Source organism: Streptomyces sp. NPDC031474, assembly GCF_055581185.1.
This window is the reverse complement of the sequence record NZ_JBVIJX010000015.1, coordinates 222,975-278,885: the sequence shown is the minus strand read 5'-3', so window position 1 is coordinate 278,885 and position 55,911 is coordinate 222,975. Positions and strand designations below refer to the sequence as shown.

The window sequence follows — 55,911 nt, the reverse complement described above, 5'->3', positions numbered from 1 at the left end:
CCACAGCTCCGCCGTCACCTCACGCACCCACCCCCGCCGCTCCAGCTCCGCGCACAGCAGCTCCTGGGCGCCCTCGGCCCCCGTCGCCGTCTGCACATAGGCGGGCAGCCCGCGCTCGCCGTACCAGCGCCGTACGGTGTCCAGGGCCGCGTCGAGCGACACGCCCGGGTCGCCGAGCGGCAGCACCGAGTTGGCGCGCCGTGTGAACCCGGCGGCGGCCCGCAGCTCCCACTCACCGAGCCGCTCGCTCTCCACGGGACGCCACGCCCGCGCCGCGACCCGGGCGAGCTCCTCGTAGGAGGCGGCGGGCCCCCGGCGCCGGGCCGGTGCGGCCGGCACGACCTTCCCGGCGACCAGCGAGGACTCGTCAATCAGGGCGGTCTCCCCGCTCTTCCGTGTGATCGTGAGCACACCGGCGTCCCATGATGTGAGAACACCCACCGTGTCGGTGAATTTCCCCTCGGTTACCCCAGGGCTGGTCAGGCATCGAACGGAGACACGTTTTCCCACGTCAGCAGTGGTGATGCGGACCTCAAGGCGTCCGGCGGACGATATTCCCACTGGTCAGTTCACCCCTCCTGTTCGGATCATGGCCAAGAACGGAGATACTAGGGGCGGGCATCGACGACGCCGCGCTCCCGCGCGCCAGGCGGCGGAGCCTGAGGAGGCCCGCCAGCGCCCTATCGAGGAGGAACGACAGCGTGACCTACGTCATCGCGCAGCCTTGTGTCGACGTGAAGGACAAGGCGTGCATCGAAGAGTGCCCGGTCGACTGTATCTACGAGGGCCAGCGGTCCTTGTACATCCACCCGGACGAATGCGTCGACTGCGGCGCCTGTGAACCGGTCTGCCCGGTCGAGGCGATCTTCTACGAGGACGACACTCCGGAGGAGTGGAAGGACTACTACAAGGCGAACGTCGAGTTCTTCGACGACCTCGGCTCGCCCGGCGGCGCCAGCAAGCTGGGTCTGATCGAGCGCGACCACCCCTTCGTCGCCGCGCTGCCGCCGCAGGCCGAGTAATCCGCACCAGCGGCCCGCACAACGCGCCGCCTCGGTCCCGTACGGCCTGATCACGCCCGATCGCCGTACGGGACCGAGGCGTTTGCCGTACGTACGAAAGTGAGCCAGTAACCGTGTCCTCCGTAGTCTCCGACCGCCTGCCCACCTTCCCCTGGGACAAGCTGGAGCCGTACAAGAAGACGGCCGCAGCGCACCCGGACGGCATCGTCGACCTCTCCGTCGGCACCCCGGTCGACCCGGTGCCCGACCTGATCCAGAAGGCGCTGATCGACGCGGCGGACTCCCCGGGCTATCCCACGGTGTGGGGCACCCCGGCGCTGCGCGACGCGATCACCGGCTGGCTGGAGCGCCGGCTGGGCGCCCGCGAGGTCACCCACCGCCATGTCCTGCCGATCGTCGGCTCCAAGGAGCTCGTGGCCTGGCTGCCGACCCAGCTGGGTCTCGGCCCCGGCGACCGCGTGGCCCACCCGCGCCTGGCCTACCCGACGTACGAGGTCGGCGCCCGCCTGGCCCGCGCCGACCACGAGGTCTACGACGACCCGACGACCCTGGACCCCGACGGCCTGAAGCTGCTCTGGCTCAACTCGCCGTCGAACCCGACGGGCCGAGTGCTGGGCAAGGAGGAGCTGACGCGGATCGTCGCGTGGGCCCGCGAGCACGGCATCCTGCTCTTCTCCGACGAGTGCTACCTGGAGCTGGGCTGGGAGGCCGACCCGGTCTCGGTCCTCCACCCCGACGTCAACGGCGGCTCGTACGAGGGCATCGTCTCCGTGCACTCCCTCTCCAAGCGGTCCAACCTGGCCGGCTACCGGGCGGCCTTCCTGGCCGGCGACCCGGCCGTCCTCGGCCCGCTGCTGGAGATCCGCAAGCACGGCGGCATGATGACGCCGGCGCCCACCCAGGCGGCGGTCGTGGCGGCCCTCGGCGACGACGTCCACGTCCGTGAACAGCGCGAGCGCTACGCGGCCCGTCGCGAGTCCCTGCGGGCGGCGCTGATCGGGCACGGCTTCCGCATCGAACACAGCGAGGCCAGCCTCTACCTCTGGGCCACCAAGGACGAGTCCTGCTGGACCACGGTCGCCCACCTGGCGGACCGAGGCATCCTGGTCGCCCCCGGCGACTTCTACGGCACGGCGGGCGAGCAGTTCGTCCGTGTGGCGTTGACGGCGACGGACGAGCGCGTTCGAGCAGCGGTGGAACGACTGGCCTGAGGGGCGCGGGGCTGTATCGATGTGCGGCTCCGCCGCGTGGGCGCGAACAGCCCCCACCGGCCCGCGGCCGACGGGCAACGAGAAGGGACCCGGGGCAGCCCCGGGTCCCTTCTCGCTGTTGTGCGGGCGACTTAACCCAGCGGCAGGCTCTTCACCGGCAGGGTCTCGGCACCCGGCAGCCCACCCTTGGTGAGCGAGTCCGTCGGCAGCCCGCCCTTCGTGGCGGTCGAGGCGGTGTCCCCGAGGAGGCCCTCGGCGGAGCCCGCCGCCTCGCCTGCCGTCTTCTGCGCCACCGGCGCCGCCTTCTTCACGGCCTTGCCGCCGGTCTTGGCCGCGGCCGGCACCGCCTGCTTGACGGCCTTGCCGCCGGTCTCACCCGCGAGCCCGGTGACGTGCTGCGTCGCGCCGTCGACCGTGTTGCCGACGTTCGCCGTGTCCAGGGCGGTCAGTCCGCCGAGGTTCGGAGCGGCGGGAAGGCTGGGGGCCGCACTGGCGGAGCCGGCCGCACCGACCCCGGCGGCCGCTCCTGCAGCGACGAGCAGCGCGGCACGGGCGATCCGGCGGGTCAGGGGGAGGGACATGATGCTCCTTCGACGGGAGAGAACAAGAACTGTCTGTGACTGATGCACTGACTGGCTGTCTGTCTGTCCGGGCCCGGACGCAGTGACTACCGCTCGAAGCCCGCGAAGGTTGCGCACCGCCGACGTAAAGAGTTGGCAATGCGTCGCATTATCGGCTGCGGATAAAAACGGGCAAAAACCGCCCGATGTGAAAGTCCGCCAAACCCTTGAATCCCTTTGTCCTCAAGGGTTTCGCGCCACGCGGGGGTGACGGCGCGAAAACCTGAGCACCCGCCCGTCCGAACGGCCCGCACACGACCCGGACGGGTGAGGACCCGTACTACTGAGCGGTGAGGATCCGCACGCTGCCGGTGTCGCCGCCCGCCCCCGAGGCCCCGCCGGACGTCCCGGCGGCCTCCGCGCTGGTCGCACCGATCGCCCGCCACTTGCTGTCGGTGTTGCCGGAGACCCACTCCCGGCCCGCGTAGGAGACGCGCTCGATGCGCAGGGCCGAGGCGTTGGCCACCGCCCAGTGAGCCAGTTGCCATCCGCACTCGCCGGCACTGCGCCCACCGCCGGTGGTGTCCTCGGACACGGGCAGCGTCACGGTCCGCCCGCTGGTCTCCATGACCGGGGTCTTGGCACCGGCCGTCGAGGCGCCCCCGGCGGCGGAGTCGGATTTCGCCGCACTCGCCTCCTGGCGCGCGACCCGCCCGAAGTCCCGGGCCAGCGCCGCCCGCACCGCGGCCGGGCCCGTGGTGGTCGTGGCGCCCGCCCGGCCGTCGCAGGTCAGCGCAGCCGCCGACGTCCCGGTCAGCGCGGCGGCCAGCACCGTGGCGTCCGGCTCGTGCTTGGCGTACGCCTCCGGGTAGCCGCTGCGCTGCACGCGCTGCGCGGCCACGGTCAGCGGGAGGTCGGTGTAGCCGCGCACCTTGGCGAGGTGCTCGTAGAAGATGTTCGCCGCGTACGCCGGGTCCGTGACCTGCTGCTCGGTGCCCCAGCCCTGCGAGGGCCGCTGCTGGAACAGGCCGAGCGAATCACGGTCGCCGTGCGTGAGGTTGCGCAGCCCCGACTCCTGGATGGCGGTCGCGAGCGCGATCGCCACGGCCCGCTCGGGCATGGCCCGGTCGGTGCCGACGGCGGCGATCGTGGCCGCGTTCACCGCCTGCTCGGGCGTGAACTCGTAACTCGTCCCGTTCGCGTCGCCGGAAACGACTCTGCAGCCCGGATCGCCGGTGCCGCCGGTGACGTACTGCACCACGACGTAACCCGCGACGGCGGACAGGACCGCGCAGGCCGCCCCGAAACGGAGGAGGCGGCCGCGGCGCTTGGGGGAGGGGGGACGGCTCTGGCACGCGTACAAGGTACTGGAGAGTACTGAGGAGTAGGAGGCAGGTGCGCACAGCGGGCAACAGCGGGCGACAGCGGAACGGCCGACTGGCGCGTTAGGGTCGACGGCATGGCCGACACCCCGCTTGACCTCACGCTGGACGCCGCGCTCCTCACCGCACAGCTCGTGGACTTCCCCTCCGAGAGCGGCACCGAGAAGCCCCTCGCGGACGCCGTCGAGACCGCCCTGCGCGCGCTGCCCCACCTGACGGTGGACCGCTACGGCAACAACGTGGTCGCCCGCACCAACCTGGGCCGCGCCGAGCGCGTGGTCCTCGCCGGGCACATCGACACCGTCCCGATCGCCGACAACGTCCCCTCGCGCCTGGACGAGGACGGGGTCCTGTGGGGCTGCGGCACCTGCGACATGAAGGCGGGCGTCGCGGTCCAGCTGCGCATCGCGGCGACGGTACCGGCCCCCAACCGCGACCTGACCTTCGTCTTCTACGACAACGAAGAGGTCGCGGCCGACCTCAACGGCCTGGGGCACGTGGCCGAGCACCGCCCGGAGTGGCTGGCGGGCGACTTCGCGGTGCTGCTGGAGCCCTCCGACGGCCAGGTGGAGGGCGGCTGCCAGGGCACCCTGCGGGTCCTGCTGAAGACGAAGGGCGAGCGGTCCCACTCGGCGCGCTCCTGGATGGGCTCCAACGCCATCCACGCCGCGGCCCCGATCCTGGCCCGCCTGGCCTCGTACGAGCCGCGCTACCCGGTCATCGACGGTCTGGAGTACCGGGAGGGCCTCAACGCGGTCGGCATCACCGGCGGAGTGGCCGGCAACGTCATCCCCGACAGCTGCGTCGTCACCGTCAACTTCCGCTATGCGCCCGACCGCAGCGAGGCGGAGGCCGTAGCGCACGTCCGCGAGGTCTTCGCCGACTGCGGAGTGGAGGAGTTCGTGGTCGACGACCACAGCCCCGCCGCCCTGCCGGGCCTGTCCCACCCGGCCGCGGCGGCCTTCATCAAGGCGGTCGGCGGCACCCCGATGCCCAAGTACGGCTGGACGGACGTCAGCCGCTTCTCCGCCCTGGGCGTCCCCGCCGTCAACTACGGCCCCGGCAACCCGCACTTGGCGCACAAGCGGGACGAACGCGTGGAAACGGCGAAGATCCTGGCGGGCGAGGAACGCCTGCGGACCTGGCTGACGGCCTGATCCGCCGGACCAGCCCGCCCACACATCACGGCGGACACGCCGACGTCCCCCGCCCGTAACCCGCGTAGATCTACGCTGAGATGGAACAACCCGCAAGCGGAGGGAGCTCACATGGCTACAGGCAACCCCGAGGGCAAGAAGCAGCCGCCGGACGAGCAGCGCCTGGGACCGGTCCTCCGCAGGCGGGATCAGGTGCAGGCGAGCACCACGGACCAGCGGCTGCTGGACGAACGGGCTCCCTCGGACTGGGTTCACACCGACCCCTGGCGGGTCCTGCGCATCCAGTCGGAGTTCATCGAGGGCTTCGGCACACTCGCCGAACTCCCCCCGGCCATCAGCGTGTTCGGCTCCGCCCGCACCCCCGTGGACTCCGCGGAGTACGAGGCGGGCGTACGGCTGGGCGGCGCCCTCGTCGACGCCGGGTGGGCCGTGATCACGGGCGGCGGCCCCGGCGCGATGGAGGCGGCCAACAAGGGCGCGAGCCAGGCGGGCGGCGTCTCCGTCGGCCTCGGCATCGAGCTCCCCTTCGAGCAGGGCCTCAACCCGTACGTCGACATCGGCCTGAACTTCCGTTACTTCTTCGTGCGGAAGATGATGTTCGTGAAGTACGCGCAGGGCTTCGTGGTCCTGCCCGGCGGCCTCGGCACCCTCGACGAACTCTTCGAGGCCCTCACCCTCGTCCAGACCCAGAAGGTGACCCGCTTCCCGATCGTCCTCTTCGGCACCGAGTACTGGGGCGGCCTGATCGACTGGCTCCAGAACACCCTGGTCGCCCAGGGCAAGGCGGCGCACAAGGACCTCCTGCTCTTCCATGTCACGGACGACGTGGAGGAGGCGGTGGCCCTGGTGTCCAAGGAGGCGGGCCGCTGACGACGGTTCCCGGTGAGCGCTGCGGGGTCACGCCAGTCCCCGCCGCGCCACCGCCGGAGCCCGGTGGCCGGCGATCGACGCCACCATGTCCAGCACCTGCCGCGTCTCCGCCACCTCGTGCACCCGGTACACCTGCGCCCCCAGCCACGCCGACACGGCCGTGGTCGCCAGGGTCCCCACCACCCGCTCCTTCACCGGCCGGTCCAGGGTCTCCCCGACGAAGTCCTTGTTCGACAGGGACACCAGCACGGGCCACCCCGTCTCCACCATCTCCCCGAGCCGCCGGGTCGCCTCCAGGCTGTGCCGGGTGTTCTTCCCGAAGTCGTGCCCGGGATCGATCATGATCGACTCCCTCGGCACCCCCAGCCCCGCCGCCCGCTCCGCCAGCCCCACCGTCACCCGCAGAATGTCGGCCATGACGTCGTCGTACGTCACCCGGTGCGGACGCGTCCGCGGCTCGGCGCCCCCCGCGTGCGTGCACACCAGCCCGGCCCCGTACCGCGCCGCCACCTCCGCCAGCCGCGGATCCACGCCGCCCCACGCGTCGTTCAGGAGATCCGCGCCCGCCTCGCAGACCGCCTCCCCGACCTCGGCCCGCCAGGTGTCCACGCTGATGATCACGTCCGGGAAGCGCCGCCGCACCTCGGCCACGAAGCCGACCGTCCGCCTGGCCTCCTCCTGAGGCGTCACTTCGGCACCGGGCCCGGCCTTCACGCCGCCGACGTCGATGATGGCGGCGCCCTCCGACACCGCCTGCTCCACGCGCGCGAGGGCCGGCTCGTCACGGAAGGTCGCGCCCTGGTCGTAGAAGGAGTCCGGGGTGCGGTTCACGATCGCCATGATCACCAGCTCGTGCGCGCCGAATTCACGCCTGCCCAGCCTGAGCATCCCCTGTGACCTCTCCTAGTCCGGCCTGCACATCCACCGTCTGCGACCCTAGCTGTCGGACCCGCATGGCACGATCGGACCCACACACATCCACTCCGAGCACACCGAGTGTGGGGACCCACCGATGGTTATGTTCTTGTTCCTGGTCATCGCGCTCGCCGTCGTGGTCGCCGCGGTGACCCTCGCCGTGGTGGGCGGCGGCGAGGGCACCGGCCCGCTGCCGGAGGTCGCCCCCGAGCGGCTGCACGACCCGCTGCCCCCGGACCGCCCGGTCGACCGGTCCGACGTCGATCACCTTCGCTTCCCGCTGGCCGCCCGCGGCTACCGCATGGCCGACGTGGACGACGCCCTCAGCCGCCTCGCCGCCGAACTCGCCGAGCGCGACGCCCGCATCGCCGACCTGGAGTCCGCCCTGGCCGGCGCCCGGACCCCGGCCGGGCCGCCGCACGTCTCCATGGAGAAGCAGGCCCCGGAGGACCACCAGTGAGCGACGGCACGGCACTCGCGGGCGCGGACGGCGCGCTGCGCTGCCCCTGGGCCCTGTCCACACCGGACTACGTGACCTACCACGACGAGGAGTGGGGCCGCCCGGTCCACGGCGACGACGCGCTGTTCGAGCGCCTCAGCCTGGAGGCCTTCCAGTCCGGCCTGTCCTGGATCACGATCCTGCGCCGCCGCCCCGGCTTCCGCACCGCCTTCGCCGACTTCAAGATCGCCTCGGTCGCCGTCTTCACCGACGAGGACCGCGAGCGTCTGCTCGCCGACCCCGGCATCATCCGCAACCGCGCCAAGATCGACGCCACCCTCGCCAACGCCCGCGTCCTGGCCGAGTGGGCCTCCGGCGACCTGGACGACCTGATCTGGTCCCACGCCCCCGACGCCACCGCCCGCCCGGCCCCGAGAACCCTGGCGGACGTCCCGGCGGTGACGGACGAGTCGACGGCCCTGTCGAAGGCCCTGAAGAAACGGGGCCTGCGATTCGTGGGCCCGACGACGGCGTACGCACTGATGCAGGCGTGCGGGCTGGTCAACGACCACTTGGAGACGTGCGTGGCCCGCAGCGCCCCGTGAGTCAGCGACCCGAGTACTTCGGCTTCTCCTTGGCGACGAAGGCCCGCACGGCGCTCGCGTGATCCTCGGAGGCCCCCGCCCGGGTCTGCAGCTCGTCCTCCTTCTCCAACGTCTCGGAGAGCGAGTGCGAGAACCCGTACGCGACGGCCTCCTTGATCGCCGCGTAGGCGACCGTCGGCCCCTCGGCCAGTGCGCGCGCCACGTTCTCGGCCTCTTCGCGCAGCGCGTCCGCGGGGACGACCCGGTTGGCGATGCCCAGCTCGTACGCCTCCTGCGCCGTGATGCTGCGCGGGAAGAGCAGCAGATCGGCGGCCCGCCCCGGCCCGATCACCCGGGGCAGGGTCCACGAGACGCCCGAGTCGGCGGTGAGCGCCACCCCCGCGAACGACGTGTTGAAGGACGCCGTGTCGGCCACGACACGGAAGTCCGCGGCGAGCGCGAACCCGAAGCCCGCCCCCGCCGCCACCCCGTTCACCGCGGCGACCACCGGCTTCGGTGCCTCGGTCAGCGCCCGCACGATCGGGTTGTAGTGCTCCTTGACGGTGCTCATGACCTTCCCGGAGCCCTCGGCCAGCAGCCCGATGTGCTCCTTGAGGTCCTGCCCCACGCAGAACGCCCGCTCACCGGCCGCGGTCAGCAGCACGGCCCGTACGGCATCGTCGGTCACGGCGGACCGAACCGCCTCCCGGAGAGCGACCTTGGTGGCGATGTTCAGCGCGTTCATCGCCTCGGGGCGGTTCAGCGTGATCGTCGCGAGCCCGTCGCTCACCTCGTAGAGCACGGTGTCGGCCATGGCGTATCCCCTCCGTGTCGCGGCTCCGACGTACTACTGGTCAGTACGCCCGGTGTACGAGGACAGCATGGCGGAGATCATCGACCGGGGACCGGACCCCGCGTGTGACCTGCGTCAAAGAATTTGGGAGGGTTTCCGGTGCATGGAAGTCCGCGCGGGCGCGCAGTATCGCAGTCACATCGCCGAATTGAGTGGTTTTGCTCGCGCGCGTTGCCCAAGCGATGCCGACTGATGTTGGTCATCGGGTCCTGAGATGCGGGATAATGGCCTGGAAGCAATGTGTTCGATGCCGGTGTCGTGTGTCCCACGCTGGACCGCGGCTGCCCTCCACGGGCCGTCGGCTTTGGCGATGAGCTGGTTTCAGGAAGGGGAACGAGCATGGCGGCCATGAAGCCGCGAACGGGTGATGGCCCGCTCGAGGTGACCAAGGAGGGGCGGGGCATCGTCATGCGCGTTCCGCTCGAAGGCGGCGGTCGACTCGTCGTCGAGCTGACCCCTGACGAGGCCGACGCGCTCGGCGACGCCCTCAAGAAGGTCGTCGGCTGACGCGCAAGCGACCCTACTTCTTCAATCGCTCCGGCAGCCGTAAGGGTGCCGGAGCGATTGTTTTGTCAGGTTTTTCCGGGGTTTACCGGCGCCGCCCAGCCCGAAAGGCCCAAGGCCGCACTCAAAGCACGACCGCAGTCAGCGCTTGACCGCGCACAGCAGCCCGTCGCCCACCGGCAGCAGGGAGGGCACCAGTTCCTGGCTCTCCCGCACCGCCCGCAGCAGCTCCCGGATTCTTATGACCTCCGTCGGCTGCGGACCGGAGTCGACCGTGCGGCCGTTGGCGAAGACGCCCTCGAAGACGACGAGCCCGCCCGGGCGCAGCAGGCGCAACGATTCAGCGAGGTACTCCAGCAGCTCCAGCCGGTCACCGTCGCAGAAGACGAGGTCGTAGCCGGCGTCCGCCAGCCGGGGCAGGACGTCGAGCGCCCGGCCCGGGATGAACCGGGCCCGGTTGCTGGCGAAGCCACAGGCACGGAACGCCTGCCGGGCGAACTGCTGGTGTTCGGGCTCGGGGTCGACGGTCGTCAGGACGCCGTCCGGCCGCATCCCGTACAGCAGGTGGATCCCGGAGACGCCGGTCCCGGTACCGATCTCGGCGACCGCTTTCGCGTCCACGGTGGCGGCGAGCATCCGCAGCGCGGCGCCCGTGCTGGGCGACACCGAGCGCAGCCCTGCCTCACGGGCCCGGTCACGGGCCCAGAGCAGCGCTTCGTCCTCGGCGGCATAGGCGTCGGCGAACGCCCAGCTTGCCTGCCGGTTGCCGGTAATGACCCTCTCCTGTCCCCGTGGTTGCCTCGGCGTGACTGTATCCGTTGCCGCCGGGAACCCGCAGATGGGACCGGGCGTTTGAAGGGGTGGGAACGCTGACGGGGGGACACGGTTGGATCACGACGAGGGACCGGGCGTCGAGCAAGTGCTGACGCAGACGTATGAGCCGTCCCAGCACAGATCAATTTCTCGTAAAACCGCTTATCCGGAGCTAACGGGCGAGGTGGCTATGGTAGGGGCTCCACTGGACACCACCAGAGCCGACAGGGGAGGTGCGGCCGCGCCTGTGCATCAGAGAGGAGCGCTGCGGCGCCTTCTCAGGTCGGCGGGCAGGCCGAAATCCGTGAACGACACCGCTGCTGACTCCAGCCACGCCGCCGGCACCGCCGGCCGCGCCCAGACCGCGACCTTCTCCACCGACGCGGACGGGCAGGCGTGGACTCCGCCCACGTGGGAGGAGATCGTCAGCATGCACAGCGGCCGGGTCTACCGGCTCGCCTACCGTCTGACCGGCAACCAGCACGACGCCGAGGACCTCACCCAGGAGGTCTTCGTCCGCGTCTTCCGCTCCCTGTCGACCTACACGCCGGGCACCTTCGAGGGCTGGCTGCACCGCATCACCACCAACCTCTTCCTGGACATGGTCCGCCGCAAGCAGCGCATCCGCTTCGACGCGCTGGGCGACGACGCGGCCGAGCGGCTGCCCAGCAAGGAGCCCACCCCGCAGCAGGTCTTCAACGACGCCCACTTCGACGCGGACGTCCAGCAGGCCCTCGACACCCTCGCACCCGAGTTCCGCGCCGCGGTCGTCCTGTGCGACATCGAAGGCCTCTCCTACGAGGAGATCGCCGCGACCCTCGGCGTCAAGCTGGGCACGGTCCGCTCGCGCATCCACCGCGGCCGGTCGCAGCTGCGCAAGGCGCTCGCGCACCGCGCGCCCGACGCGCGCGCCGAGCGCCGCCCCTTCGCGGCCCGCGTTCCCGCTCTGGGAGGAGGGGGCGCGACCGCGTGAGTGAATCCCGGAACAACGCAGCCGAGAGGCTCCTCGCGGAGCAGCACCTCGGAGACCGGCTCTCGGCCCTGGTGGACGGCGAGCTCGGTCACGACACCCGCGAGCGGGTACTGGCGCACGTGGCGACCTGCCCGAAGTGCAAGTCGGAGGTCGACGCGCAGCGCCGGCTGAAGAACGTCTTCGCGGAAGTCGCCCCGCCCGCCCCCTCCGAGAGCTTCCTGGCCCGTCTCCAGGGGCTTCCCGGGGGAGGTGATCCGGACGGCGGCGGCTCGCCGCTCGGCGGGGGCGCGGGAGGCTTCGCCGACGGAGTCTTCGGCGTAAGAGGACCGAGACGGGACGAGCGGTTCGAGTTCGGCTATGCGCCGGCCCGCGACCACGGCTCCGTCCTGTCACCGTCTCCGGCCTCGGACCGGGGCTTCCGTATCCACCCGGTCGGTCGTGGCGGCGACCGCCACGACAGCGAGCGGTCGCGGAGCATGCGGTTCGCGTTCGTCGCCGCCGGCGCGGTGTCGCTGGCCGCGATCGCGCTGGGCGGCATGACCACCGTCGCCCCGGTCGACACGACCGCAGACGGCCGCGTCGGCTCGGGCAACGGGAGCAATGTGACACCGGCCCGGACCCCGGGCACGGGCTCCTCGGCGACACCGGACAGCCAGCGGCGCCGTGCCGTGGGCCCCCTGCTCTCCCAGGGCGGCCAGCTCGGCGACACCCCGATGGCGCCGACCGAGGTCTCCGCACCGCTGCTGCCGGGCGTGCCCACGCCGGGCGGCGACCGGGGCGAGCAGGCACTGCACCGGCTCACCAGCCCCATGGTGGCCGGCGCGGCGGCGACGTCCCCGCTGATACGTCCGCTCGGCACGATCCCGCCGGTGGCCCTGACCTCCTGGACCACCCCGCCCGAGATCACCGGACTCGGACTGCTCACCGCGCCCGTCCCCGAGACCACCTCCGCTCCGTCCCCTTCCCCCTCCCCCTACTCGCAGCGCACCCGCTGACCCGGGCCCCGCGCCGCTCCGCCGTGAACCTGGTTGAATCCGGGGTGGACCGCGCCCTGCCAGGCAGCCGGGCGCGGAGGCGGAGTTCGCCGGGCCGGGTGCCGTGGCGGGGGCGAGGGTGGGGAGAGCATGGACGAGGGGAAGCCCACGAGGGCGAAGTGGTGGAGCCGGCCTCGACCGCAGTCATCCCGGACACCCGAGGACGACTTCGAACTGGCCGAACCGGCGCCGAGCGGACAGAACAGCACGGCGGATCCTGCGGACATGGCAGACACGGCAGCGGGACCCGCCACCAGCGATGCCGACACCGACACCGACTCTGACCTGGCCTCTGGCCCCGCCGGCGCTACCCACGCCCCCAGCAACGACGGCGACTACGAACTGAGCCGCCCGACAAGCACGACAATCCCCCAAGCAGACCTGGGCGTCCCGGGGATCCCGGCGAACCTGCCCGGCTCCGAGGTCTCGGCGGACCGACATGTCCTGGCGGACCCGGCGGTCTCGGGGGACGGGGATGTCCTGGCGGACCCGGAGGTCCCGGCGGACCTGGCCGGCTCCGCGGTCTCGGCGGACCGGGATGTTCCGGCGGACCCAGCAGCCTTGGCCGTCCCGGGGATCCCGGCGGACCCCGCAGTGTCGGCGGACCTGGGCGTCCCAGGGGTCCCGGCGAACCTGGCTGGCTCCGCGGTCTCGGCGGACCTGGCGGTCTCGGGGGACCCGGCAGTCCTGGCGGACCCGGCAGTCTCGGCGGGCCTGGCCGTCTCTGAGTTCTCGGGGGACCCCGCGATCTCGGTGGATCCGCCGGTCTCGGCGGAATTGGGTGTCTCGGCGGTCTCGGGGGACTTGGGCGTCCCGGCGGACCCCGCAGTCCCCGCAGTCTCGGCGGGCCTGGCCGTCTCTGAGGTTCCGGCGGGCCCGGCCGTTCCGGCGGGCCCGGCCGTTCCGGCGGGCCCGGCCGTTCCGGACGTCGTGGCGGACGTCGTTGGCCTTGACGGGCCGGTGGTGGCCAGTTCGGGTGTTCATGCAGACGCGGGCTTCTCGGCCGACGTGGGTGCCGCTGCGCCGTCCTCGGCGCCGGTCGGGGAGGGGCGGCCCAAGCCGCTGCATGACCCCGACCCTTACAGCACCCCGCCGTACGGTGAGCCGGGCCCCTGGGCGCCCGCGCCGCCCGTCCAGCATCCGGTGGCGGCGACCGTACCGCCGGCGGGCCAGGGCGACGCCGCGCCTCCTCTCGGGCCGGTGGGCGAGCCTGGGCCCTGGGCGCCCGCGCCGCCCGTCCAGCATCCGGCGGCGGCGACCATACCGCCGGTCGGCCAGGGCGACGCCGTACCTCCCCTCGGGCCCGCAGCCGAAGCCGGTCCCGGCCTGGCTCCCCTCTCGGCCTCCCCGCCCTCGGCCGGTCCCACCCCCTGGGGCCGCTACGACCCCTGGTCGCCCACCCCCTTCGCCGGAGCACCGCTGCCCGGGGCCGACGCTGCCCAAGGGTCTCCGCCCGTTGGCGGGTCCCTTCAGCACGCCGGCGTGCATGTGCTCAGCGCGGCCGAGCGGCGTAGGCAGATGCGGTGGAGGCTGGTCGGGGGCGCGTTGGCCGTCGCGCTGGTGTCCGGGGGGCTCGGAGGAGCCGTAGGGGCGTATCTGGAGCGCAACGGCGGCCTCAACGGGGTCCAGCTGCCGCAGGCCTCCGCCGAGCCCACCGGGCGGGCCGCGGACAGCGTGGCCGGGATCGCCGCGCGGGCCCTGCCCGGCGTCGTCACGCTGCACGTCAGCGGCGGTGAGGAGTCCGGCACCGGGACCGGCTTCGTGCTCGACTCGCTCGGCTACATCCTCACCAACAACCACGTCGTCGAGCCCGCCGGAAGCAACGGCGAGATAACCGTCGTCTTCAACGGCGGCACGACCGCCAAGGCCGAGGTGGTCGGCCGGGACAGCGGCTACGACCTCGCCGTGGTGCGGGTGACCGGGGTGAAGGGGCTGAAGCCCCTCTACCTCGGCAACTCCGACAACGTCCAGGTCGGCGACCCGGTCGTCGCCATCGGCGCCCCCTTCGACCTCGAGGGCACCGTCACGTCGGGCATCATCAGCGCGAAGGAACGGCCCATCACCGCCGGCGACGGCAGCGCCGGCGACGACGGCAGCGACGTGTCGTACGTCGACGCCCTGCAGACCGACGCGCCGATCAACCCCGGCAACTCCGGCGGGCCCCTCCTCGACAGGCAGGGCCATGTCATCGGCATCAACTCCGCCATCCGCTCCGCCGCCGACGGCACCGACTCCGGCACCGCCCAGGCCGGTTCGATCGGCCTCGGCTTCGCCATCCCGATCAACCAGGGCAAACGCGTCGCCGAGGAGCTCATCAACACCGGCAAGGCGACCCACCCGGTCATCGGCATCACCCTCGACCTGGACTACGCGGGTGACGGCGCCCGGGTCGGCACGGCCGGTGTCGGCGGAGGGGCCCCGGTCACCGCGGGCGGCCCCGGCGACCGGGCCGGCATCCGCGCCGGGGACGTCATCACGGAGGTCGACGGCCAGCGCGTCCACTCCGGTGAGGAGCTGATCGTCAAGACCCGCGCCCACCGCCCGGGCGACCGGCTGGAACTGACCGTCGAGCGCGGCGGCGCGCAACACACCCTCACACTGGTCCTCGGTTCGTCCGGCTCCGGCTGAGCTCCGGCCGCCCTCGATTGACGCAAACGTCACAGGTCGGGCCCCGAAACCCGGCCCCACAAGGCAAACAACGCGGAAAACCGGTGGCATACACATACTCGGACGCCCCGGGACGGTACCGGTCGGACAGGTGTGACAGGTACCGTGGACCCGGCCCGGACCACGGAAGACCCGAACTTGACCACTGAGGGCCGAGGGCCGAGGACCGCGGACATCGCAAGGAGCTTCAGGTGTTCAATGACATAGGACCGCTCGAGCTGGTGACGATCGTCGTCCTGGCCGTGCTCGTCTTCGGTCCGGACAAGCTCCCGAAGGTCATCCAGGACGTGATGCGCACCGTCCGGAAGATCCGAGAGTTCTCGGAGAGCGCCAAGGCGGACATCCGCAGCGAACTCGGCCCGGAGTTCAAGGACTTCGAGTTCGAGGACCTCAACCCCAAGACCTTCATCCGCAAGCAGTTGGACAACGACGAGCTGGGGCTGAAGGAGATCCGCAACGGCTTCGACCTGAAGAAGGAGATGGCCGAGGTCACGGACGCGGTTCACAGCCGCGACACCGACACCTCCGCCTCTTCCTCCTCGGGCTCTTTGCCCTCGGGCTCTTCTTCCTCGTCCTCGGACGGCGGTCGCATCGACATGACCAAGAAGCCCGAGGAGCCGGGCAAGGACGACCGTCCGCCGTTCGACGCGGACGCCACCTGAGTCACCCGCGCTCCCCGATGTGAGGGGGCGCACGCTCCACGCGCCGGGAGGTTTCCCGGCAGCCCGGAGCGGGGTGGCTATGCTGCCTGGTTGTTGTGCGGAGCGGACGAGTACGCCCGAAGGGGGGCGGGCCGGTCGCTCCGTCGAGAACGAGGAGGCGTCCGGGCACATGGAGACGACGAGTCGGGCAGGCGCGCAGACGCCGGCCGCGGAGGGCGGACAGCAGGTCCCCTCCGCCCGGCGTACGGTCGACGGCTACCTGGAGGCACCCTTCCCCTGGTACGGCCTCGACGAGGCCTTCACGGGGCCGCGCTGGCTGATGCAGGTGGGTACGGCGGCCGACGGGGCCGTGGAGCACGGTTCCATCGGACACGGTGACGAACCCTCCGTACGGCACGAGACGGCCGGCGAGGACCGCGGGAAGTTCGCGGTCGTCGTGACCGTCGCCGCGAACCCCGTACGGCGCAGCGCGGACGGTACGGGCCTGCTGGAGGCCACCTCGGTGTCCTCGGCGGCGTGGCTCGCGGGCGTGGGCCTGCTGTCCTTCACCTGGCCGGGCCAGATGGACCACAGCCTGCGCGACGACTGGCTGGACCAGCAGACCGAGACGGCCTGGGTCCTCGCCGACGATCTCGCGGGCTCGGACTGGTCGACGCTGACCCTCCCGGTCGACGGCGTGCCGACGCCGTTCCACTACCGCGAGTCCGAGTTCGGCTGGGTGCTGGCCGGTTCGACGCCGGAAGGGGTGCACGTGGGGGCGTACGGGAGGGGTATGAGCGCGTACGGCCTCGGCTTCGCCATGATCAAGGACATCGAGGCGTACGCCTGATCAGGCACGCGACCCCGTACGACAGTGGGGGCGCCGTCCATGACGGACGGCGCCCCCACTGTCGTACGAAGGACGGGCCTGGAACCGGCCTGGGACCGGCCTAGAACTTGTTGCGCGGGGTGATCCCCAGCGACAGCCCTGAAAGGCCGCGCTGCCGTCCCCCCAGCTTGCCCGCGATCGCGCGCAGGGCGGAGCCCGCCGGGGAGTCGGGGTCGGTCAGGACGACCGGCTTGCCCTCGTCGCCGCCCTCGCGCAGGCGGACGTCGATCGGGATGGAGCCGAGCACCGGGACGTTCGCGCCGGTCGTGCGGGTCAGGCCGTCGGCCACGCTCTGGCCGCCGCCGGTGCCGAAGACGTCGACCATCTCGCCGCAGTGCGGGCAGGGCAGGCCGGACATGTTCTCGACCACGCCGACGATCTTCTGGTGGGTCTGCACGGCGATGGAGCCCGCCCGCTCGGCGACCTCGGCCGCCGCCTGCTGAGGCGTCGTCACGACCAGGATCTCCGCGTTCGGGACCAGCTGGGCCACCGAGATCGCGATGTCACCGGTGCCCGGCGGGAGGTCCAGCAGCAGCACGTCCAGGTCGCCCCAGTACACGTCCGCCAGGAACTGCTGCAGCGCCCGGTGCAGCATCGGGCCGCGCCACACCACCGGGGCGTTGCCCGGGGTGAACATGCCGATGGAGATGACCTTCACGCCGTTCGCCGACGGCGGCATGATCATGTTCTCGACCTGGGTCGGACGGCCGTCCGCGCCCAGCATGCGCGGCACGCTGTGGCCGTAGATGTCGGCGTCGACGACGCCCACCTTGAGTCCGTCGGCCGCCATCGCCGCCGCCAGGTTCACCGTCACCGACGACTTGCCGACGCCGCCCTTGCCGGACGCGACCGCGTAGACGCGGGTGAGGGAGCCGGGTTTGGCGAAGGGGACCTCGCGCTCGGTCTGGCCGCCGCGCAGGGCGCTCGCCAGCTCCTTGCGCTGCTCGTCGCTCATCACGTCGAGGGTGACGTCGACGCGGGTGACGCCCTCGACGGCCGAGACCGCGTCGGTCACGCGCTGCGTGATGGTCTCGCGCATCGGGCAGCCGGAGACCGTCAGGTACACGGTGACCGCGACCGCCCCGTCCGCGCCGATCTCCACCGACTTCACCATCCCGAGCTCGGTGATGGGCCGGTTGATCTCGGGGTCGTTCACCGTCGCCAGTGCCTCGCGCACCGCGTCTTCGCTAGCCATAGGGTCGATGGTACGGCCCGGTAGCCGGGCCCCGGAAAGCCCGTCACCGGTCGTCTACGTCACGTCCCCGCGACCGTTCTGCCGGGAATACGGCATGTTCACGGTGCCCGTCCCGCCGATCCTCCAGTTCCTTGACCATGTCCTGCAGCTCCGAGCGGATCCAGTCCCGGGTGGCGACCTCGCCCAGACCGATCCGCAGGGCGGCGATCTCCCTGGTCAGGTACTCGGTGTCGGCGATGGACCGCTCGTTCTGCTTGCGGTCCTGCTCCAGGTTGACCCGGTCGCGGTCGTCCTGCCGGTTCTGCGCGAGCAGGATCAGCGGGGCCGCGTAGGAGGCCTGGAGCGACAGCATCAGGGTCAGGAAGATGAACGGGTAGTTGTCGAAGCGCAGGTCGCGCGGGGCGAAGATGTTCCACAGCACCCAGACGATGATGACGATCGTCATCCAGACGATGAACCGCCCGGTGCCCAGGAACCGTGCGATGCGCTCCGACAGCCGTCCGAAGGCCTCCGGGTCCCACTCGGGCACCAGCCGGTGGCGCGGCGCCCGGGGCTGGTCGAGACGGGCCCGGGGACGGCTGGTCGCCGTCGCTCCGGCCGGGGCGCGGTTGTGGGGCGCGCCGGCCGCCGCGGTGCGCTCACCGCGCCCGCTCTCACGCTCGGGAGTCATGCGGCCCCGCCCCTTCGCCGTCCGTCCCGCCGTCGGCGCCGTCCTCGGCGAGGTGGAACTCCGTCTCCCGCCAGTCCTCCGGCAGCATGTGGTCCAGGACGTCGTCCACGGTCACCGCGCCGAGCAGCGACCCCGCCTCGTCCACGACGGGCGCCGCGACCATGTCGTACGTCGCGAAGAACCCGGCGACGACCGGCAGCGCCGCGTCCGGCGCGAGGATCTGCAGATCCTCGTCGAGGAGCGCGCTGACCAGCGTGTACGGCGGATCGCGCAGCAGGCGCTGGAAGTGGACCGTGCCGAGGTACTTGCCGGTCGGCGTCTCGTCGGGCGGGCGGCAGACATAGACCTGGGCGGCGAGGGCGGGGGAGAGGTCGGGGTTGCGCACCCGCGCGAGGGCGTCGGCGACGGTGGCGTCCGGGCGCAGGACGATCGGCTCGGTGGTCATCAGCCCGCCCGCGGTGTGCTCCTCGTACGCCATCAGGCGCCGCATGTCGGCGGCGTCGGCGGGTTCCATCAGGCTCAACAGCCGCTCCTGGTCCGCCGTCGGCAGCTCGGCGAGCAGGTCGGCCGCGTCGTCGGGGTCCATGGCCTCCAGAACGTCCGCGGCGCGCTCCTCCTTCAGCTTGCCGAGGATCTCGATCTGGTCGTCCTCCGGGAGCTCCTCCAGGACGTCGGCGAGGCGGTCGTCGTCGAGGGCGGCGGCGACCTCCGCGCGCCGCTTCGGCGACAGGTGGTGCAGCACGTTGGCGAGGTCGGCCGGGCGCAGCTGCTCGAAGGTGGCGAGGAGGCTCTCCGCGCCCTGCCCGTGCTCCTCCAGCGAGAACCCGGTGACCGCCGACCACTCCACCGTCAACGTCTCGCCCTTGGCCCGCCGGAAGGCGCTCGCCTTCCGGCCCTTGCGCACGAAGACGCGGTCGATCTCCCAGTCCCGGCGGGCCGGCAGCTGCCGCAGCGACACGTCGAGGACGGTGACTTCCTCTCCCGGCCCCCCGGCCTCGACGAGACTGACGCGCCGGTCCAGCAGCTCGCCGAAGACGAGCCGCTCGGTGGGCCGCTGCTCGAAGCGCCGGACGTTGACCACGCCGGTGGTGATGACCTGGCCGGACTCGATGCCGGTCACCCGGGTCATGGGCAGGAAGATCCGGCGCCGCGTGGACAGTTCGACGACCAGCCCGAGCACCCTCGGGGGCCGCCGCCCGACACGCAGCATGACGACCAGATCGCGTACGCGCCCCACCTGGTCGCCGTTCGGGTCGAAGACGGGGACGCCGGCGAGGTGCGACACGAAGATCCGCGGGGCGCCCGCTGCCATGACCACACCTCCGTCCTTTTCCCAATTGCCCGTCCGTGCGGGCTTCAGGCTAGCCCGTCCCGATCGGAGACGCCCTGGTGGGCGGTCCGGACGGACTGGCTCCGCCGGCGCCCCGCGACCCCGGTACGCTGCCGTACGCCGCTCAGCACACCCCCGCAGAAAGGCAGCCTTCTCTGTGACTGCGATTCCCCCGGGCCGTACTCGTCGGACCGCGCTGGTGAGCGTGGTGTGCGCACTGGTGGTGGGCCTGGGAGCGAGCGGGTGCAGCGAGGATCCGGACGCGGGCACGAACGGGGTGGGCAAGCTGTCCGCCAAGGAGATCCAGACGAAGGCGCGGACGGCCGCCGGTTCCGTGGACGCGGTGCGACTGTCGGGGAGCGTCGTCACCAGCGGGAAGACGTACAAGCTCGACATGAGCCTGAAGGCGGACGGCGGCAGCGGGTCGGTCACCGCGGAGGGGGCCACCTTCCAGCTGCTGCGGGTCGGCGAGCAGCTGTTCCTGAAGGCCGACGCGGAGTTCTGGAACCACGAGGACGGCACGTCCGACGACGGCGGTTCGGACGCGGCCGCGGGCGACAAGCTCGGGGGCAAGTACGTGAAGGTGCCGACGGGCGACCCCTCGTACAAGAAGTTCAGCGGCTTCACGGACAAGAACCTCCTCCTCGACGGTCTGCTGACGTTGCACGGCTCTCTGGGCACGGACGGCCACCACGAGCAGTCCGGCGTCCGCACGATCCGCATCGCCGGCGACGGCGGCTCCGGCGGCACGCTGGACGTGTCCCTGGAGGGCGAGCCGTACCCGCTGCGGCTGGTGCGGGCAGGCGGCGCGGGCACGTTGAGCTTCTCCGCCTGGGGCAAGGACTTCGCCCTGACGGCACCGGCGAAGGACGAGACGGTGGACTACGGCAAGCAGCTGCCGACGTCGTGACTACCGCTTGCGGCGTCTCCTGCCGAGGAGCAGCCTCGGCAGCCCCGCCGGGATCGGCTCACGGGTGGTGGCGGGCGACGGCACGGGCCGCGCCGCCAGATCCCCGTCGGGCAGGGGCAGCGTGGCCCCCGTCGGCTCCAGGCGCAGCACCCGGCACTCGCGTGCCCAGCGCTCGGTCATCGCCTCGCCGTCGGGCGCGTTCAGCCGTTTGCCCTTGAGGTCGGCGACGGCGGCCTCCCAGGCCTCACCGCCGGGCGCGAGTTGGACGACCGTCGCCGTCCAGGAGACCAGCCGGCCCCCCTTGTCCTTGCTGCGGACGGTGACCTCGGCCGAGCCGCCCTCGACGAGCCCCGGCAGCGGCTGCTCACCGGGCCCGTCGCCGACCAGAGTGGCCGCGCCCTCGTGCCACACGTGCCACAGTGCACGCGCGGCCGGTTCGCCGGCGCCCCGCACCCAGATGAGGCCGGACTTCTTGGTGGCCTCCTCGACGAGGGCCTGGTCGAGCAGCTCGCCTGTCATGACGCCAGCCTAAGGGCCCGCCCGGCGGCCCTCACAGCCAGCCGTTGCGCTTCAGCGTGCGGTGGATGCCGACGCACATGCCCACCATGACCGCCATGACGACCGGGTAGCCGAACTTCCAGTGGAGTTCGGGCATGTAGTCGAAGTTCATGCCGTACACCCCGCACACCATCGTCGGGACGGCGATGATGGCGGCCCAGGACGTGATCTTGCGCATGTCCTCGTTCTGCGCGACGGACGCCTGCGCGAGGTTGGCCTGGAGGATCGAGTTGAGCAGCTCGTCGAAGCCGATGACCTGCTCCTGGACCCGGGCGAGGTGGTCGGCGACGTCCCGGAAGTACTTCTGGATGTCGGGGTCGACCAGTCGCATCGGCCGCTCGCTCAGCAGCTGCATCGGCCGCAGCAGCGGCGACACCGCACGCTTGAACTCCAGGACCTCACGCTTGAGTTGGTAGATCCGGCCGGCGTCCGTGCCGCGCGGGGTGCCCTTGCGGCCCGGCGAGAACACCTCCGTCTCGACCTCGTCGATGTCGTCCTGCACGGCGTCGGCGACCGCGACATAGCCGTCGACGACGTGGTCGGCGATCGCGTGCAGCACGGCCGAGGGGCCCTTGGCGAGCAGCTCGGGGTCGTCCTGGAGCCGGTGGCGCAGCGCGCGCAGCGAGCCCTGGCCGCCGTGTCGGACGGTGATGAAGAAGTCCTTGCCGGTGAAGCACATGACCTCACCGGTCTCGACGACCTCGCTGTTGGCGGTGAGCCGGTCGTGCTCGATGTAGTGGATCGTCTTGAAGACGGTGAAGAGGGAGTCGTCGTAGCGCTCCAGCTTGGGCCGCTGGTGCGCCTGCACCGCGTCCTCCACGGCCAGCGGGTGCAGCCCGAACTCGGCTGCGATACCGGCGAATTCGGCCTCGGTCGGCTCGTGCAGGCCGATCCACACGAAGCCTCCGTCGCGCCGCACCTGACGCATGGCCTCCTGCGGGGTCGGCGGCTGCGGGAACGCGACGCGCGAGCCGTCGCGGTAGACGGCGCAGTCGACGACGGCCGACGGCGTCGCCGGGTCACGGGTGGTGTCGTAGGCGCCGCTGTCCATGCGCCCGCCCCCCTTGCGCAGGGAGGGGCGGGCGGGGCGGACGACGGCACGGAGGTCGCGGATCATCGACATGGCAGGCTCCTTCGCGACGAGCAAAGAAAGACCGCCACGACGGGTGGAACTGCCCGGAATGGGGACGTCCTGACTGGGTCTCCCCGGCCGGCAGGGCTGGGAAGGATGTTTGGCACGTCCACAAAGCGGGGAGCACCGCTCCGTCGCGGTGGCGAGCTTCGCTACTGATTCAGATCAGATTCAGATCAGACAGATCAGGCAAGAACGAAACGAAGTGCTCTTCGGCGTGAAGATGAGCGCGAGCGTTGGCGACCAGCCGGAGGCGAAGAGGCCAGAGCAGCTGCATCAGCGGCCGGAAGAGCGAGTGGTACTGCACGGGTGACTTCGATCCATGACAGCCCCACCTCCTCCAGCCGGTCCCTCGTAAGGGAGTCTCGTCTGCGTCGGGGCAAGATCGCGACGCTTCAGCGTGCTGCCCCGAACTACCGGCCCAGAGTACCAGCCGACCGAAGTGTCAAGGCGCTGCTTTGCCCTGCGCCGACCAGTTCTATGCTCGCCGCATGGCTGATGTTCTTCCTCTGGTCGAGGCTCGTTTGCGCACCGCGCTGGGCGAGCCGGACGCCCGCGCCGCGGTCACCTTCCTCGGTACGGACCGCGTCGAGGTGCTGCGCTTCCATGAGGGCGACGTCGTCCGGTACGCCACCCTCGGCATGTCCGCGCAGCCGATGAGCGACCCCACGGCGGTGTTCGCGGACCCGGCTCTGGGACCGCGCGCCGAGCTCGTCCTGTCGGTCCGCCCCGGCACCGCCGACACGGACAAGGTGCTCCGCCCGCTCGCCGTGCTCGCCGCGTCCCCGCAGGTCGAGGGTGTGGTCGTGGCCCCCGGCGCCTCCCTCGACGTCGGTGAACCCCTGTGGCCCGGCGCCCCGTTCACCTCGGTGCTGGTCGCCGAGCCGGGCGGCCTGGTCGAGGACCTCGACCTCGACGAGCCCCTCGACCCGGTCCGCTTCCTGCCCCTGCTCCCCATGACCCCGAACGAGGCCGCCTGGAAACGCGTGCACGGCGCCCAGGCCCTTCAGGAGCGCTGGCTGACGAGCGGGACGGACCTGCGGGATCCCTCCCGCAGGTCCGTCCCGCTCGACTGAGGCCCGGGTGACCGATGTCACCAACACGTGCCTGAAAACCTCTCGTTGGCTTCCGTCGGGCCGTCGGGCCGTCGGGCCGTCGGGCCGTCGGGCCGTCGGGCGTCCGGCTCAGTTCGCGAAGACGGCCACGCCGTCCTCGGCCGCGTGCCTCGGCGCCGGTTCCGCCGCCATGGGGGTCCCCCCGCTCGAGCGAAGCCGAGAGTGGGGGAGTGTGAGGGCCTTGCGCCGTACGACGACCACGACCGCGCCGAGGACCGCCGTCACGGCCGCGACGACGAACGGCATGCGGACCTCGGTCCACTCCTCGATCTTCGGTGCGAAGTAGGGCGCGGCCGCCGCCGCGAACCACCGCACGAAGTTGTAGCCGGCGCTCGCCACCGGACGCGGGGCGTCGGAGACGCCGAGGGCCAGCTCGGTGTAGACCGTGTTGTTCACGCCGATGAACGCGCCCGACAGGATCGTGCAGACGATCGCCGTGGTGTGGTCGCCGTAGCCGAGGGCGAGTACGTCGACGGCGAGCAGCACCAGCGAGCCGCCCAGCACCCGCAGCGAGCCGAACCGCTTCTGGAGCCGCGGCGCCACGATCACCGAGAAGACGGCGAGCAGCAGACCCCAGGCGAAGAACACCGCCCCCGACTTGTACGGGGTCATGTTCAGCACGAACGGGGTGAAGGCCAGCACGGTGAAGAACGTGTAGTTGTAGAAGAACGCCGACGCTGCGACGGAGGCGAGTCCGCCGTGGCCGAGCGCCTTGAGCGGGTCCAGGAGTGAGGTCCTGCGGGCCGGCTTCGGCTGCTCCTTCAGGAACACCGTGATGCACAGGAAGCCGATCGCCATCAGGAACGCGGTGCCGAAGAAGGGGTAGCGCCAACTGGCGTCGCCGAGCAGCGCGCCCAGCAGCGGTCCGCAGGCCATGCCGAGGCCGAGGGCGGACTCGTACAGGAGGATGGCGGCCGCGCTGCCGCCGGCCGCGGCGCCGACGATCACCGCCAGGGCGGTGGAGACGAAGAGCGCGTTGCCGAGCCCCCAGCCCGCCCGGAAGCCCACCAGTTCGGCGACCGAGCCCGAGGTGCCGGCCAGGCCCGCGAAGACGACCACGAGCGCGAGGCCGAGCAGCAGCGTGCGGCGGCCGCCGATGCGGCTGGAGACGAAGCCGGTGACCAGCATCGCGAAGGCGGTGATCAGGAAGTACGAGGTGAAGAGCAGGGAGACCTGGCCGGCCGTGGCGTCCAGGCCCTGGGCGATGGACGGCAGGATCGGGTCGACGAGGCCGATGCCCATGAAGGCGACGACGGATGCGCCGGCCGTCGCCCACACCGCCTTCGGTTGCCGCAGGATGCTCCCGGCTCCGGCGTCGAACGTGTCCATGGTTCCCCTCACCCTCTGAGATGGTTGGTATATGCACATAGTAAGTTAGCCCAGCTAATTAATGCAAGCTACACGTAAACGCTGCCGGTTCAACTGGTTCCGCCCGGACGGGTGATCGTCCTTGACGTGGGCGGGCTCGGGTAGGACCGTGGGGCCCTATGAGGGGCGAACCCAGTTGCCCGAAGTGTGGTGGCCGGGTCAGGGCTCCCGGACTCTTCTCCGACTCCTGGCAGTGCGATGTGCACGGGACGGTGCATCCGCTGCAGCCCGTGATCCCGCCCAGCGTCGAGGCCCTCAGTGTTGTCGTGCACCGCACGCAGGTCCCGGTGTGGATGCCGTGGCCGCTGCCGGTCGGCTGGCTCTTCACGGGCGTCACGTACGCGGGCGACGACCGCAGTGGCGGCCGCGCCACCGTCGTCGCCTGCTCCGGACCGGGCCCGCTCGGCGGCATGGGCGAGCTGATCCTGGTCGCCGAGGAGCTGGGCGTCGGCCTCGGCGCGCGCTACGCCGGTGTCGACGGACCGGACCCTGGTCCGTACATGAGCGTCGAGAAACCCCCGCAGGCGAAGGTCCTGGCCGCGGGCCGGCCGACCCCCCTGTGGCATGTCTCCGCCACCCCGGACGACCGCGCGGTCTTCGCGGGCGAGGCGCGGGGGCTGTGGCTGTGGGCGGTCGTGTGGCCCGAGCAGTCGGGGCTGCTGATGTACGACGAGCTGGTCCTGACCGACCTGCGGGACGCGGGGGCGGAGGTCGAGCTGGTGCCGTGCGGGGCGCTTTCGCCGCGCTTGCTCAAGCCGTGACGTTCCGCTGGGCCGGGCCGCGGGTGTAGGGGGTGCTCCGGGCCTTCGGGTGTGACAGGGGCGTTCGAATGGGCGCTATGCTGGAGCGTCCCCGTCCGTCCTGTCATCGCCTGGAGTCTGCGTCGTGCGTATTGATCTGCACTGTCACTCCACGGCCTCCGACGGTACGGACACCCCGGCCGAGCTGGTGCGCAACGCGGCCGCGGCCGGTCTGGACGTCGTCGCGCTGACCGATCACGACACCACCCGGGGATACGCCGAGGCCATCGCCGCGCTGCCGCAGGGGCTCACGCTCGTCACCGGCGCCGAGCTGTCCTGTCGTATCGACGGCATCAGCATGCACATGCTGGCCTACCTGTTCGACCCCGAGGAGCCCGCTCTGCTCGCCGAGCGTGAGCTGGTGCGCGACGACCGGGTGCCGCGGGCGCGCGCGATGGTCGCCAGGCTCAACGCGCTGGGCGTGCCCGTCACCTGGGAGCAGGTCGAGCGGATCGCCGGCGAGGGGTCCGTCGGGCGGCCGCATGTCGCCACCGCGCTGGTCGAGCTGGGCGTCGTACCGACCGTGAGCGACGCGTTCACCGAGGACTGGCTGTCCGACGGCGGCCGGGCCTACGTCGAGAAGCACGAGACCGACCCCTTCGAGGCGATCCGGCTGGTCAAGGGCGCGGGCGGGGTCACCGTCTTCGCGCACCCCGGCGCCGACAAGCGGGGGCGCACGGTGCCGGAGGCGGCGATCGCCGAGCTGGCCGCGGCCGGCCTCGACGGCATCGAGGTCGACCACATGGACCACGACGAGGACACCCGGGCGCGACTGCGCGGGCTGGCCGCCGATCTGGGGCTGTTGGTCACCGGCTCGTCGGACTACCACGGCAGCCGCAAGACGTGCGTGCTCGGTGAGTACACGACCGACCCCGAGGTCTACGCAGAGATCACCCGACGGGCCACCGGAGCGTTCCCGGTGCCGGGGACCGGCGGAGCCTGACGCTCACCCCCTCCGCACCTCCACTCACCCTCTTTCGCGCAAGGCCTCTGTACTGATGTTCGACGTCGCTGTCTTCGGCTCTCTCTTTCTCACCCTTTTTGTCATCATGGATCCCCCCGGGATCACCCCGATCTTCCTCGCCCTGACCGCCGGACGCCCCGGCAAGGTGCAGAAGCGGATGGCCTTCCAGGCGGTCTGTGTGGCGGGCGGTGTGATCACCGTCTTCGGGCTCCTGGGCCACCAGATCCTCGACTACCTGCATGTCTCCGTGCCCGCGCTGATGATCGCGGGCGGGCTGCTGCTTCTGCTGATCGCGCTCGACCTGCTCACCGGCAAGACCGACGAGCCGAAGCAGACCAAGGACGTCAATGTCGCGCTCGTCCCGCTGGGCATGCCGCTGCTGGCCGGCCCGGGTGCGATCGTGTCCGTCATCCTCGCCGTGCAGAAGGCCGACGGCGTGGCCTCGCAGGTGTCGGTCTGGACGGCGATCCTCGCCATCCATGCCGTGCTGTGGCTGGTGATGCGGTACTCGCTGCTGATCATCCGCGTCATCAAGGACGGCGGTGTGGTCCTCGTGACGCGGCTGGCGGGCATGATGCTCTCCGCGATCGCCGTGCAGCAGATCATCAACGGGGTCACCCAGGTGATCCGGGCGAGCTGAACGGTTGCCGGTACACGCAGAGCCCCCTACGGCCGCTTGAATCGAAGCCGGCTGTAGGGGGCTCTGAAACCTGTGTGAAGGACCCGTGTTACGAGGCCGAGGTGTCGGCCGGACGGATCCACAGCCGCTGCCCGATGGCGGCGGCTTGCTGAACGATCCGGTTGACGGAGGCGGCGTCCACGACGGTGCAGTCCACGGGCGTGCCGTCGACGTCGTCGAGTCGCATGATTTCGAAGCGCATTGCTTCTCCCTTCGTCTGGTCATCCCCGGTGGGGGATTGCTGCATACATGAGGAGTCAACGGGATGCGTGTTACAAACATTCCCTACGCTAAAGAAATTTTTCGAACAACTAACTACTAACGGGTACGGGGGTTTGCGGAGACTGAACGGGACCGGTTGTGTTCGCAGCGTGACCACCGGGACAATGGAGGCGATGAACGACGACCTCCCGGCCCTCGCCGCCCGCATCGACCGCACGAACGAGCTGCTGACGCGCATGCTCGCCGAGGTGGCCAAGACGCCCTCGACCCACGCGATCTTCGTCGACGCGGGGTACGTGTACGCGGCGGCGGGACGCCTGGTGGCCGGGACCGAGGACCGTCGCGCCTTCGACCTCGACGCCGAGGGCCTGCTCGAGGCGCTCATCGACCGAGCCCGCTCGATCTTCGCCGACAGCCGGCTGCTGCGCGTCTACTGGTACGACGGCGCCCGACGCCGCATCCACACCGCCGAGCAGCAGTCCATCGCCGAACTGCCGGACGTCAAGGTGCGGTTGGGCAACCTGAACGCCAACAACCAGCAGAAGGGCGTCGACTCGCTGATCCGGACGGACCTGGAGTCACTGGCCCGCCACCGCGCCATCAGCGACGCGGCCCTGCTGGGCGGCGACGAGGACCTGGTCTCGGCCGTGGAGGCCGCGCAGGGGTACGGCGCCCGCGTCCACCTCTGGGGCATCGAGGCGCCGGAAGGCCGCAACCAGGCCGAGCCGCTGCTCTGGGAGGTCGACAGTCAGCGCACCCTCGACCTCGACTTCTTCAAGCCGTACGTCGCACGGCGCACCGTCCCCGGCTACGAGGCGAACGGCGCGAGCCGGCCCACCCGCGAGGCCGTCCGCTTCGCCGGCGCGCAGATCGCGGCGAAGTGGCTCGCCGCGCGGGGCAGGGAGACCCTCGCGGAGCTGCTGCCGGGCCACCCCTACCTCCCCGGCTCCGTCGACCAGGATCTCCTCGTCGAGGCCGAGGGCATCCTGCAGTACTCCCTGCGCGGCCAGGCGGACCTGAGACGCGCCCTACGGGACGGCTTCTGGGAGCACGTGCAGGGGCAGTACTAACGGGTACTGGCGGTACTGGATCCGCCGCACTGCCGCATTACTGGTTCCGCCGCACTGCCGCATTACTGGTTCCGCCGCGGTGCCGCACTACTGGTTCCGCCGCGGTGCCGATCTGCCGCAGGGCTAGCCCTGAAGGGGGTGCTTGTCCCAGAAGTGGGCCAGGGCGCGGGCCGTAGGCAGGGGCTGATCCAGGTTCGGTGAGTGCTCGGCGCCCGGCACGACGGTCCGGTGCGCACGCAGCTCCAGGGCCATGCCGTCCAGGAGAGTGAGCGGCCAGGTGTCGTCCCGTGCGCCCGACAGGACGTGGAACGGCAGCGGGACGGCGGCGAGTTCGGCGACCCGGTTCGGTTCGACGCACAACCGGCGGCCGGTGACGAGGAGTTGGGCAGGCTTGTGGTTGAGCCAGCGCAGCCGCAACTGCTCCGGGTCGCCGAAGCCGCGGGCCGGCCCGCCGACCTCCTCCGGCGGCCCCATCGCCAGGATCGCCTCCCACACCTGAGGCATCGTCATCACCGCGAGCGCGTCGTGCAGCAGCTTCACGCGCTGCTTCTGCGACTCCGAGATCTCGGCCGGACCCGACGAGATCAACGTGAACGAGACGAAGGGGGAGTGGTCGAGGAGGACGGCGGCGCGGGCGATCTGACCGCCGAGGGAGAGCCCGACGAGGTGCAGGGGCGTGTCGAGGGCCGCCGCCTGCGCCAGGACGTCCCGGGCCAACTCCGCCTGGGCGTAGGGCGATTCGTCCTCGGCTGGTCCGTCGGACTCGTTCTGTCCACGCCCGTCCACGGAGATGCTCCGGTAGCCGCGGGCCGCGAGCGGCCCGTGCAGCTGGTGGAAGTCCTCCTTGCTCCCGGTGAAGCCGGGCAGCAGAAGCGCGACACCGCGCGGCTCGACACCGGCGGCCACGGGCGCGTCGACGACGGCGAACTCACCCCGCTCGGTCCGCAGGGAGTACGCACGCGCGCCCGGGGGCGGGGGAAAGGGGGTGCTGCTGCTCGGCGTGGTCACCTGCCGAGGCTACCGGGAGCGTGTGCCGCGCACGCCGACGGCCCGGCCCCTCACCGAGGAGGGGCCGGGCCGTCGGACTGTCGTGCCGTGCCGGTCGGTCAGCCGTCCGCGGGCTCCGCGGCGGCCGTCGCCTTGCGGGTGCGACGCACCCTCGGCTTCGCCTCGGCCTCGGCGGCGGGGGCCTCGGTCGGTGCGGTGGCTGCCGTCTTGCGGGTGCGGCGCGGCTTGGTGGCTGCGGCTTCCTGCGTGGCCTGGGCCGGGATGTCGGCCGTGGTGAGCGTCGTCTCGGGCTCGGTGGCCTTGCGGGTGGTGCGGCGGCGGGGCTTGGCCTCGGTCGCCTCGGCGGTGTCGACCGCGGCCACGGCCTCGGCCGGAGCCGTGGCGGCCGTCTTCCGGGTCCGACGCGGCTTGACCTCCACGGCCTCCGCGACCGGCTCCGCCTCCGTCACCTTGGCGGCCGAGGCTGCCGTCTTGCGCGTGCGGCGCGGCTTCGCCTCTGTGCCCTCGGCGGTGTCGACCGCGGCCACGGCCTCGGCCGGCGCCTTGGCAGCCGTCTTGCGCGTGCGGCGGGGCTTGGCCTCGGTGGCCTCGGCCGTGTCCACGGCGGCTTCGGCCGGAGCCGCCGCCTTGCGGGTGCGGCGGGGCTTGGCCTCGGTGCCCTCGGCGGTGTCGACCGCAACCGCGGCCTCGGTCGGTGCGGTGGCTGCCGTCTTGCGGGTGCGGCGCGGCTTGGTGGCTGCGGCTTCCTGCGTGGCCTGGGCCGGGATGTCGGCCGTGGTGACCGTCGTCTCGGGCTCGGTGGCCTTGCGGGTGGTGCGGCGGCGGGGCTTGGCCTCGGTCGCCTCGGCGGTGTCGACCGCGACCGCGGCCACGGCCTCGGCCGGAGCCGTGGCGGCCGTCTTCCGGGTCCGACGCGGCTTGACCTCGACCTCGGCCTCGGGTGCCGCCGCGGGCTCGACGGCCGCGGTGACCTCCGGGGCCTCGGCGGGAGCCGTCGCCTTCCGGGTGCGGCGGCGCGGCTTGGCCTCCGCCGCCTCGGCGGTCTCGGGCGCCTCCGTGGCCTCCACCGTGTCGACCACGGTCTCGGCAGCGGCGGCCGCCTTGCGGGTACGGCGACGGCGCGGCTGCGCCGGGATCTCCGGAGCGGACGCCGGGGTGTCGAGGGCCGGGCCCTCCACCGTCGTCACGGCCGCTTCCGCGGCCTCGGCGACGGCCTCGACGGCCGTAGCGGTGGCGGTGGCCGTCAAAGCGGCGGCCTCCTGCCCCGATCCACTGCGCGTACGGCGCCGACGACGCGGGGTGCGCGGACCGGCGGCCTCCTCCGTCACGGACGTCGGCTCGGCCAGGGGTGCCTGCTCCGGTGCCGTGGTCGCGGCGGGCGTCGGCGTCGCCTCGAGAGGCGCGCCGTTGCGCGTACGACGGCGGCGACGCGGTGTACGTGCGGCACGCTCGCGCTCATCGGTACCGGAGCGCTCGCCGGAGCCGGAACGTTCACCGGTACCGGAACGCTCGCGCGCACCGGAGCGGGAGTCGCCCCGGCCGCCTCGCTCGCCCCGGCCGCGGTCGCGGTCACCGCGACCGCGGCCGGCGCGTCCGCCCGGCTCGCCCAGGTCCTCCAGCACCTCCGCGTCGAGCCCGGCGCGGGTGCGCTCCGCGCGCGGCAGGACACCCTTGGTGCCCGCGGGGATGTTCATCTCCTCGAAGAAGTGCGGGGAGGTGGAGTACGTCTCCGGCGGGTCGCTGAACTCGAGCTCCAGCGCCTTGTTGATGAGCTGCCAGCGCGGGATGTCGTCCCAGTCGACGAGCGTGACGGCGATGCCCTTGGCGCCCGCGCGGCCGGTACGACCGATGCGGTGCAGGTACGTCTTCTCGTCCTCGGGGGACTGGTAGTTGATGACGTGCGTGACGCCCTCGACGTCGATGCCGCGGGCGGCGACGTCGGTGCAGACGAGAACGTCGACCTTGCCGTTGCGGAAGGCGCGCAGCGCCTGCTCGCGGGCGCCCTGGCCGAGGTCGCCGTGGACGGCGCCGGAGGCGAAACCGCGCTGCTGGAGTTGGTCGGCGAGGTCGGCCGCGGTGCGCTTGGTGCGGCAGAAGACCATGGCCAGTCCCCGGCCGTCGGCCTGCAGAATGCGCGCGACCATCTCGGGCTTGTCCATGTTGTGCGCGCGGTACACGTGCTGCTTGGTGTTCGCGACGGTCCTGCCCGCGTCGTCGGGCGACGTGGCGTTGATGTGCGTGGGCTGCGACATGTAGCGGCGGGCGAGACCGATGACCGCGCCCGGCATGGTCGCCGAGAACAGCATGGTCTGGCGCTTCGCCGGAAGCATGTTGATGATCTTCTCGACGTCGGGCAGGAAGCCCAGGTCGAGCATCTCGTCGGCCTCGTCGAGGACGAGCGACTTGATGTGCTTGAGGTCGAGCTTCTTCTGGCCCGCGAGGTCCAGCAGGCGGCCCGGGGTGCCGACGACGACGTCGACGCCCTTCTTGAGGGCCTCGACCTGGGGCTCGTACGCCCGGCCGCCGTAGATGGCGAGGACGCGCACGTTGCGCACCTTGCCCGCGGTCAGCAGGTCGTTGGTGACCTGCGTGCACAGCTCACGCGTGGGGACGACGATGAGCGCCTGCGGGGCGTCGGTGAGGGCCTCGGGCCGGGCGCGGCCGGCCTCGACGTCGGCGGGGACGGTCACGCGCTCGAGGAGCGGGAGGCCGAAGCCGAGCGTCTTGCCGGTGCCGGTCTTGGCCTGGCCGATGACGTCCGTGCCCGTGAGGGCCACGGGGAGCGTCATCTCCTGGATGGGGAAGGGGGTGGTGATGCCGACGGCCTCCAGGGCCTCGGCGGTCTCGGAAAGGATTCCGAGCTCTCGAAACGTCGTAGTCAGGGTGCTGCCTCTTCTGTGTGCGCGGTGCGAGGCGAGCGCGGGGGGTCTTTGACGGACCGTGCCGGGGGACGTCGGCTGCCCTACGGGCTGCCCTTGGGGGCACTGCCGTATGGCACGGGACCTCTGCCGACGCTCTAGCGCTCGTACCGCTGAGGGGTTCCCTCCGATCGTCGTACGCACAGTGCCGTACGGTCAGGGAGGGCTGTCGGGTCGGAGCCGATCGGGCCACCGACCGGGCATCCTCATACGTGCGGCCCGTCGAATATTCGGCAGGCGCATTACCACCATACCCCGGAATCGTGCACATGTGATGGCCGATTCGGTCACGTTGTGGTTGTCACAGTGCCAGGCGCGGTCCCTTACGTCTTCGTTGTCACACTGACTGACCAGGGACTTCCACCGTGCGGCGAGCGGGCTATTGTGCGCTTCATGACGACCTCTGACAAGCCCGAGAACACCGCCACCGGTATCGCCGCCCAGGACTGGGCGACGGCCTCCGCCGACCCGCAGTACCGGGCCGCGGTCGTGGACCTGCTGGGTGCGTTGGCGTACGGCGAGCTGGCGGCGTTCGAGCGCCTCGCGGAGGATGCCAAGCTGGCGCCCACGCTCGAGGACAAGGCGGAGCTGGCGAAGATGGCGTCCGCCGAGTTCCACCACTTCGAGCGGCTGCGCGACCGGCTCACGGAGATCGGCGAGGAGCCGACGGGGGCGATGGACCCGTTCGTCGCCGCGCTCGACGGCTTCCACCGGCAGACGGCTCCCTCGGACTGGCTGGAGGGCCTCGTCAAGGCATACGTCGGTGACTCGATCGCCAGCGACTTCTACCGTGAGGTCGCGGCGCGTCTGGACGGCGACACCCGGGCCCTGGTGCTGGCGGTGCTCGACGACACCGGACACGCCGGTTTCGCCGTGGACCGGGTGCGGGCCGCGATCGACGCGGAGCCGCGGGTCGGCGGGCGGCTCGCGCTGTGGGCGCGGCGGCTGATGGGCGAGGCCCTGTCGCAGTCCCAGCGGGTGGTCGCGGACCGCGACGCGCTGTCGACGATGCTCGTGGGCGGCGTCGCGGACGGCTTCGACCTCGCCGAGGTGGGCCGGATGTTCTCCCGCATCACCGAGGCGCACACCAAGCGGATGGCGGCGCTGGGACTGGCTGCCTAGGGCTGCCCTGGACCTCGGGCTCAGACCTGCGCCGGCGCCGATCGTCGGCGGAAGTGACCGGACGGTCGCAGCAGCAGGGAGAGGGAGGCGGCGGAGACGACCGCCGCGCCGATCAGGCTTGCCAGGACGGAGCCGGAGCCCAGCGCGCTGTGGGTGACGAAGTCACCGAACAGGGCTCCGGCGACGCCCGTCGCGAGGACGAGCGTGCGAACCGGCAGGCGGTGGGAGAGGCGGTGGACCGCCGCCCACGCCAGCACAAGACCGAGCACAGCGGAGCCGAGCGCTTCCAAGATCATTTAGGTCCCTCCCGAGCGGCTGGGCCGTGCACCAAGGTCGTAGCCCGTCATACCCGTGACCTGCGGAATGCAATCCTCATCTGTGGTCGAACCGTGTGCCGCCCGTGAACGAGAACAGGAGAGGGGCCCGACATCTCGTCGGGCCCCTCTCCTGTTATGCGGCTACAGCTGTCCCGCCGGCTTACAGCGCGCCGAAGCCCACCTTGCGCGGGGCGGGCTCGCCCAGCTCGACGTAGGCCAGACGGTCGGCCGGAACCAGGACCTTGCGGCCGTGCTGGTCCACGAGGCTGAGCAGCTGCGACTTCCCGGCCAGTGCCTCGGCCACCACGCGCTCGACCTCCTCGGGAGTCTGACCGCTCTCCAGAACGATCTCGCGAGGCGCGTGCAGCACGCCGATCTTGACCTCCACGGCTATGTCCCTCCGACGGTCATGAGGTGCGCGGGCGTCCGCGCCGTACGCTGCACACATTAGCCCGGTGAGGGGACGTACACGGCGTGGCCGTCCACGCCAGGAGCGAACAGCGGGCGGGAACAAACAGCCGAGTGCCCCCGCGGTCAGTGCTGATCGGTGCCGTGCAGCGGGAAACCGGCGATGCCCCGCCAGGCCAGCGAGGCCAGCAGCTGCACCGCCTGGTCGCGCGGGACGCTGCGGTCGCTGTGCAGCCAGGACCGGGCCACGACCTGCGCGAGGCCGCCCAGACCCGAGGCGAGCAGCATCGACTCCGCGCGAGAGAGGCCGGTGTCCTCGGCGATGACCTCGGAGATCGCCTCGGCGCACTCGACGGTGACCTTGTCGACCCGCTCACGCACCGCGGGCTCGTTCGTCAGGTCCGACTCGAAGACCAGGCGGAAGGCGCCGCCGTCGTCCTCCACGTACGCGAAGTACGCATCCATCGTGGCCCGCACGCGTTGCTTGTTGTCGGTCGTCGAGGCGAGCGCGCCGCGCACGGCCTGGATCAGGGACTCGCAGTGCTGGTCCAGCAGGGCGAGGTAGAGGTCGAGCTTGCCGGGGAAGTGCTGGTAGAGCACCGGCTTGCTGACGCCGGCCCGTTCGGCGATGTCGTCCATCGCGGCCGCGTGATAGCCCTGTGCGACGAAGACTTCCTGGGCGGCGCCCAGCAGCTGGTTCCGTCGGGCACGGCGCGGCAGGCGGGTGCCCCGCGGGCGCGCCGCCTCTGTCTGCTCGATGGCTGTCACGCCGCCTCCCAAAGTGGTCCTCTTGCGGTGAGCGCCGCGCCGCCATCGTACTTTTCGGTAACCGTGGTGTGCGCGGTGCGAGCGCAGAATTTCACGGACCGGACGGCAGCAAAAGCGGTAGAGATGGTTTTGAACCGGAATCTTCCGGGCAAACTCCGGCCCGCTCCAGCTCGCTGCCGGTCAGCGATAGTCGTCCTCGTCGAGTGAGACGACGCGAGCCTGTTCGACGAGATCGGCCTCGTTCGCCCGGGCCGGGTCCACGTCCTCCAGAGGGTCGTCGCGCTCCGCCGCGACGTCCGTGTACTGCTCGGCGGCGTCGTTCTCCGGCGCCTCGACGTCGATCTCCCCGAAGTCGTCGTCCTCTTCGAACGTCTCCGGGTCGGTGGGGTCAACGGCCATGGTGGGCTCCCTTCCTCCGAACGTCCCTGCGAGCTGCAGGGCCTCAAGCGGGTGCCCTCGGTACGAGCCTAGGAGACACCCGTTTCGGACGCTATGCGATCCGTATGCGGAGTGCCCCTGATTCGCGCTGGTATGGCGTACGCGCGGTGCGGGTGTGGTGTCGGTCTCGACAGGCGTTCGACCCGCGCGTGTGATGGCGAACACACCAGGCTGCGCGTGATCGTCTCGTAACATTGCCGCATGTCTTCGACCGAGCTGCCCTCCGTGCCGCCCACCAGTGTGCTGCCGAGGGCCACTGCCGTGCGGGTTGCGGAGGGCGAGCGGGTCCGGTCGGTGGGGCTGCCGGGCATCACGCTGACGATCCGATCCCGGCCGCCCGCGCGCGAGGGGCTCGAGCCCGCGCTGTACGTGCACGGCCTGGGCGGTTCCTCGCAGAACTGGTCGGCGCTGATGGCACTGCTCGACGGGGTCGTGGCGAGCGAGGCCGTCGACCTGCCGGGCTTCGGCGACTCCCCGCCGCCCGACGACGGCAACTACTCCATCACGGCACACGCGCGTGCCGTGATCCGCTACCTCGACGCGGCCGGCCGCGGGCCCGTCCACCTCTTCGGCAACTCCCTCGGCGGTGCGGTGTCCACGCGCGTCGCCGCGGTCCGCCCCGACCTGGTGCGGACGCTGACACTGGTCTCGCCCGCACTGCCCGAGCTGCGCGTCCAGCGGACCGCGGTGCCCACCGGCCTGGTCGGCCTGCCCGGCGTGGCCGCGCTCTTCAGCCGGTTCACCCGGGAGTGGACGGCCGAACAGCGCGTCCGCGGCGTCACGGCGCTCTGCTACGGCGATCCCGGACGGGTCTCTCCAGAGGCGTTCCGGCACGCGGTGGAGGAGCTGGAGCGGCGACTGCAGCTGCCGTACTTCTGGGACGCGATGACGCGCTCCACGCGCGGGCTGCTCAGCGCGTACACCCTGGGCGGCCAGCACGGGCTGTGGCGCCAGGCCGAGCGTGTCCTCGCCCCGACCCTCCTCGTCTACGGAGGCCGCGACCAGCTCGTCGGCTTCCGCATGGCCCAGCGGGCCGCCCGCGCCTTCCGCGACTCCCGGCTGCTCACGCTGCCGGACGCCGGCCACGTGGCGATGATGGAGTACCCCGAGACGGTGGCGACGGCGGTCCGGGAGCTCCTCGCCGACACCGCGACCGCGCCCCCGACCGAGACCACGGGGGGCTGAGGCCGACGTGGGACGCCACAGCCGGCGTGGACCCGCGCCCAAGGGCGCCGGGAAAGGCGACTCCAAGGGCGCGCCGCAGGAGGCTCCCCCAGGGCTTCCGGAGGGGGACATCCGGGGCGCCCGCGTCCAGACCCCGCCCCCGGGTCACGACGGCACCCCCTCGCACGGACTGCCCCGCTTCCCCGACGGCACGCCCGCCCACGGGTTCCCGCAGGTGCGGGGCGGCCACCCCGAGCAGCGTGAAACCGGGGGCGGCTGGGGTGACTTGAGAGGGCGGCAGACGGGTACCGGGCAGCCCGTGATACCGCGTCAGCGACCGATGCCGCCGGGGCCGCCGGGCGGCCCGCGCCAAGGCTCCCGTCAGGGGCCGCGCCAGGACTACCTCGACGCCTTCCAGGAAGGCGACGAGGCCCTCACGCGCGCGGGGGCGCCGTATCCGGCCACGCGCGCGCGTGCACAGGATCACCACACCTCCCTCGACGCTTCGGGCACCGGTCTCACCGGTCTCACCGACCGGAACACCGTCTCCCGTTCGGCCGCCCCGGCAGGACTCGACGGGGACGACGGGGACGACCGGGACGGTCCGCCGCCCACCGGCGGGCCCGGGTCCGCCAAGACCGCCGGGTCCGCCAAGGGCGCCGGCTCAGCCAAGGGTGCCAAGGGGCGCACGTTCACCGGTATCGCGGCCGCCGCGGTCACCACGGTGCTGGCCGTCGTGGTGGCCGGCCAGGTCACCGGCGGGCGGGACGACGACGCCGTCCAGTCGCAGTCCGCCACCGGCCAGGCCCGCGACGGCCTCGAAGACGCCGCGCCCGGCGACGACCGGCCGAGCCCGTTCGCGTCCCCCGGCGTGGCCACACTGACGTACGCGCAGCGGATGGACCTGCGGTACCCGCTCGGCGCCAAGCTCAAGGGCTCGGGGAAGTTCGACGCGATCGCGGGCATCGACAAGGCGCCCGGCAAGGGGCAGAAGTACACCTACCGCGTGGACGTGGAGCAGGGCCTCGGGCTCGACGGCGAACTCTTCGCGCAGGCCGTGCAGAAGACGCTCAACGACGACCGCAGCTGGGCCCACAACGGCGCCCGCACCTTCGAGCGGATCCATTCGGGCAAACCGGACTTCGTCATCACCCTCGCCAGCCCCGGCACCACCGCCGAATGGTGCGCCAAGTCGGGCCTGGACACCACCGAGGACAACGTCTCCTGCGACTCCGCCGCCACCGAGCGGGTGATGATCAACGCCTACCGGTGGGCGCAGGGCTCGAAGACCTACGGCGACAAGATGTACGCCTACCGGCAGATGCTGATCAACCACGAGGTCGGCCACCGGCTCCGCTACGACCATGTCACCTGCGACAAGAACGGCGACCTCGCGCCGGTCATGCAGCAGCAGACCAAATTCCTCGACCACAACGGGATTCACTGTCTGCCCAACCCCTGGCCCTATCCCAAGGGTTGATCTCTCGGGTGGACAGACGTCTCATGGGTCACGTTGACATGCCCAGAAAGTTCCTCCATATTGCTGCGCATGTGGTCTAGTCATCCTGTCGACAGCAGCGCCGCCATCGAGCTGGCGCTCTTCGGCGTGACCGCACTCTGCGTGGCAGACATTCTCTGTAGCTGACGCTCGCCTCTGGCGTTGGCGTCGCGATTCTTCCTCCCTTTTTTCGTGCCTCGGGCACGGCATTTTCGACGACCTGACGCCGAGCGGACGTCTGCTCACTTCCGTCTCACTCCTCGTCATTCCGTCTCATCATTCGAGAGGTCGTCTTCGATGCGTCATCCGTCCCTCATAGCCCGCCGCGTGGCCGCGGCGGCCGTCAGCCTGGTGGTGGCAGCGGGCGCCGCCGCGTGCGGTCCTGAGGACAACGACAACGATGCCAAGGCCTCCGGCAGCGACTCCACACCGCACAAGGGCGGCACCCTCACGGTCCTGAACTCCGAGCCGCAGACCGACTTCGACCCGGCCCGGCTGTACACCTCCGGCGGCGGCAACGTGCCCTCCCTCGTCTTCCGCACCCTCACGACCCGCAACCGCGAGAGCGGCGCAGCCGGCGCGAAGGTCGTCCCCGACCTCGCCACCGACACCGGGCGCCCCAACAAGGACGCGACCGTGTGGACGTACACCCTGAAGACGGGGCTCAAGTACGAGGACGGCACCGCGATCACCTCGGCCGACATCAAGTACGGCATCGAGCGCTCCTTCGCGCCCGAGCTGTCCGGTGGCGCGCCCTATCTGCGGGACTGGCTGGTCGGCGCGGCCGACTACCAGGGGCCGTACAAGGACAAGGGCGGGCTCGCCGCGATCGAGACGCCGGACGACCGGACCATCGTCTTCCATCTGAACAAGCCCGAGGGCGAGTTCCCCTTCCTGGCCACGCAGACGCAGTTCGCGCCCGTGCCGAAGGCCAAGGACACCGGCACGAAGTACGAGGAGCACCCGATCTCGTCCGGCCCCTACAAGGTCGTCAAGAACGAGAACGACGGTGAGACGCTCCTCCTGGAGCGCAACACCTATTGGTCCGCCTCGACGGACGCCGAGCGCAAGGCGTACCCGGACAAGATCGACGTCAAGTCCGGGCTCGACTCCTCGGTGATCAACCAGCGGCTGTCCGCGTCCCAGGGTGCGGACTCGAAGGCGGTCACCACGGACACCAACCTCGGCCCCGCCGAGCTCGCCAAGGTGACCGGCGACAAGGAACTCGCCGCGCGGGTCGGCACCGGGCACTTCGGCTACACGAACTACATAGCGTTCAACCCGACCGTCAAGCCGTTCAACAACGTCAAGGTGCGGCAGGCGATCTCCTACGCCATTGATCGCTCGTCGGTCGTGAACGCCGCCGGCGGGTCGTCGCTGGCCGAGGCCGCCACCACCTTCCTGCCGAACCAGAAGTCCTTCGGCTACGAGCCGTACGACCTGTTCCCGGCGGGCGACTCCGGCAACGCGGCCAAGGCCAAGGAGCTGCTGAAGGAGGCCGGTTACCCCAACGGGCTCACCGTCACGCTGACCCACAACAACGCCCAGAACTTCAAGACCAGCCCCGAGATCGCGACGGCCCTCCAGGACGCGCTCAAGAAGGCCGGCATCACCGTCAAGCTGCAGGGCCTGGAGGACAACAACTACTCGGACACGGTCCGCAAGGTGAAGACCGAGCCGGGCTTCTTCCTCGCCACGTGGGGCGCCGACTGGCCCTCCGGCGGTCCCTTCCTCGCCCCGATCTTCGACGGCCGTCAGATCGTCAAGGACGGCGCGAACTTCAACTCGGGCCTGCTCAATGACAAGTCGGTCAATGCCGAGATCGACGCGATCAACAAGTTGACCGATCTTGACGCTGCCGCCAAGAGGTGGGGTGCACTGGACAAGAAGATCGGCGAGCAGGCACTGACCGTGCCGCTGTTCCACCCGGTCTACAAGCGGTTGGTCGGCAAGGACATCAAGAACGTCGTGATCAGCGACTGGACCGGTGTGCTGGACATCTCGCAGGTAGCGGTCAAGTAATCCGATGAGCGAAGTACTTGTCGCCGTCGAGACCCCCGGGGCAGCCGTCCCGGGGGTTTCGGGGGCTCGTCAGTTCTGGCGGCGGCTGCGGGCGCAGCGGGCCGCCATGGTCGCGGCGGGCGTCGTCGCGCTGCTCGTCCTGGTCGCGCTCGCCGCGCCCCTGCTCACCGCGCTGGAGGGCCAGGACCCGAACACCTACCACTCCTCTCTGGTGGACTCCGCGCGCGGCGGTGTGCCCGTCGGGTCGCTCGGCGGCATCAGCGGGGACCACTGGCTCGGCGTCGAACCGCAGACAGGACGCGACCTGTTCGCGCGGCTCGTGTACGGCGCCCGGGTCTCGCTGGGGGTCGCGCTGGCCGCCACGGTCGTCCAGGTGTTGATCGGTGTCGTCGTGGGTGTATCGGCCGCGCTCGGCAGTCGATGGGTTGATCAACTGTTGAGCAGGTTCACGGACGTCATCGTCGCCATGCCCCTCATGATCATGTCGTTGGCGCTTCTCGCCATCGTCCCGGCGAGTTTCCCGCGACCCGTCCTGGTCGCGTCGGTCATCGGGTTGATCGCGTGGGGCAGCGTCGCCAAGATCGTGCGCGCCCAGACCCTCACGCTCAAACAGCTCGACCATGTCGCCGCCGCCCGGCTCAGCGGCTGGGGCACCTGGCGCATCGCCCGCCGCGAGCTGCTGCCCGGCATCGCCGCGCCGATCATCACCTACGCGGCGCTGCTGGTGCCGTCCAACATCTCTGCCGAGGCCGCCCTGTCCTTCCTCGGCGTCGGTGTGAAGCCGCCGACGCCGTCCTGGGGACAGATGCTCACCGCCGCCGACGTCTGGTACCAGGCCGCCCCGCAGTACCTGCTGCTGCCCGCCGGCGCGCTCTTCGTCACCGTCCTCGCCCTGACCGTCCTCGGCGACGGTGTGCGCACCGCCCTGGACCCGCGCGCGGCGTCCCGGCTGCGCGTCGGCACCGGCCGCAAGAGGGAGGCCAAGGCATGACCGGCTTTCTGCTACGGCGCGCGCTCGGCGCCGTCGTCACCCTGTTCGCCATCTCGGTGATCGTCTACGTCGTCTTCTACGTCACCCCCGGCAACGTCGCCCAGATCACCTGCGGTCCGCGCTGCTCGCCGGAACAGGTGCACCAGGTCGCCCAGCAGCTCAGGCTCGACGACCCGCTGTACGTGCGCTACTGGCACTTCCTGGAGGGCCTCGTGGCCGGCCAGGACTACTCGACCGGCACCTCCGTGGAGCACTGCTCCGCGCCCTGCCTCGGGCTGTCGTACCAGAGCGACCAGCAGGTCACCCAGCTGATCCTGAACAAGCTGCCGGTCAGCCTGTCGCTGGTGTTCGGCGCGATGGTGCTGTGGCTGATCCTCGGCGTCGGCACCGGCGTCCTGTCCGCCTGGCGGCGCGGCAGGCTCAGCGAGCGGCTGCTGACCGGCGTCACGCTCGCGGGCGTGGCCACGCCCGTCTTCGTGATCGGCCTCGTGCTGATGATCGTCGTCTGCGGACAGTTGCAGTGGCTGCCGTTCCCGCAGTACGTGAAGTTCACCGACGACCCCGAGCAGTGGGCGTGGAACCTGCTGCTGCCCTGGCTCTCGCTCGCGCTCATCGAGGCCGCCGCGTTCGCCCGGCTCACGCGCGCGTCGATGTTGGAGACGCTCGCCGAGGACCACATCCGCACCTTCCGCGCGTACGGCGTGGGGGAGCGGTCCGTCATCGGACGGCACGCGCTGCGCGGGGCGTTCGCGCCGGTCATCGCGCTGAACGCGAACAACTTCGGCTCCGCGGTCGGCGGCGCGGTGCTCACCGAGACCCTCTTCGGGCTCCCCGGCATCGGACAGGAACTGGTGCACGCGGTCAACGTCGTCGACCTGCCGGTCGTCGTCGGGATGGTCCTGGTCATCGGATTCTTCGTGGTGCTCGCCAACGCCGTCGCGGACTTCCTGTACGCGCTGGCCGACCGACGGGTGGTGCTCGCATGAGCCTGGTGGAAGTCACCGACCTGACGGTCGGGTTCGGCTCGCTACGGGCCGTCGACGGCCTCTCCTTCCGCCTGGAGGAGGGCGCGGCTCTCGGTCTGGTCGGCGAGTCCGGCTCCGGCAAGTCCACGGTCGCCTCGGCCCTGCTGGGGCTGCACCGCGGGACGGGAGCCGCCGTGGGCGGCTCGGTACGGGTCGCGGGGACCGACGTACAGGCCGCGTCCGACGAGGAGTTGCGGCGGCTGCGCGGCGGCCGGGCGGCGATGGTCTTCCAGGACCCGCTGTCCTCCCTCGATCCGTACTACGCGATCGGCGACCAGATCGCCGAGGTGTACCGCGTGCACGCGCGCGTGTCGCGCCGTGCGGCACGCGCGCGTGCGGTTGAGGTCCTGCAGCGCGTCGGAATCCCGGACGCGGTACGACGGTCCCGGTCGCGCCCGCACGAGTTCAGCGGAGGCATGCGCCAACGCGCCCTCATCGCCATGGCGCTCGCCTGCGAGCCCGACCTGCTGATCGCCGACGAGCCGACGACCGCGCTGGACGTGACCGTCCAGGCCCAGATCCTCGACCTGCTGCACACCCTGCGCGAGGCGACCGGCATGGGGCTGCTGCTGGTCACGCACGACGTGGGCGTGGCGGCGGAGAGCGTCGACGAGGTGCTGGTCATGCGGCACGGGCGGCTCGTCGAGCACGGCCCGGCGGGCACCGTCCTGGCGACGCCCGCGCAGGCGTACACACGGGAACTGCTGGGCGCGGTACCGCGGGTGGACGTGAAGAGAGAGGTCTTCGATGTCTCCGAGGTTTCCGATGCCTCTGATGCCTCTGATGCCTCTGATGCGTCCAAGGGCGAGGCTGCCGAGAAGCCGGTCGTCAAGGAGGCGGTTGTTGCTGAGGTGGTGCTCGAAGCGAGCGGGCTGCGGCGCGAGTTCGGGCGCGGGAAGCGGGCGTTCGCGGCCGTGGACGGCGTGTCGCTGACAGTCCGCCGGGGCGAGACCCTCGGCGTCGTCGGGGAGAGCGGCAGCGGCAAGACGACGCTGGGCCGGATGCTGGTCGGGCTTCTGGAGCCGACGGCGGGCGAGGTCCGCTACGAGGGGCGGGTGTCGTCGGGCGTGAACCCGACCGTGCAGATGGTCTTCCAGGACCCCGTCTCCTCCCTCAACCCCCGCCGCAGCGTGGGCGAGTCCATCGCCGACCCGCTCCGCGCGCGGGGTGGGCGCGACGATGCGCGCATCAGGAGGCGGGTGACGGAACTGCTGGAGCGCGTGGGACTCGAAGCGGAGCACTACGACCGCTACCCGCACGAGTTCAGCGGCGGTCAGCGCCAGCGCGTCGGCATCGCGCGGGCGCTCGCGGCCGACCCGCACGTCATCGTCTGCGACGAGCCGGTCTCCGCGCTCGACGTGACCACCCAGGCCCAGGTCGTCGCCCTGCTCGGCGAACTGCAGCGCGAACTCGGCCTCGCGCTGGTCTTCGTCGCCCATGACCTGGCCGTGGTGCGCCAGGTCAGCGACCGCGTCGCGGTGATGCGACACGGCCGCGTCGTCGAGGAGGGCCCCGCCGACGAGGTGTACGAGTCGCCGCGCGACCCTTACACCAAGCAGCTCCTGGCCGCCGTACCGGCGCTCGACCCGGCGGTCGCGGCCCGGCGGCGCGCCGAACGGCGGGAGTTGGCCGTGGCGTAACGTTTCGCGGTCGGATGATCTCTTAGCGCGACCGAACGCGACCCGCACGGGAAAGTTACGACCGTTCACCCCTTTTGGTGGTGCGACGGACAACCGTCCGTCGCACCACCGCCTTGTCCGCATACGTTCGTCCCGCTGCGAGCCGCCGGGTCAACGGCGGCTCCCCAAACGGGAGATCGGGGGCGCGCGTGCGTATCGGACTGCTTACGGAGGGTGGCTATCCGTATGTGAGCGGTGACGCCGGGGTCTGGTGCGACCGGCTCGTGCGCGGGCTCGGACAGCACGACTTCGACGTCTATGCCCTCAGCCGCGCCGAACACCAGGAGGACGCGGGCTGGGTCGAGCTTCCGCCGCAGGTCAGCCGGGTGCGCACGGCGCCGCTGTGGACGGCCGAGGAAGACGGGGTCGCATACGGCCGGCGCGCGCGCCGCCGCTTCGCGGAGTTCTACGGCGAGCTGGTGACCGCCCTGTGCGAGGGCGAGTCCCCGGACCCGGCGCACTCCTCGGCGGACCCTTCGGCGGACTCTTCGCACGGCTCGGCGCTCTCCTTTGGGGCCGGTCCCGCCGTTCAGGCGGACCGTTTCGCCAACGCGCTGTACGGCCTCGCCGAACTCGCCCGGGACGAGGGCGGGCTGGTGGGAGCGCTCCGCTCGGAGGGCGCCGTGCGCGCCCTGGAACGTGCCTGCCGCGCGCCCGGCGCGCTGCGCACGACGCGTGAGGCGCGCGTCCCCGACCTGCTCGCCGTCGCCGCACATCTCGAGCGCGCCCTGCGCCCCCTCTCGCTCGACTGGTACGACGACGAGACGGGCGACGGGGGAGAGGGCCTCGGCGCGGTCGACCTGTGCCATGCCACGTCCGGCGGCCCGGCGGCCCTGCCAGGGCTGCTCGCCCGGCACTTCTTCGACGTGCCGCTGCTGGTGACCGAGTACGGGGTCCGGCTGCGGACGCACTATCTGAGCTCCGGCGAGGCCCCCGCCGTTCGTGCCCTGCTCGCCGCCTTCCACGGCCGGCTCGCGGCCGAGGTCTACCGACGGGCGGCGTGCGTCACGCCGGGCAACACCCACGCCCGGCGCTGGCAGGAGCGGTGCGGCGCCGACCGCGCCAAACTGCGCACCGTCTACCCGGGCATGGCGGCGTCCCGCTTCGCCGAGGTGGGCGAGGCCCCGGACACCGCCGATCCGCACACCCTGGTCTGGGTCGGCCGGGTGGAACCGGCGAAGGACCTGGTGTCGCTGCTGCACGCCTTCGCGGAGGTCCGCAAGGAGGAGCCGCGCGCCCGCCTGCGGATCATCGGCGCGCCGGCCGGCACGGAGGGCCGGGCCTATCTCGGCGACTGCCGGATGCTGGCCGCTCAGCTCTTCCCCGACGAGGCGGAGGGACCGCACGCCGTCGGCGACAACCCGGTCTCCTTCGAGGAGATCGGCGGCCCGGAGGCGCCCACCCTGGCCGAGGCGTACGCGGCCGGAGCGGTCGTCGTCCTGTCCAGCGTCGTCGAGGGGTTCCCGGTCGGCCTGGTCGAGGCGATGTTCTGCGGCCGGGCGACCGTGTCGACGGACGTCGGCGCGGTGGTCGAGGTGATCGGCGGCACGGGACTGGTCGTCCCGCCGCGCAATCCACGGGCGCTCGCGGAGGCCTGCGGGGCATTGCTTCGCGACCCCGAGCGCCGTGCGCGCCTGGGGGCGGCCGCCCGCGCCCGCGCCCTCGAACTGTTCACGGTCGAGCAGAACATCGCGGCGTTCCACGGCATCTACCTGGAGCTCGTCTCCCGGGCCCCGTTTCGTCGGTTCGTCCTCGGCCACGACGGCGAACCCCGGCCGTTCGCCGTTCCGCCCGAGGCCAGGCTGCCGGGCTCGTGGACCGACCTGGGCACGCGTGTCACCGCCGGGCACACCCCGGCCTGGGCGGAGAGGCCGCCGGTACGCGGCAGTTCACCGGTCGCCGCGACGGAGGGAGCACGATGAGCGGGCTCGACGAACTGGACCGACGGGGGCCGACGGAAAGCGCCGAGGCGCGTATCGGCGGGCGCACCGATACGCGTACCGGCGCGCACGTCGGCGCCGACACGGTCGCCGACGACGCCACGGTTGCCGACGGCCGTAAGCCGGCCGCTCCCCGCCGTGGCGTCGTGGACCCGGTGAAGTCCTTGATGCACCGGCACCGTGAGCTGTGCGAACGGGCCGTCGACCCGCTGGAGATCGCCGCGGGCCTGGAGGCCCACGGAGTCACCGACCGCACCGCGGCGCGCTTCCGGCACCGGGACGTCTTCTCCCTCGCGGAGGAGATGTACGCCCGCGTCCCGCGCGACGGCGACGCACCCCCGGCGAGTCCGTCGACCGCGATCCCGAGACCCCGTCTGGACTGGGCGCTGCTCACCCTCCTCCCGGGCGTCCTGTGTGCCGCGACCGTGACCGGTGTACGCCTCACCCAGGGGCGGACGTGTCTCCTCGTCGCTGCCGCGGGGATCCTCGGCGTGACCCTCGCCCTGCACGCGGCCCTGCGCCGGGGCCCGCTGCGCCCGCACAGCGGCGCCCACCCCGGCCGGCACCGGACGGACGCCTGGACCTGCTGGCTTCTCGGCTACGCGGCCCTCGGCGACGGCCTCCTGCGCGCCGCCGTCGGAGGTGGACCCGACGGCCTGCCCGACGGAACGGTCCACGGCCCCTGGCCCCTCGCCGCCGCCCCGCTGCTCACCCTCGCCCTGGCCTGCGCGCCCGCCGCCTGGAGCGCCCACCTCCTCGCCGTCCGCGCGCGCCGGCGCCTGGACACCAGCCGGGGCCTGGAGGAGTTCGCCGCCTCCGTACGGCCGTTGCTGCTCGGCACCATCGCCCTGTTCCTGTGTGCGCTCGCCGCACTGCACGCCCTCTGTGTCACGACCCTGGGCGAGCCCGCCGACTACGGTCACACCCTCGCCCTGGGTGTGCTCCTCTTCCTCGCCCGCCTCCTCATGGTGCACGGCTTCACCCACGCCCCGGCGGTCGTCCTCGGCGCCGCCGGCACGGCCGAGGTGCTCGCCCCGGCCATGGTCTTCGCAGGCCGCCTGCCCGGCTGCGGCTTTCTGGCGGCGCCCGTGGAGAGCCTCGTGACCGTCTGGGGCCCGGACGGTGTGCCGTCCCTTATCTGCGCAGCTGCCGCTCTGATCCTCCTCGTCCACGCCACCCGCACGCTGACCAGAGCCTCGGCCCACGCCCGGACGGACCAACCGTGCTGACCCGAACCCACCCCCACCTCCCCCACCGGGCGCCCCGGGCACCTGCCCTACCAGCTCAAAAACCGGCCCAACCGAGCCCGACGGCCCTCCCGCCGGCTCGGGAGGCAGCTCTGCCGGGCGCGGAGGCTGTCCTGCCGGCTCGGGAGGCAGTTCTGCCGGGCGCGGATGCCGTCCTGCCGGATCGGGAGGCTGTTCTGCCGGGCGCGGAGGCTGTCCTGCCGGGTCGGGAGGCTGTTCTGCCGGGCCCGGAAGCCGCCCCGCCGTGCCCGGAGGCTGTCCCGCCGGGTCGGGATGCCGTCCTGCCCAGTCCGACGGTCGTCCTGGTGAGCTGGGAGGCCGGCCCGCCCAGCCCGGCAGTCGTCTCGCCGGCTCGGGAGGCCGGCCTGTCGGGTCGGGAGGCCGGCCTGTCGGGCTCGGAAGGCGTGCTGCTGAGCTCGCAGGCCCTCCCGCCGAGCCCGGCGGGCGTTCCGGCGAACCCTGCGGCCGTTCCGCCAGGTCGGGAAGTTGTCCCACCGAGTTCCGGGGAGGGGCCGAGGAGTTCGCAGGCGGGCTCGGGGACTTCATGGCGTCGCTCTTCTACTTCCGCCGGTCAGTGGCCGCCCGCCCCCGCCAGGCGCCGGCCATCAGCACCTCCGCCACCGCGCGCAGCGCAACCCCCACCGTGCCCCGACCGCACGACGCACGCGCTCCTCCACCCAGCCGCAACCCAGCGCATCACCCTTGAAGGAGAGACCAGATGACCACCTCCCGATCCGGAGGGACCGGAGCCACCGGGGCACCCGCGGTCGCAGGAGCCCCCGCGGTCACAGGAGCAGCAGGAGCACACCGGGCGACCGGAGCCCACGCAGCCCAGGCGACAGCCGCCGCGCACACCCCGGGAGCCGCACGATGAGGGTTCTGCTGATCGGAGCCAACGGCTACCTCGGCCGTTTCGTCGCCGACCGTCTGCTCGCCGACCCGGCCGTCCAGCTCACCGCGCTCGGCCGCGGCGACGACGCCGACGTCCGTTTCGACCTCGCGTCCGGCAGCCCCGGCGCCCTCACCCGCTTCCTCGACGCGGTCCACCCCCAGGTCGTCGTCAACTGCGCGGGCACCACCCGCGGCGGCGCCCGAGAACTCACCCGGCACAACACCGTCGCCGTCGCCACCGTCTGCGAGGCCCTGCGGCGCAGCGGCTGCGGCGCCCGGCTGGTACAGATCGGCTGCGGCGCCGAGTACGGCCCGAGCCAGCCCGGCTCCTCCACGGCCGAGGACGCCGTGCCCCGCCCCGGCGGCCCGTACGGCGTCAGCAAACTCGCCGCCACCGAACTCGTCCTCGGCTCCGGTCTGGACGCCGTCGTGCTCCGGGTCTTCTCGCCCGCGGGGCCGGGCACGCCCGCCGGCTCCCCGCTGGGCCGGCTCGCCGAGGCGATGCGCCGCGCCATGCAGTCCGGCGACGGTGAGTTGAAGCTCGGCGGGCTCGGTGTGCAACGCGACTTCATCGACGTCCGCGACGTGGCCCGCGCCGTGCACGCCGCCTCCCTCTCCGCCGCGCAGGGCGTCATCAACATCGGCTCGGGCCGCGCCGTCCGGCTGCGCGACGCCGCGTCGATCCTCGCCCGGGTGGCCGGATACGCGGGTGCCCTGCACGAACTGGACGGCCCGCCCGGCGGCCACCTCAGGCCCGCCATCGGCCACCCCCGCCCGGAGTCCGACCATGCGGGCCCCGCCGCGTTCCCGTACCCGGACGGCTGCGGCAGCTGGCAGCAGGCCGATGTGCGCACCGCCCGCGACCGGCTCGGCTGGCGGCCCCGGATCAACCTCGAGGAGTCCCTCGCCGACATCTGGATGGAGGCGGCATGTCGTATCTGACGGGAACCCCGGTGGGCACCGCGAGCGCCGGTACCACCGACGTCCGCACCGGCCTCGGTGTCCCCGGTATCGCGCACCCCCTCCTCGCGCCCGCCGAGTGGGGCGAACTCGCCCGCCCCGGCAAGCCGCTGCACTGGGTCGTCCTCGACGTCGCCGACGGCCCCGGCGTCCGCCCCGACCCGCGCTGCCTGGAATCCGTGGGCCGGCTGCGCAACGCGGGCATCCGGGTCCTCGGCAACATCGACATCTGCTACGGGGCGCGCGCCTTCGCCGAGGTCGTCTCCGACGCGCAGCGGTACCTCGACTGGTATCAGGTCGACGGCTTCCTCCTGGACCGCTGCCCGGCCGAGCGCACCGCCCTCCCCGAGCTGCGCCGCATAGTCGGCACGCTCCGCGCCCTGCGTGACGCGTCCCACATCGTCCTCGGCCACGGCACCCACCCGTATCCGGGATACGCCGAGCACGCCGACCAGTTGGTCACCTTCTCCGGCCCCTGGAGCGATTACCGCTGGTCGCAGGTGGCCGAGTGGACCTCGGACCATCCGCCCGAGCGGTTCTGCCACTTCGTGCACGGCGTGCCGCGCGGCCACCTCGACGAGGCGCTGCGCATCGCCCGCTGGCAGGGCGCCGCGACGATCTGGTTCACCGACGGCACCGACCGCGACGGCCTGACCGATCCCTGGGAGACCATGCCCGGCTACTGGGACGAACTCGTCTCGCGGATCGGAACAGGTGTCTCGGAATGAAGAAGGCCATGGCAGTGTTACGGAGAGAACAACTGTAGTGATCGACCGACCAACGGAGTCCCCGTGTCGCTGCCACCCCTGGTCGAGCCAGCCTCTGAGCTCACCGTAGACGAGGTTCGACGGTACTCCCGCCACCTGATCATCCCGGATGTGGGGATGGACGGGCAGAAGCGGCTGAAGAACGCCAAGGTGCTCTGTGTGGGCGCCGGCGGCCTGGGCTCGCCGGCGCTGATGTACCTGGCCGCGGCGGGCGTGGGCACGCTCGGCATCGTGGAGTTCGACGAGGTCGACGAGTCGAACCTGCAGCGCCAGATCATCCACAGCCAGGCCGACATCGGCCGCTCCAAGGCCGTGTCCGCCCGCGACTCCGTCCTCGGCATCAACCCGTACGTGAACGTGATCCTTCACGAAGAGCGGCTCGAGGCCGAGAACGTGATGGACATCTTCAGCCAGTACGACCTGATCGTCGACGGCACGGACAACTTCGCGACCCGCTACCTGGTCAACGACGCGTGCGTGCTGCTGAACAAGCCGTACGTGTGGGGCTCGATCTACCGCTTCGACGGCCAGGCCTCCGTGTTCTGGTCCGAGCACGGCCCCTGCTACCGCTGCCTCTACCCGGAGCCCCCGCCGCCGGGCATGGTCCCCTCCTGCGCCGAGGGCGGCGTGCTGGGCGTGCTGTGCGCGTCCATCGGCTCCATCCAGGTCACCGAGGCGATCAAGGTCCTCACCGGCACCGGTGAGCCGTTGGTCGGCCGTCTGATGATCTACGACGCCCTGGAGATGCAGTACCGCCAGGTCAAGGTCCGCAAGGACCCTGAGTGCGCGGTCTGCGGCGAGAACCCGACCGTCACCGAGCTCATCGACTACGAGGCCTTCTGCGGCGTCGTCTCCGAAGAGGCCCAGGCGGCGGCCGCCGGCGCGACGATCACTCCCAAGCAGCTCAAGGAGTGGATCGACGACGGCGAGAACATCGAGATCATCGACGTCCGCGAGCCGAACGAGTACGAGATCGTCTCCATCCCGGGCGCCAAGCTGATCCCGAAGAACGAGTTCCTCCTCGGCACCGCCCTGGAGGGCCTGCCGCAGGACAAGAAGATCGTCTTGCACTGCAAGACGGGTGTCCGCAGCGCGGAGGTCCTCGCGGTGCTGAAGTCCGCGGGCTTCGCGGACGCCGTGCACGTCGGCGGCGGCGTGATCGGCTGGGTCAACCAGATCGAGCCGAGCAAGCCGATCTACTGACCCGGCCGCACGCTCTGCCCACCGGTCTTCCCGGTCGGATCGGCGGGGGTTTCGCGTACCACGAGTGCGCGAAGCCCCCGCCGTCGTCATGAGCAGACCGTGCCGTCCTTCGGCACCGTTCCCTTCAACAGATACGCGTTCACCGCCGAGTCGACGCAGCTGCTCCCGCTCCCGTACGCACCGTGCCCCTCGCCCTTCCAGGTGAGCAGCACCCCGACGCCCTTGCCCAGCTCGTCGGCCATCTTCCGCGCGCCCTCGTACGGCGTCGCCGGGTCGCCGGTGTTGCCGACCAGCAGGATCGGCGCCGCACCGGCCGCGCTCACCTCCGGGGTGTCGTACTGCCCGGCCACCGGCCAGTCGTGGCACCATCCGGCCGTGTCCCAGCCGAGGAAGTCCCCGAACACGGGCGAGATCTTCTCGAACTCCGGCAGCAGCTTCTTCGTCTCCTCGGCGGTCGGCCGCTGCTTGTCGTCCAAGCACGATATGACCCGTTGCGAGTGGGTCGTCGTGCCGTAGTGCCCCGAGGTGTCCCGCTCGTTGTAGCCGTCGGCGAGCGTCAGCAGTTCGGAGCCGTCCCCGGCCTCGGCAGCCTTCAGGGCGCTGGTCAGGCTCGGCCAGCCCGACTTGCTGTACAGCGGCAGGACGATGCCGGTGACCGCGAGCGTCTGTGTCAGCTTCCGCCCGTCCGCCGTGGGCAGCGGCTTGGCGTCGATCCCGTCCAGCAGGTCGGCGATCTTCTTGCTGCCCTTCGCGGGGTCCTGGCCCGTCGACTTGAGGTAGTCGTCCAGTGCCCGCTGGAAGCCGCGTGCCTGGTTCTGCGCGTGGCCCACCGAGTCGGCGCTCGGGTCGACGACCGCGTCGAGGATCAGCCGTCCCACGTTCTTCGGGAACAAGTGGGCGTACACGCCGCCCAGTTCGGTGCCGTAGGAGATGCCGAAGTAGTGCATCTTCGCGTCGCCGAGGACCTGGCGCATCAGGTCCATGTCGCGGGCGGTGTCGGTCGTCGATACATGGGCCATCAGCTTGCCCGCGGCCTTCTCGCAGCCCTTGCCGAAGTCGGTGGCGTCCTGGAAGTAGGCCTGTTCCTCGGCCTGGGTGTCCGGGGTGGAGTCGAGGGACTCGGCGGTCCGGATGTCCTTGTCGCTGCGGCAGCGGACGCCCTCGCTGGCGCCGACCCCGCGCGGGTCCCAGCTCACCAGGTCATAGTGGTCGCGGAGCGAGGAGAACGCGGAGCCGTAGGAGGGCAGCGTCGATACACCCGAGCCGCCGGGGCCGCCGAAGTTGAACAGCAGCGAGCCGGTCCGATCGCCTCCGCCGGCGCGGGACTTGGCGCGCACCAGGGCGAGGCCGATGGTGCCGCCGTCCGGCTTCGACCAGTCCAGCGGCACCTTCAGTGTCGAGCACTGCCAGTCGCTGTCCGGTGCGGCGGAGTCCTTGGTGGCCTTGCAGCGCCCCCAGTCGAGCTTCTGCCCGGTCAGGGCGGCGGGCGGGGCCGCCTCCGGGGCCGTCGCCCCGGAGGAGGCGGCCGAGGGGCGCGCGCCGGCCGAGCCGTCCTTACCGTCCTCGCCGCCGTCCGACGTGCCGCTGCTGCAGCCTGCCCCCAGCAGCGCGGCGGCGGCCCCCAGCGCCGCCCACCGTACGAATCGCGCCATGTGCATGTCCCCCCTCGCAGGCCGCCCGCACTCGGCGGCGGACGGCTGTCAGGCCATATTAGGCGGAGCCAAGCCTGACCGTCTGAGCCTGTGGATAACCTTTTGACCTGCTGGTTTTCCGGAAAAGTGTCAGGGGTCGGGGGGCCTGAGGTCAGGAGCAGACGGTCCCTGCGGCCGGCATCTTGCCGTTCAGCAGATAGCCGTTCACCGCCGCCTGCACGCACTTGTTCTTGCTGTCGTACGCGCCGTGCCCCTGCCCCTTGTACGTCAGCTCGACCCCGACGCCCTTGCCCAGCGCTTCCACCATCTTCCGCGCCCCCTCGTACGGGGTCGCCGGGTCACCGGTGTTGCCCACCACGAGGATCGGCGCCGAGCCTGGCGCGCTCACGTCCGGATGATCGGCCGCGCCCGGCACGGCCCAGTCGGTGCAGCCGACCATCCCCCAGGCCAGGAAGTCGCCGAACAGGCTGGAGGCGGCCCGGAACTCCGGCAGCTTCTCCTCCACATAGGCGGTGGAGTAACGCGGCTTGTCGTCGGCGCAGTTGATGGAGACGTTGGCGGCCGTGATGTTGCTGTACTCGCCGTTCTCGCTGCGCCCGTTCATCAGGTCGGACAGCAGCAGCAGAATCCTGCCGTCCCCGGCGTAGGCCTGCTCCAGGCCCTCGGTGAGGTACTCCCAGAAGTCCTTGGAGTACAGGGCCTGCGCGATGCCGTTGGTCGCGGCGCTCTGGGTCAGTTCGCGCGGGAAGATGCCCGGGATCGGCTTGCCGTCCAGGTCGTTGAGGAACCTGGTGATCCGGTCCTTCACGTCCTGCGCGGTGTCCCCGACGGGGCAGGCCACCGTTTTGGACGTGCAGTCCTCGGCGAAGTTGTCGAGCGCGAGCTGGAATCCCCTGGCCTGCCCGAGCGAGCCCTGCTCGGACGTCTGCGTCGGGTCGACGACCGCGTCGAAGACGGCGCGCCCCACGTTCTTCGGGAACAAGTGGGCGTACACGCCGCCCAGTTCGGTGCCGTAGGAGATGCCGAAGTAGTGCAGCTTCGCGTCGCCGAGGACCTGGCGCATCAGGTCCATGTCGCGGGCCGCGTCCGTGGTCCGCACATGCGGCAGCATCTTCTCGGAGTTCTTCTCGCAGGCCGCGTTGAAATGCTTGGTGTTGTCCAGCAGCGCGGTGCGCTCGGCCGCGTCGTCGGGCGTGGCGTCCTGCTGGAAGTACACGTCGAGTTGTTGGTCGTTCTCGCATCGCACGCCGGCGCTGCGGCCGACCCCGCGCGGGTCGAAGCTCACCAGGTCATAGCGGGTGCGCAGGGCCGCGTATACGGTGCCGAAGGCGGGCAGGGTGGAGACGCCCGAGCCGCCGGGGCCGCCGAAGTTGAAGACCAGAGAGCCGATCCGCCCGCTCGCGTCGCCGCTCGCCCGGGCCCGGATCAGCGCGATGCCGATCGTGTCGCCCTTGGGGTCGGTCCAGTCCAGGGGCGCCTTCATCGTGGCGCACTGCCACTGGTCGCCGTCCGGCAGCGGGGACGGGGCGCTGCCGCCGCCCTCGGCCGGGGAGGGCGCCGGGCAGTCCTGCCAGCTCAGCTTCTGCGCCGTCAGGTCCCCGTCCTGCGCGTCGTCGCCGCAGCCCGCCACCACCGAGGACAGCAGAAGGGCGGTGGCGGTCACGGCGGCGGCACGCAGGCGGGACGGGTTCGGCATGATCCCATCCTGCGGTCGCCCGCGGGCACGCGCGCGGGGCGCGGGCCGTACGAGGTACGGGCACCCACGGCCTGCTACAGGGCGCCCTTGCGGCTCAGGTGGTTGAAGGCCAGCCAGCCCGGCAGCACGGGCAGCCACAGCGTCAGCAGGCGGAACAGCAGCACCGCGGGAGCCGCTACCTCCTTGGGCAGTCCCACTGCGATCAGACCGACCGTCAGGGTCGCCTCGACGGCTCCGACTCCGCCCGGCGTCGGGGCGGCGGAGCCGAGTGCGTTGCCGGCGAGGAAGACGACGGCGACGCTGGCGATGCTGAGCGAGGTCGACTCGTCGCCGAACGCGCGGATCGATGCGTCCAGGCACATCACGAAGCAGGCGGTGAGCAGGAGCATGCCGCCGATGCCGGTGACCAGCTTCTGCGGCCGCTGCAGCACGTCCAGCATGCGCGGCACGACGCCCGCGAACAGCGACCTCACGCGCGTGACGACGAACTTCCGCAGGAACGGCACCGACGTCACCACGAGCACGAGCACCGCCACCGTGAGCAGTCCCGCGATGACTGTGCGGGACGGCGACAGCGACGGCGTCTTCTCGGTGCCGGTGAGGTAGCCGAACGACAGCAGCATCAGGATGTGGCAGCCGAGCCCGAACAACTGCGAGGCGCCGACGCTGGCCACCGCGAGCCCGGGCCGCACCCCGGCGCGCTGCAGGAAGCGCGTGTTGAGGGCGACCCCGCCGACCGCGGCCGGGGCCACGATCTTCACGAACGACCCGGCGACCTGCGCGGCCACGGTCCGCGGGAACGGCACCCGCTCCGGCACGAACCCCAGCAGGCTCATCGCCGCGGCGACATAGCTCAGCGCCGAGAAGAATACGGCCGCGGCGACCCAGCCCCACTCGGCGTTGGCGACGAGCGGACCGAACTCGATGTGGGTGAGCTGCGTCAGCAGGAAGTACGCGCCGATGGCTCCTGCGATGAAGCTCATCAGGGTGCGGGGCCGTACCCGCTCCAGGCGGGCCGGCTCCACCGGCGCCTGGGGCCGGATCAGCAGCACCTGGTGCCGGATCTGCGTCAGCAGGTCCTCCTCGCGTGCCTCCTCCAGCGCCTCGTCGATGGCCCGCTTCTCGGCCCGCGCCTCCGCGCGGACGGCTTTCTTGCCGGGTCTCTCCGGGGCGACGGTCTCGATGTCGTCGCCGGTCGCCTCCAGGCGGGCCTGCTTGGCCTGCTGGGAGGCCTCCAGGACCGCCTCGCGTTCGCGCTGTGCACGCTCGCGTGCCAGTCGGCGTAGCGTCGCGCGCGTGGAGCGGGTCAGTGCGATGGGCTGGAGCATCGGCAGACAGTCCGCGACCGCGTCCGGTCCGAGCACGCCCACCGCGGATGCCACCGCCCGTTCGGCGCCCACCCGCAGGCCGAGCGTCGTCACCAACTGGGCGACGTCCATCCGCAGCAGCAGATCGCCGGCCGCGATCTCGCCGCCGCGCAGGTCGGTGAGGATCACCGTGCCGGAACGATCCACCAGTATCGCGTCACCCGCGAGCCGACGGTGCGCGATGCGCCGCGACTGCAAGGACTGCACCTGGCGCCAGGTGTTGCGCAGCAGGTCGTCGGTGATCTCCTCGTCCGCCAGCGAGTCGAGGGTGCGGCCGCCGGTGTGCTCGTAGACGAGTATCAC

General features: G+C 71.6%; 53 protein-coding genes (2 of these 53 running past the window's edge). 31 read left to right on the top strand and 22 right to left on the bottom strand.

Annotation, left to right across the window (positions count from 1 at the left end; translation table 11 throughout):
* On the bottom strand, positions 1-561 hold the 5' portion of the coding sequence (locus ACZ5SK_RS31360) for a GNAT family N-acetyltransferase (RefSeq protein WP_468576750.1). Its footprint begins 471 nt before the window's first position; the window shows 561 of its 1,032 coding nt (coding positions 1-561); its start codon is at positions 559-561; its stop codon lies off the left edge, out of view.
* Positions 562-701: 140 nt separating this feature from the next.
* Here ACZ5SK_RS31360 and fdxA point away from each other — a divergent pair, with 140 nt between their 5' ends.
* Positions 702-1,022: a ferredoxin gene (fdxA, locus tag ACZ5SK_RS31355; protein WP_079659886.1), complete on the top strand. Its 321-nt coding sequence runs from the start codon at positions 702-704 to the stop codon at positions 1,020-1,022.
* A 113-nt stretch (positions 1,023-1,135) separates the two neighbouring features.
* Positions 1,136-2,233, top strand: a complete 1,098-nt coding sequence (locus ACZ5SK_RS31350; RefSeq protein ID WP_334577439.1) for a bifunctional succinyldiaminopimelate transaminase/glutamate-prephenate aminotransferase — start codon at positions 1,136-1,138, stop codon at positions 2,231-2,233.
* A 131-nt stretch (positions 2,234-2,364) separates the two neighbouring features.
* Here ACZ5SK_RS31350 and ACZ5SK_RS31345 read toward each other — a convergent pair whose 3' ends face one another.
* Positions 2,365-2,814: an ATP-binding protein gene (locus ACZ5SK_RS31345; RefSeq protein WP_361701380.1), complete on the bottom strand. Its 450-nt coding sequence runs from the start codon at positions 2,812-2,814 to the stop codon at positions 2,365-2,367.
* Positions 2,815-3,133: 319 nt separating this feature from the next.
* Entirely contained in the window at positions 3,134-4,156 is a 1,023-nt protein-coding gene (locus tag ACZ5SK_RS31340; protein WP_468576749.1) for a heavy metal transporter, read from the bottom strand.
* 96 nt (positions 4,157-4,252) lie between these two features.
* Here ACZ5SK_RS31340 and dapE point away from each other — a divergent pair, with 96 nt between their 5' ends.
* Positions 4,253-5,332: a succinyl-diaminopimelate desuccinylase gene (gene dapE / locus ACZ5SK_RS31335; RefSeq protein ID WP_334577436.1), complete on the top strand. Its 1,080-nt coding sequence runs from the start codon at positions 4,253-4,255 to the stop codon at positions 5,330-5,332.
* A gap of 111 nt (positions 5,333-5,443) precedes the next feature.
* Positions 5,444-6,202, top strand: coding sequence for an LOG family protein (locus ACZ5SK_RS31330; RefSeq protein WP_334577435.1), 759 nt, complete (start codon positions 5,444-5,446; stop codon positions 6,200-6,202).
* A 27-nt stretch (positions 6,203-6,229) separates the two neighbouring features.
* Here ACZ5SK_RS31330 and folP read toward each other — a convergent pair whose 3' ends face one another.
* The gene (folP, locus tag ACZ5SK_RS31325) at positions 6,230-7,090 is read right to left on the bottom strand and encodes a dihydropteroate synthase (protein WP_334577434.1); all 861 of its coding nucleotides are present in this window, start codon (positions 7,088-7,090) and stop codon (positions 6,230-6,232) included.
* Between the two features lie 130 nt (positions 7,091-7,220).
* Between folP and ACZ5SK_RS31320 the strand changes: the two genes are divergently transcribed.
* Both ACZ5SK_RS31320 and ACZ5SK_RS31315 read left to right on the top strand, forming a co-directional pair.
* Entirely contained in the window at positions 7,221-7,577 is a 357-nt protein-coding gene (locus tag ACZ5SK_RS31320; RefSeq protein WP_334581178.1) for a DivIVA domain-containing protein, read from the top strand.
* Positions 7,574-8,161 (top strand): DNA-3-methyladenine glycosylase I, encoded by a 588-nt coding sequence (locus ACZ5SK_RS31315; RefSeq protein ID WP_334577433.1) that lies wholly within the window; start codon positions 7,574-7,576, stop codon positions 8,159-8,161. Before ACZ5SK_RS31320 ends, ACZ5SK_RS31315 begins: the two co-directional genes overlap by 4 nt.
* Before the next feature lies 1 nt (position 8,162).
* Here ACZ5SK_RS31315 and chcB read toward each other — a convergent pair whose 3' ends face one another.
* The gene (gene chcB / locus ACZ5SK_RS31310; protein WP_334577432.1) at positions 8,163-8,954 is read right to left on the bottom strand and encodes a 2-cyclohexenylcarbonyl CoA isomerase; all 792 of its coding nucleotides are present in this window, start codon (positions 8,952-8,954) and stop codon (positions 8,163-8,165) included.
* A 378-nt stretch (positions 8,955-9,332) separates the two neighbouring features.
* Here chcB and ACZ5SK_RS31305 point away from each other — a divergent pair, with 378 nt between their 5' ends.
* Positions 9,333-9,500: a DUF3117 domain-containing protein gene (locus ACZ5SK_RS31305; RefSeq protein WP_003966491.1), complete on the top strand. Its 168-nt coding sequence runs from the start codon at positions 9,333-9,335 to the stop codon at positions 9,498-9,500.
* Positions 9,501-9,638: 138 nt separating this feature from the next.
* Here ACZ5SK_RS31305 and ACZ5SK_RS31300 read toward each other — a convergent pair whose 3' ends face one another.
* Positions 9,639-10,337, bottom strand: coding sequence for an O-methyltransferase (locus ACZ5SK_RS31300; protein WP_079659873.1), 699 nt, complete (start codon positions 10,335-10,337; stop codon positions 9,639-9,641).
* Between the two features lie 163 nt (positions 10,338-10,500).
* Between ACZ5SK_RS31300 and sigE the strand changes: the two genes are divergently transcribed.
* The 5 genes from sigE (at position 10,501) to ACZ5SK_RS31275 (ending at position 16,475) form a co-directional block, all read left to right on the top strand.
* A complete protein-coding gene (gene sigE / locus ACZ5SK_RS31295; RefSeq protein ID WP_334577431.1) occupies positions 10,501-11,283 on the top strand; it encodes an RNA polymerase sigma factor SigE in 783 nt (260 codons plus the stop codon).
* Positions 11,280-12,278, top strand: coding sequence for an anti-sigma factor family protein (locus ACZ5SK_RS31290; RefSeq protein WP_334577430.1), 999 nt, complete (start codon positions 11,280-11,282; stop codon positions 12,276-12,278). Before sigE ends, ACZ5SK_RS31290 begins: the two co-directional genes overlap by 4 nt.
* Before the next feature lie 264 nt (positions 12,279-12,542).
* Positions 12,543-14,945, top strand: coding sequence for a S1C family serine protease (locus tag ACZ5SK_RS31285; RefSeq protein ID WP_468576748.1), 2,403 nt, complete (start codon positions 12,543-12,545; stop codon positions 14,943-14,945).
* 230 nt (positions 14,946-15,175) lie between these two features.
* The gene (locus ACZ5SK_RS31280; RefSeq protein WP_334577429.1) at positions 15,176-15,646 is read left to right on the top strand and encodes a sec-independent translocase; all 471 of its coding nucleotides are present in this window, start codon (positions 15,176-15,178) and stop codon (positions 15,644-15,646) included.
* A 169-nt stretch (positions 15,647-15,815) separates the two neighbouring features.
* Complete coding sequence (locus ACZ5SK_RS31275; RefSeq protein WP_468416172.1) at positions 15,816-16,475, top strand: hypothetical protein; 660 nt, start codon at positions 15,816-15,818, stop codon at positions 16,473-16,475.
* Positions 16,476-16,575: 100 nt separating this feature from the next.
* Here ACZ5SK_RS31275 and ACZ5SK_RS31270 read toward each other — a convergent pair whose 3' ends face one another.
* Genes ACZ5SK_RS31270 through ACZ5SK_RS31260 form a run of 3 tightly spaced genes read right to left on the bottom strand, consistent with a single transcriptional unit; the run spans position 16,576 to position 19,691 of the window.
* Positions 16,576-17,709 (bottom strand): Mrp/NBP35 family ATP-binding protein, encoded by a 1,134-nt coding sequence (locus tag ACZ5SK_RS31270; RefSeq protein WP_334577427.1) that lies wholly within the window; start codon positions 17,707-17,709, stop codon positions 16,576-16,578.
* 43 nt (positions 17,710-17,752) lie between these two features.
* Positions 17,753-18,379, bottom strand: coding sequence for a DUF1003 domain-containing protein (locus ACZ5SK_RS31265; protein ID WP_334577426.1), 627 nt, complete (start codon positions 18,377-18,379; stop codon positions 17,753-17,755).
* Entirely contained in the window at positions 18,363-19,691 is a 1,329-nt protein-coding gene (locus ACZ5SK_RS31260) for a magnesium transporter MgtE N-terminal domain-containing protein (protein ID WP_361701389.1), read from the bottom strand. The genes ACZ5SK_RS31265 and ACZ5SK_RS31260 overlap by 17 nt, the downstream gene beginning before the upstream one ends.
* Before the next feature lie 175 nt (positions 19,692-19,866).
* Here ACZ5SK_RS31260 and ACZ5SK_RS31255 point away from each other — a divergent pair, with 175 nt between their 5' ends.
* Positions 19,867-20,619: a hypothetical protein gene (locus tag ACZ5SK_RS31255; protein ID WP_334577424.1), complete on the top strand. Its 753-nt coding sequence runs from the start codon at positions 19,867-19,869 to the stop codon at positions 20,617-20,619.
* On the opposite strand, the gene ACZ5SK_RS31250 is transcribed toward ACZ5SK_RS31255, so the two are convergent.
* On the bottom strand, positions 20,620-21,138 hold the full coding sequence (locus ACZ5SK_RS31250; RefSeq protein WP_334577423.1) for a hypothetical protein: 519 nt from the start codon (positions 21,136-21,138) through the stop codon (positions 20,620-20,622).
* A 31-nt stretch (positions 21,139-21,169) separates the two neighbouring features.
* Positions 21,170-22,300, bottom strand: coding sequence for a magnesium and cobalt transport protein CorA (locus tag ACZ5SK_RS31245; protein WP_334577422.1), 1,131 nt, complete (start codon positions 22,298-22,300; stop codon positions 21,170-21,172).
* 500 nt (positions 22,301-22,800) lie between these two features.
* Here ACZ5SK_RS31245 and ACZ5SK_RS31240 point away from each other — a divergent pair, with 500 nt between their 5' ends.
* Complete coding sequence (locus tag ACZ5SK_RS31240) at positions 22,801-23,385, top strand: suppressor of fused domain protein (protein ID WP_334577421.1); 585 nt, start codon at positions 22,801-22,803, stop codon at positions 23,383-23,385.
* Positions 23,386-23,493: 108 nt separating this feature from the next.
* Here the strand turns inward: ACZ5SK_RS31240 and ACZ5SK_RS31235 are convergent, their stop codons facing one another.
* Complete coding sequence (locus ACZ5SK_RS31235; RefSeq protein ID WP_361701393.1) at positions 23,494-24,753, bottom strand: MFS transporter; 1,260 nt, start codon at positions 24,751-24,753, stop codon at positions 23,494-23,496.
* A 158-nt stretch (positions 24,754-24,911) separates the two neighbouring features.
* Here ACZ5SK_RS31235 and ACZ5SK_RS31230 point away from each other — a divergent pair, with 158 nt between their 5' ends.
* From ACZ5SK_RS31230 to ACZ5SK_RS31220, 3 genes are all read left to right on the top strand, one after another.
* Positions 24,912-25,553, top strand: a complete 642-nt coding sequence (locus ACZ5SK_RS31230) for a DUF6758 family protein (RefSeq protein WP_319347657.1) — start codon at positions 24,912-24,914, stop codon at positions 25,551-25,553.
* A gap of 124 nt (positions 25,554-25,677) precedes the next feature.
* The gene (locus tag ACZ5SK_RS31225) at positions 25,678-26,535 is read left to right on the top strand and encodes a PHP domain-containing protein (RefSeq protein WP_361701395.1); all 858 of its coding nucleotides are present in this window, start codon (positions 25,678-25,680) and stop codon (positions 26,533-26,535) included.
* Between the two features lie 55 nt (positions 26,536-26,590).
* A complete protein-coding gene (locus ACZ5SK_RS31220) occupies positions 26,591-27,196 on the top strand; it encodes a MarC family protein (RefSeq protein WP_079659837.1) in 606 nt (201 codons plus the stop codon).
* A gap of 88 nt (positions 27,197-27,284) precedes the next feature.
* On the opposite strand, the gene ACZ5SK_RS31215 is transcribed toward ACZ5SK_RS31220, so the two are convergent.
* Entirely contained in the window at positions 27,285-27,437 is a 153-nt protein-coding gene (locus ACZ5SK_RS31215; RefSeq protein ID WP_171399326.1) for a hypothetical protein, read from the bottom strand.
* A gap of 193 nt (positions 27,438-27,630) precedes the next feature.
* Here ACZ5SK_RS31215 and ACZ5SK_RS31210 point away from each other — a divergent pair, with 193 nt between their 5' ends.
* Positions 27,631-28,527, top strand: a complete 897-nt coding sequence (locus tag ACZ5SK_RS31210; RefSeq protein ID WP_334577418.1) for an NYN domain-containing protein — start codon at positions 27,631-27,633, stop codon at positions 28,525-28,527.
* Positions 28,528-28,650: 123 nt separating this feature from the next.
* Here the strand turns inward: ACZ5SK_RS31210 and ACZ5SK_RS31205 are convergent, their stop codons facing one another.
* A complete protein-coding gene (locus tag ACZ5SK_RS31205) occupies positions 28,651-29,535 on the bottom strand; it encodes an alpha/beta fold hydrolase (protein WP_468157595.1) in 885 nt (294 codons plus the stop codon).
* A gap of 98 nt (positions 29,536-29,633) precedes the next feature.
* Complete coding sequence (locus ACZ5SK_RS31200; RefSeq protein WP_468576747.1) at positions 29,634-32,324, bottom strand: DEAD/DEAH box helicase; 2,691 nt, start codon at positions 32,322-32,324, stop codon at positions 29,634-29,636.
* Between the two features lie 513 nt (positions 32,325-32,837).
* Between ACZ5SK_RS31200 and ACZ5SK_RS31195 the strand changes: the two genes are divergently transcribed.
* Positions 32,838-33,575, top strand: coding sequence for a ferritin-like fold-containing protein (locus tag ACZ5SK_RS31195; RefSeq protein WP_334577415.1), 738 nt, complete (start codon positions 32,838-32,840; stop codon positions 33,573-33,575).
* 20 nt (positions 33,576-33,595) lie between these two features.
* On the opposite strand, the gene ACZ5SK_RS31190 is transcribed toward ACZ5SK_RS31195, so the two are convergent.
* The 4 genes from ACZ5SK_RS31190 to ACZ5SK_RS31175 form a co-directional block, all read right to left on the bottom strand.
* Positions 33,596-33,871, bottom strand: coding sequence for a hypothetical protein (locus tag ACZ5SK_RS31190; protein WP_334577414.1), 276 nt, complete (start codon positions 33,869-33,871; stop codon positions 33,596-33,598).
* Positions 33,872-34,052: 181 nt separating this feature from the next.
* Complete coding sequence (locus tag ACZ5SK_RS31185; protein ID WP_020130831.1) at positions 34,053-34,280, bottom strand: DUF3107 domain-containing protein; 228 nt, start codon at positions 34,278-34,280, stop codon at positions 34,053-34,055.
* A 146-nt stretch (positions 34,281-34,426) separates the two neighbouring features.
* Positions 34,427-35,068, bottom strand: a complete 642-nt coding sequence (locus ACZ5SK_RS31180; RefSeq protein ID WP_079659831.1) for a TetR/AcrR family transcriptional regulator — start codon at positions 35,066-35,068, stop codon at positions 34,427-34,429.
* A gap of 180 nt (positions 35,069-35,248) precedes the next feature.
* On the bottom strand, positions 35,249-35,467 hold the full coding sequence (locus ACZ5SK_RS31175; RefSeq protein ID WP_079659830.1) for a hypothetical protein: 219 nt from the start codon (positions 35,465-35,467) through the stop codon (positions 35,249-35,251).
* Between the two features lie 240 nt (positions 35,468-35,707).
* On the opposite strand from ACZ5SK_RS31175, the gene ACZ5SK_RS31170 reads away from it, so the two are divergent.
* The 12 genes from ACZ5SK_RS31170 to moeZ all read left to right on the top strand — a co-directional run bounded on the left by ACZ5SK_RS31170 (position 35,708) and on the right by moeZ (position 50,893).
* Positions 35,708-36,691, top strand: coding sequence for an alpha/beta fold hydrolase (locus ACZ5SK_RS31170; RefSeq protein ID WP_334577413.1), 984 nt, complete (start codon positions 35,708-35,710; stop codon positions 36,689-36,691).
* A gap of 7 nt (positions 36,692-36,698) precedes the next feature.
* Complete coding sequence (locus ACZ5SK_RS31165; RefSeq protein ID WP_457494794.1) at positions 36,699-38,150, top strand: DUF3152 domain-containing protein; 1,452 nt, start codon at positions 36,699-36,701, stop codon at positions 38,148-38,150.
* A gap of 69 nt (positions 38,151-38,219) precedes the next feature.
* Complete coding sequence (locus ACZ5SK_RS31160) at positions 38,220-38,315, top strand: Ms4533A family Cys-rich leader peptide (RefSeq protein WP_334577411.1); 96 nt, start codon at positions 38,220-38,222, stop codon at positions 38,313-38,315.
* Positions 38,316-38,465: 150 nt separating this feature from the next.
* Entirely contained in the window at positions 38,466-40,190 is a 1,725-nt protein-coding gene (locus ACZ5SK_RS31155; protein WP_334577410.1) for an ABC transporter substrate-binding protein, read from the top strand.
* Positions 40,191-40,194: 4 nt separating this feature from the next.
* Positions 40,195-41,181, top strand: coding sequence for an ABC transporter permease (locus ACZ5SK_RS31150; protein WP_334577409.1), 987 nt, complete (start codon positions 40,195-40,197; stop codon positions 41,179-41,181).
* Entirely contained in the window at positions 41,178-42,167 is a 990-nt protein-coding gene (locus ACZ5SK_RS31145) for an ABC transporter permease (RefSeq protein ID WP_334577408.1), read from the top strand. Before ACZ5SK_RS31150 ends, ACZ5SK_RS31145 begins: the two co-directional genes overlap by 4 nt.
* Entirely contained in the window at positions 42,164-43,846 is a 1,683-nt protein-coding gene (locus ACZ5SK_RS31140) for an ABC transporter ATP-binding protein (protein WP_334577407.1), read from the top strand. Before ACZ5SK_RS31145 ends, ACZ5SK_RS31140 begins: the two co-directional genes overlap by 4 nt.
* A gap of 227 nt (positions 43,847-44,073) precedes the next feature.
* Positions 44,074-45,807 carry a glycosyltransferase gene (locus tag ACZ5SK_RS31135; RefSeq protein WP_468576746.1) on the top strand — a complete coding sequence of 578 codons (1,734 nt, stop codon included), beginning with the start codon at positions 44,074-44,076 and terminating at the stop codon, positions 45,805-45,807.
* Positions 45,804-47,054, top strand: coding sequence for a hypothetical protein (locus ACZ5SK_RS31130; protein WP_468576745.1), 1,251 nt, complete (start codon positions 45,804-45,806; stop codon positions 47,052-47,054). Before ACZ5SK_RS31135 ends, ACZ5SK_RS31130 begins: the two co-directional genes overlap by 4 nt.
* Before the next feature lie 888 nt (positions 47,055-47,942).
* Positions 47,943-48,905 (top strand): NAD-dependent epimerase/dehydratase family protein, encoded by a 963-nt coding sequence (locus ACZ5SK_RS31125; protein ID WP_334577404.1) that lies wholly within the window; start codon positions 47,943-47,945, stop codon positions 48,903-48,905.
* Positions 48,893-49,651: a spherulation-specific family 4 protein gene (locus tag ACZ5SK_RS31120; RefSeq protein WP_334577403.1), complete on the top strand. Its 759-nt coding sequence runs from the start codon at positions 48,893-48,895 to the stop codon at positions 49,649-49,651. Before ACZ5SK_RS31125 ends, ACZ5SK_RS31120 begins: the two co-directional genes overlap by 13 nt.
* A 63-nt stretch (positions 49,652-49,714) precedes the next feature.
* Positions 49,715-50,893 carry an adenylyltransferase/sulfurtransferase MoeZ gene (gene moeZ, locus ACZ5SK_RS31115; protein WP_334577402.1) on the top strand — a complete coding sequence of 393 codons (1,179 nt, stop codon included), beginning with the start codon at positions 49,715-49,717 and terminating at the stop codon, positions 50,891-50,893.
* An 86-nt stretch (positions 50,894-50,979) separates the two neighbouring features.
* Here moeZ and ACZ5SK_RS31110 read toward each other — a convergent pair whose 3' ends face one another.
* The 3 genes from ACZ5SK_RS31110 to ACZ5SK_RS31100 form a co-directional block, all read right to left on the bottom strand.
* Positions 50,980-52,545, bottom strand: coding sequence for an alpha/beta hydrolase (locus tag ACZ5SK_RS31110; protein ID WP_334577401.1), 1,566 nt, complete (start codon positions 52,543-52,545; stop codon positions 50,980-50,982).
* A 151-nt stretch (positions 52,546-52,696) separates the two neighbouring features.
* Positions 52,697-54,241, bottom strand: coding sequence for an alpha/beta hydrolase (locus ACZ5SK_RS31105; RefSeq protein WP_468576744.1), 1,545 nt, complete (start codon positions 54,239-54,241; stop codon positions 52,697-52,699).
* A gap of 74 nt (positions 54,242-54,315) precedes the next feature.
* Positions 54,316-55,911, bottom strand: the 3' portion of a protein-coding gene (locus ACZ5SK_RS31100; RefSeq protein ID WP_334577399.1) for a lysylphosphatidylglycerol synthase domain-containing protein. It continues 1,122 nt past the right edge of the window; 1,596 of the gene's 2,718 nt are visible here — the last part of the coding sequence; its start codon lies off the right edge, out of view — the gene reads right to left on this strand; it ends in the stop codon at positions 54,316-54,318.

Excerpts from the sequence above, each read along its gene's own strand:
- ACZ5SK_RS31175 (WP_079659830.1), bottom strand. The coding sequence starts at position 35,467 with ATGGCCGTTGACCCCACCGACCCGGAGACGTTCGAAGAGGACGACGAC.
- ACZ5SK_RS31125 (WP_334577404.1), top strand. The coding sequence starts at position 47,943 with ATGAGGGTTCTGCTGATCGGAGCCAACGGCTACCTCGGCCGTTTCGTC.
- ACZ5SK_RS31250 (WP_334577423.1), bottom strand. The coding sequence starts at position 21,138 with ATGACAGGCGAGCTGCTCGACCAGGCCCTCGTCGAGGAGGCCACCAAG.
- ACZ5SK_RS31270 (WP_334577427.1), bottom strand. The coding sequence starts at position 17,709 with ATGGCTAGCGAAGACGCGGTGCGCGAGGCACTGGCGACGGTGAACGAC.
- ACZ5SK_RS31245 (WP_334577422.1), bottom strand. The coding sequence starts at position 22,300 with ATGTCGATGATCCGCGACCTCCGTGCCGTCGTCCGCCCCGCCCGCCCC.
- ACZ5SK_RS31120 (WP_334577403.1), top strand. The coding sequence starts at position 48,893 with ATGTCGTATCTGACGGGAACCCCGGTGGGCACCGCGAGCGCCGGTACC.
- sigE (WP_334577431.1), top strand. The coding sequence starts at position 10,501 with ATGGTAGGGGCTCCACTGGACACCACCAGAGCCGACAGGGGAGGTGCG.
- ACZ5SK_RS31285 (WP_468576748.1), top strand. The coding sequence starts at position 12,543 with ATGGCAGACACGGCAGCGGGACCCGCCACCAGCGATGCCGACACCGAC.
- folP (WP_334577434.1), bottom strand. The coding sequence starts at position 7,090 with ATGCTCAGGCTGGGCAGGCGTGAATTCGGCGCGCACGAGCTGGTGATC.
- ACZ5SK_RS31320 (WP_334581178.1), top strand. The coding sequence starts at position 7,221 with ATGTTCTTGTTCCTGGTCATCGCGCTCGCCGTCGTGGTCGCCGCGGTG.
- ACZ5SK_RS31105 (WP_468576744.1), bottom strand. The coding sequence starts at position 54,241 with ATGCCGAACCCGTCCCGCCTGCGTGCCGCCGCCGTGACCGCCACCGCC.
- ACZ5SK_RS31235 (WP_361701393.1), bottom strand. The coding sequence starts at position 24,753 with ATGGACACGTTCGACGCCGGAGCCGGGAGCATCCTGCGGCAACCGAAG.
- ACZ5SK_RS31215 (WP_171399326.1), bottom strand. The coding sequence starts at position 27,437 with ATGCGCTTCGAAATCATGCGACTCGACGACGTCGACGGCACGCCCGTG.
- ACZ5SK_RS31210 (WP_334577418.1), top strand. The coding sequence starts at position 27,631 with ATGAACGACGACCTCCCGGCCCTCGCCGCCCGCATCGACCGCACGAAC.
- dapE (WP_334577436.1), top strand. The coding sequence starts at position 4,253 with ATGGCCGACACCCCGCTTGACCTCACGCTGGACGCCGCGCTCCTCACC.
- ACZ5SK_RS31305 (WP_003966491.1), top strand. The coding sequence starts at position 9,333 with ATGGCGGCCATGAAGCCGCGAACGGGTGATGGCCCGCTCGAGGTGACC.
- ACZ5SK_RS31110 (WP_334577401.1), bottom strand. The coding sequence starts at position 52,545 with ATGGCGCGATTCGTACGGTGGGCGGCGCTGGGGGCCGCCGCCGCGCTG.
- ACZ5SK_RS31140 (WP_334577407.1), top strand. The coding sequence starts at position 42,164 with ATGAGCCTGGTGGAAGTCACCGACCTGACGGTCGGGTTCGGCTCGCTA.
- ACZ5SK_RS31145 (WP_334577408.1), top strand. The coding sequence starts at position 41,178 with ATGACCGGCTTTCTGCTACGGCGCGCGCTCGGCGCCGTCGTCACCCTG.
- chcB (WP_334577432.1), bottom strand. The coding sequence starts at position 8,954 with ATGGCCGACACCGTGCTCTACGAGGTGAGCGACGGGCTCGCGACGATC.
- ACZ5SK_RS31190 (WP_334577414.1), bottom strand. The coding sequence starts at position 33,871 with ATGATCTTGGAAGCGCTCGGCTCCGCTGTGCTCGGTCTTGTGCTGGCG.
- ACZ5SK_RS31240 (WP_334577421.1), top strand. The coding sequence starts at position 22,801 with ATGGCTGATGTTCTTCCTCTGGTCGAGGCTCGTTTGCGCACCGCGCTG.
- ACZ5SK_RS31275 (WP_468416172.1), top strand. The coding sequence starts at position 15,816 with ATGGAGACGACGAGTCGGGCAGGCGCGCAGACGCCGGCCGCGGAGGGC.
- ACZ5SK_RS31260 (WP_361701389.1), bottom strand. The coding sequence starts at position 19,691 with ATGGCAGCGGGCGCCCCGCGGATCTTCGTGTCGCACCTCGCCGGCGTC.
- ACZ5SK_RS31170 (WP_334577413.1), top strand. The coding sequence starts at position 35,708 with ATGTCTTCGACCGAGCTGCCCTCCGTGCCGCCCACCAGTGTGCTGCCG.
- ACZ5SK_RS31345 (WP_361701380.1), bottom strand. The coding sequence starts at position 2,814 with ATGTCCCTCCCCCTGACCCGCCGGATCGCCCGTGCCGCGCTGCTCGTC.
- ACZ5SK_RS31130 (WP_468576745.1), top strand. The coding sequence starts at position 45,804 with ATGAGCGGGCTCGACGAACTGGACCGACGGGGGCCGACGGAAAGCGCC.
- ACZ5SK_RS31160 (WP_334577411.1), top strand. The coding sequence starts at position 38,220 with ATGTGGTCTAGTCATCCTGTCGACAGCAGCGCCGCCATCGAGCTGGCG.
- ACZ5SK_RS31220 (WP_079659837.1), top strand. The coding sequence starts at position 26,591 with ATGTTCGACGTCGCTGTCTTCGGCTCTCTCTTTCTCACCCTTTTTGTC.
- ACZ5SK_RS31230 (WP_319347657.1), top strand. The coding sequence starts at position 24,912 with ATGAGGGGCGAACCCAGTTGCCCGAAGTGTGGTGGCCGGGTCAGGGCT.
- ACZ5SK_RS31330 (WP_334577435.1), top strand. The coding sequence starts at position 5,444 with ATGGCTACAGGCAACCCCGAGGGCAAGAAGCAGCCGCCGGACGAGCAG.
- ACZ5SK_RS31265 (WP_334577426.1), bottom strand. The coding sequence starts at position 18,379 with ATGACTCCCGAGCGTGAGAGCGGGCGCGGTGAGCGCACCGCGGCGGCC.
- ACZ5SK_RS31150 (WP_334577409.1), top strand. The coding sequence starts at position 40,195 with ATGAGCGAAGTACTTGTCGCCGTCGAGACCCCCGGGGCAGCCGTCCCG.
- ACZ5SK_RS31155 (WP_334577410.1), top strand. The coding sequence starts at position 38,466 with ATGCGTCATCCGTCCCTCATAGCCCGCCGCGTGGCCGCGGCGGCCGTC.
- ACZ5SK_RS31200 (WP_468576747.1), bottom strand. The coding sequence starts at position 32,324 with ATGACGCTCCCCGTGGCCCTCACGGGCACGGACGTCATCGGCCAGGCC.